General features: G+C 43.7%; 26 protein-coding genes (1 of these 26 cut by a window edge). 14 read left to right on the forward strand and 12 right to left on the reverse strand.

Features of this window, described 5'->3' with window-relative positions; genetic code table 11:
* The 7 genes from DI53_RS09445 to DI53_RS09475 all read left to right on the forward strand — a co-directional run.
* A protein-coding gene (locus DI53_RS09445) for a WcaI family glycosyltransferase (RefSeq protein ID WP_037498141.1) crosses the window boundary here: on the forward strand, positions 1–1089 show its 3' portion. 150 nt of this gene lie to the left of the window's left edge; only the last 1089 of its 1239 coding nucleotides appear in the window; its start codon lies beyond the left edge, outside the window; it ends in the stop codon at positions 1087–1089.
* A 109-nt stretch (positions 1090–1198) separates the two neighbouring features.
* On the forward strand, positions 1199–2632 hold the full coding sequence (locus tag DI53_RS09450; RefSeq protein ID WP_081939426.1) for a capsule assembly Wzi family protein: 1434 nt from the start codon (positions 1199–1201) through the stop codon (positions 2630–2632).
* Positions 2632–3339: a (d)CMP kinase gene (gene cmk / locus DI53_RS09455; RefSeq protein ID WP_037498146.1), complete on the forward strand. Its 708-nt coding sequence runs from the start codon at positions 2632–2634 to the stop codon at positions 3337–3339. Before DI53_RS09450 ends, cmk begins: the two co-directional genes overlap by 1 nt.
* Positions 3340–3423: 84 nt before the next feature.
* Entirely contained in the window at positions 3424–4806 is a 1383-nt protein-coding gene (locus tag DI53_RS09460) for a nucleotide sugar dehydrogenase (protein ID WP_037498149.1), read from the forward strand.
* Positions 4807–5447: 641 nt separating this feature from the next.
* Complete coding sequence (locus DI53_RS09465; RefSeq protein ID WP_037498160.1) at positions 5448–7646, forward strand: SGNH/GDSL hydrolase family protein; 2199 nt, start codon at positions 5448–5450, stop codon at positions 7644–7646.
* Between the two features lie 176 nt (positions 7647–7822).
* A complete protein-coding gene (locus DI53_RS09470; protein WP_037498161.1) occupies positions 7823–10015 on the forward strand; it encodes a hypothetical protein in 2193 nt (730 codons plus the stop codon).
* Positions 10016–10148: 133 nt separating this feature from the next.
* Positions 10149–12737: a beta propeller repeat protein gene (locus tag DI53_RS09475; protein ID WP_037498162.1), complete on the forward strand. Its 2589-nt coding sequence runs from the start codon at positions 10149–10151 to the stop codon at positions 12735–12737.
* A 124-nt stretch (positions 12738–12861) separates the two neighbouring features.
* On the opposite strand, the gene DI53_RS09480 is transcribed toward DI53_RS09475, so the two are convergent.
* Entirely contained in the window at positions 12862–13110 is a 249-nt protein-coding gene (locus tag DI53_RS09480; protein WP_037498163.1) for a hypothetical protein, read from the reverse strand.
* A 691-nt stretch (positions 13111–13801) separates the two neighbouring features.
* A complete protein-coding gene (locus DI53_RS09485) occupies positions 13802–15322 on the reverse strand; it encodes a hypothetical protein (protein WP_052072277.1) in 1521 nt (506 codons plus the stop codon).
* Positions 15323–16425: 1103 nt separating this feature from the next.
* On the opposite strand from DI53_RS09485, the gene DI53_RS09490 reads away from it, so the two are divergent.
* The 3 genes from DI53_RS09490 (at position 16426) to DI53_RS09500 (ending at position 18574) form a co-directional block, all read left to right on the forward strand.
* Positions 16426–16893, forward strand: a complete 468-nt coding sequence (locus tag DI53_RS09490) for an adenylyltransferase/cytidyltransferase family protein (protein WP_037498164.1) — start codon at positions 16426–16428, stop codon at positions 16891–16893.
* A gap of 161 nt (positions 16894–17054) precedes the next feature.
* On the forward strand, positions 17055–17486 hold the full coding sequence (locus DI53_RS09495) for an adenylyltransferase/cytidyltransferase family protein (RefSeq protein ID WP_037498185.1): 432 nt from the start codon (positions 17055–17057) through the stop codon (positions 17484–17486).
* Between the two features lie 89 nt (positions 17487–17575).
* Positions 17576–18574 carry a mannose-1-phosphate guanylyltransferase gene (locus DI53_RS09500; protein WP_037498188.1) on the forward strand — a complete coding sequence of 333 codons (999 nt, stop codon included), beginning with the start codon at positions 17576–17578 and terminating at the stop codon, positions 18572–18574.
* 79 nt (positions 18575–18653) lie between these two features.
* Here the strand turns inward: DI53_RS09500 and DI53_RS09505 are convergent, their stop codons facing one another.
* Together DI53_RS09505 and DI53_RS09510 are read right to left on the reverse strand one after the other, a co-directional pair.
* A complete protein-coding gene (locus DI53_RS09505) occupies positions 18654–19289 on the reverse strand; it encodes an HD domain-containing protein (protein ID WP_052072278.1) in 636 nt (211 codons plus the stop codon).
* A gap of 78 nt (positions 19290–19367) precedes the next feature.
* Entirely contained in the window at positions 19368–21896 is a 2529-nt protein-coding gene (locus tag DI53_RS09510; protein WP_037498191.1) for a carboxylesterase family protein, read from the reverse strand.
* A 287-nt stretch (positions 21897–22183) separates the two neighbouring features.
* Here DI53_RS09510 and DI53_RS09515 point away from each other — a divergent pair, with 287 nt between their 5' ends.
* A complete protein-coding gene (locus tag DI53_RS09515) occupies positions 22184–23203 on the forward strand; it encodes an Rpn family recombination-promoting nuclease/putative transposase (RefSeq protein WP_037498196.1) in 1020 nt (339 codons plus the stop codon).
* A gap of 88 nt (positions 23204–23291) precedes the next feature.
* Here DI53_RS09515 and DI53_RS09520 read toward each other — a convergent pair whose 3' ends face one another.
* Complete coding sequence (locus tag DI53_RS09520) at positions 23292–25691, reverse strand: TonB-dependent receptor (protein ID WP_037498259.1); 2400 nt, start codon at positions 25689–25691, stop codon at positions 23292–23294.
* A 367-nt stretch (positions 25692–26058) separates the two neighbouring features.
* On the opposite strand from DI53_RS09520, the gene DI53_RS09525 reads away from it, so the two are divergent.
* Positions 26059–26949 (forward strand): glycerophosphodiester phosphodiesterase family protein, encoded by an 891-nt coding sequence (locus DI53_RS09525; protein ID WP_037498199.1) that lies wholly within the window; start codon positions 26059–26061, stop codon positions 26947–26949.
* Positions 26950–27018: 69 nt separating this feature from the next.
* Here the strand turns inward: DI53_RS09525 and DI53_RS09530 are convergent, their stop codons facing one another.
* The 3 genes from DI53_RS09530 to DI53_RS09535 all read right to left on the reverse strand — a co-directional run bounded on the left by DI53_RS09530 (position 27019) and on the right by DI53_RS09535 (position 29649).
* Entirely contained in the window at positions 27019–27627 is a 609-nt protein-coding gene (locus DI53_RS09530; protein ID WP_037498201.1) for a helix-turn-helix domain-containing protein, read from the reverse strand.
* Between the two features lie 928 nt (positions 27628–28555).
* Positions 28556–28750, reverse strand: a complete 195-nt coding sequence (locus tag DI53_RS20160) for a hypothetical protein (protein ID WP_131555222.1) — start codon at positions 28748–28750, stop codon at positions 28556–28558.
* Positions 28751–29016: 266 nt separating this feature from the next.
* Complete coding sequence (locus DI53_RS09535; RefSeq protein WP_037498204.1) at positions 29017–29649, reverse strand: TetR/AcrR family transcriptional regulator; 633 nt, start codon at positions 29647–29649, stop codon at positions 29017–29019.
* 539 nt (positions 29650–30188) lie between these two features.
* On the opposite strand from DI53_RS09535, the gene fbp reads away from it, so the two are divergent.
* The gene (fbp, locus tag DI53_RS09545; RefSeq protein ID WP_037498209.1) at positions 30189–31208 is read left to right on the forward strand and encodes a class 1 fructose-bisphosphatase; all 1020 of its coding nucleotides are present in this window, start codon (positions 30189–30191) and stop codon (positions 31206–31208) included.
* A 54-nt stretch (positions 31209–31262) separates the two neighbouring features.
* Here the strand turns inward: fbp and DI53_RS09550 are convergent, their stop codons facing one another.
* The gene (locus DI53_RS09550) at positions 31263–33359 is read right to left on the reverse strand and encodes an ATP-binding response regulator (protein WP_052072285.1); all 2097 of its coding nucleotides are present in this window, start codon (positions 33357–33359) and stop codon (positions 31263–31265) included.
* Between the two features lie 576 nt (positions 33360–33935).
* Between DI53_RS09550 and DI53_RS09555 the strand changes: the two genes are divergently transcribed.
* Positions 33936–34610 carry a TetR/AcrR family transcriptional regulator gene (locus DI53_RS09555; protein WP_037498216.1) on the forward strand — a complete coding sequence of 225 codons (675 nt, stop codon included), beginning with the start codon at positions 33936–33938 and terminating at the stop codon, positions 34608–34610.
* 178 nt (positions 34611–34788) lie between these two features.
* Here DI53_RS09555 and DI53_RS09560 read toward each other — a convergent pair whose 3' ends face one another.
* The 3 genes from DI53_RS09560 to DI53_RS09570 form a co-directional block, all read right to left on the reverse strand.
* Complete coding sequence (locus DI53_RS09560; protein ID WP_037498219.1) at positions 34789–36546, reverse strand: hypothetical protein; 1758 nt, start codon at positions 36544–36546, stop codon at positions 34789–34791.
* 22 nt (positions 36547–36568) lie between these two features.
* The gene (locus DI53_RS20320; protein ID WP_157836768.1) at positions 36569–36745 is read right to left on the reverse strand and encodes a hypothetical protein; all 177 of its coding nucleotides are present in this window, start codon (positions 36743–36745) and stop codon (positions 36569–36571) included.
* Positions 36746–37463: 718 nt separating this feature from the next.
* Positions 37464–39923: a phosphocholine-specific phospholipase C gene (locus tag DI53_RS09570; protein ID WP_037498223.1), complete on the reverse strand. Its 2460-nt coding sequence runs from the start codon at positions 39921–39923 to the stop codon at positions 37464–37466.
* Between the last annotated feature and the right edge of the window lie 454 nt (positions 39924–40377).

Genomic DNA, 40377 nt, shown 5'->3' on the forward strand with positions numbered 1-40377 from the left:
CCCGACTATAAAAATAGGGGCTGGTTTACGGAAAATCGTAATGGTGTGAACGTGCATCGGATGCCCCTTTACGTGCCAAAAGAAGTCACATCGCTTAAGCGTATTTTGCATGAGTTTTCTTTCCTCGCATCGACAATTCCTTTCTGGATCAAGGCACTATTCTCCAAAAAATTTGATGTGCTGTTTTGTATTGCCCCGCCTTTCCATTTGTCTTCATTTCCGTGGTTGTACAAAAGTCTCCGGAAAACGGTTTGGATAAACCATATCCAGGATCTGCAAGTAGACGCTGCAAAAGACTTGGGGATGATCAAAAACAAAACATTCCTCGATATTATGTTTGGGCTAGAGCGATTCTTTTTAAAACGCGGCACCCGGGTATCCACTATATCGGAAGGCATGCACAACAAAATCGTAAACAAAGGAATTACGCCAGATAAGATCTTGTTTTTTCCTAATTGGGTAGACAGTACGGTCGTTTTCCCACTCTCGCAGGAGCATTCTTTACGACGAGAAATGGGCTTCACCAGTAAAGATAAGATAGTCTTATACAGCGGAAATTTAGGTGAAAAACAAGGGTTGGACGCGATTATTCGGGCGGCAGCGACATTTAAAGATGACCACTCCATCAAATTTGTGATCTGCGGATCAGGCGGGGGGAAGGACAAGCTTGTGCAGCAAGCTGCGGAAAGTTTACTTTCCAACGTATTCTTTTTTCCATTGCAACCCTATGAGAAATTAGCAGCGCTATTGGCCATGGCAGATGTACATCTTGTGTTGCAAAAAGCGTCAGCAGCTGACTTGGTTATGCCAAGTAAGCTAACCGGCATATTGGCTGCTGGAGGTTGCGCCCTCATTACTGCAACCGAAGGCACCACCCTCTACGATGTGGTACATCAATTTCAGATGGGCATATTGGTACAACCCGAGCAAGATCAGGCCTTGCAGGATGGGATCCGTATCGCTCTCTTTAACGATACTGCAATGTATAGGCAAAATGCTCGCAACTATGCACAGCAATATTTAGAAAAAGAGCAGATCCTGCGAAATTTTGAGCAGGATGCAAATAGGTTAGCCTTTTATCAAAAATGACAAGTGATCGATAAGACGCTAGCGAAGACATCTATACGACATTCGGATATTCCGTATGCATGTAAAAAACAAACCGAGCGTAAACGGCGCATGAAATAATAGTATATATATGAGAAATATAGCATTATCCATTCTATTGATGTTTAGTTTAACGACTGCGATCGCCCAGGAAAGCTTTTCAGACTCCTTGCGTGTTGAAGTGGGTACACAGGTGCAGGTCGCGTCGAAGGGTTTTCAGCCGTTGTGGGCTAAAGCGAATAGATTTGGTCTGGCGAGTAATGAACAATACGACCAAGTAACTTGGCTGGAGGCGTCCAACAAGCACCGTTTAGGTACAATGCGTTTATTCAGCGATACCGCATCAGCCGTAACACTCAGTTATGGTGCTACACTTTTTAATGCGGAACACTACCGCCGCACCGTCCTCCAACAGGGATATGTGCAGTTAAAATACAAGGAATGGTTTATCCGCGGCGGCCGGCATCGTGACCTTTGGGATGATTTAAATCCCGACCTGTCGATGGGGTCACTAGGAACCAGCGGTAATGCGCTTCCCATTCCTAAAATAACGATCGGCATTGACGATTTTGTTCGCGTGCCGTGGACAAAAGGCGTCCTGGAATTTAAAGGAATGCTCGGGCATGGATGGCTTGGCGACAACCGCTTTATGGATTCGTGGTTACATGAAAAATCCTTTTACGGTCGAATTAATTTCGGAAAATGGAAACCTTACGGTGGCGTGCAGCACTATACAGAATGGGGGGGGCGCCGGCCCGCAAATGGGATTTCCTTAGACCGTTCCTTTCGGGGCTTTTTGGATGTGTTGTTCGTAAGCGAATCTAATGACGGGAGTGTTCCCGATATTGGTATCAGGCCAAATCGGGCAGGAGATCAACGCGGCCTAGCTGAGTTAGGGTTTTATTTTGATAACGATAAAATCGCCCTTCATTTTTATAACCAAACACCTTTTGAAAGTGGTAAAGGTATTGATATTCGAAACATGGATCGATTGGCGGGTTTAAGATTAGACAATAAAAATCAACAACATTGGTTGCAATCCGTGGTGGTTGAATTTATTTATACCAAGCAGATGGAAGGATTTTCTGATGGTGAACGCCAAAGTTTATACAACAATGGGTCTTACAAGACGGGCTGGGAATATGAAGGAAAGGTGGTAGGCAATGCCTTGTTGACAAACCGCACCTATGCAAGTGATTATTTGCCTATTGAACCACTGGATTGGGTCAATGCCAACAATGAGAGTTCTAATATTATCAATAATAGGTTGGTGGGTGGAAATATTGCCGGACAGTTTAAATTGGCAGACAATTGGGCTTTCCGGGCAAAGGTTACGCCGGTAATGAATTATGGATCGCGCCAAATGCAGCGTTTGTACGGCGATGGGCAGTTTGAGTGCTATTCCCTTATGGAATTAAAACATAGCATCGGCCAATGGAAATTGGGCGCGACAGTCGCGGCAGATTTTGGTCAGCTCTACTCCAATGTTGGTGGGATATTAAGTGTAAAATATGCAATTTGGTAATGAAACAACATAACTTTATCATCGCTATAGATGGCTACTCCGCCTGCGGGAAAAGTACCGTCGCCAAATTATTGGCCAGCAAACTTAACTTTTTGTTTGTTGATAGCGGCGCCTTATATCGGGCTGTCACCCTTTTCTTTATAGAAAATAATGTGGAATCGGCAGATCCATATACAATTCAAGAATCGCTCAATAGGATTACGCTCGCGCAGACTGCTGATGGCCTAGAAACGCTGACCTTCTTAAATGAAAGAGATGTCTCATCTGTTATTCGGCAAATGGAAGTGTCTAATCGCGTAAGTAAGGTGAGTGCATTACGGGAAGTCCGCCAATTCATTGTAAATAAGCTTCAGGAAATCGGTCGTTCCCAGAATCTAATTATGGACGGTCGCGATATCGGCACCGTGGTCTTCCCGAACGCACATCTTAAAATTTTTATGGATGCTCGTCCAGAGGTTCGTGCCCGGCGCCGGTATGCGGAACTTTTGGCAAAAGGTGAGCACATTAGTCTATCCGAAATTATGGATAATTTGCTTTTACGCGATCGCCAAGATACAACGCGAGAAGAAAGTCCTTTGGTTCAGGCACATGACGCTTATTATGTCGATACATCTGACTTGACAGAGGAAGAAGTGCTCGCTGTGATTGCGACGAGGTATGGCGAAGTAGCACAGATTAGGGGAAATGCAATGAATAAGGCCGTATAACATATCGCTTAGCAAACTATCTTAATTTTGTAAAATATACTTTTTTAATTTTTCCTGCGCCTAATCTTTGTTACTTTTAGACAAATGAATCGAGTTAAAAAAATCACCTGTATAGGCGCAGGCTACGTTGGTGGGCCAACGATGTCCGTCATTGCGCAAAAAAATCCTCATGTGGAAGTAACAGTCGTGGATATGAACCAGACGCGTATCGCAGCGTGGAACAACGACGACCTCAGCCAACTCCCCATCTACGAACCTGGTTTGGATGCGGTTGTGCAGGAAGCCCGGGGGCGCAATCTCTTTTTCTCGACCGATGTAGACAAAGCCATCCAAGAGGCAGATATGATTTTTATATCGGTCAATACGCCGACAAAAACATACGGAAAAGGTAAAGGACAAGCGGCAGACCTAAAATTTATTGAGCTCTGTGCCCGACAAATTGCGGCGGTGGCCAGCACCGATAAAATTGTGGTTGAAAAATCCACATTACCTGTACGCACGGCCGAGGCATTGAAAAGCATTTTAGATAATACTGGAAACGGTGTGAATTTCCATATCCTTTCCAATCCCGAGTTTTTAGCCGAAGGTACCGCCGTCGCCGATTTGCATAATCCAGATCGCGTGTTGATCGGTGGAGAAAACGCCGCGGCGATAGAAGCGTTGGTACAGGTTTACGAAGCGTGGGTGCCTCGCGAAAGAATCATTACCACTAACCTGTGGTCTTCTGAGTTATCCAAATTGGTCGCTAACGCTTTCTTGGCTCAACGCGTATCTTCCATTAATTCTATCTCCGAACTTTGTGAAGTCACGGGAGCCAATGTCGACGATGTCTCGCGCGCTATCGGACAAGATTCTCGTATCGGTTCGAAATTTTTAAAGGCATCTGTCGGTTTCGGGGGATCCTGTTTTCAGAAAGATATCTTAAACTTGGTCTATATCGCACGTTCATACAACTTGTACGAGGTCGCCAACTATTGGGAACAGGTAATCTTGTTGAACGACCATCAAAAAACACGGTTTGCGGAGAAGATTATTAAGACCATGTACAATACCGTAAATGGGAAAGATATCGCATTTCTCGGTTGGGCATTTAAGAAAGACACCAACGATACCCGTGAATCGGCAGCAATTCATGTAGCAGATCATTTGCTGGATGAAGAGGCTCATGTTATCGTATACGATCCTAAAGTAACCGCAGAGCAGGTGTATCGTGATCTCGACTATTTAGGTACGCGCTCGCCAGAAGATAATCGACGCCTTGTCAACGTTGTAAATGACCCTTACGAAGCGCTAGACAACGCACACGCCGTAGCCGTCCTGACGGAGTGGGATGAGTTTAAAACCTACGATTGGGCGAAGGTTAAGGCAGGTATGAAGCGCCCTTCCTTCGTTTTTGATGGACGGAAATTGCTCGACCGCCAGCAACTCGAGGCGCTGGGATTTGATTATTACGCTATCGGGGAATAGCAAGAGCACGAAAAAAGGCAGGTTGACCATTACCGTTGCGCTTAGCCTTTTACCGTTGCCTTCGTAAAGACCTGACCAAGGCATCTCCATACTAAGAGATGGATCAGGATCAAAAACCTCCAGCCGCCTTATACATTTTATATGCACACTTTTCAATTGGAAATTTGGCCTACTTGAAAAGTGTGCTTGAAGAAGTTCTTCTGCTAATCTCATCTTATTTCTAAACTTTTAGAGACGTAATCGCTAAGCATTTTACATTATCTTGCTACAGATTCCTTATGACGGCAAACCTAAACTTATTGTTAATAATTGCGTATCCTTATTTTAACAATTAGTAGTTGTGATTATCTTAAATTTAATTTATATTTGATATTAGAATTTCAAAAATTCTAAATACCTGCTGTGAAAAGTGTAATGTGCGTGTCGATGAGTCGATATTTAGTTTTAAATGTGTATGTAAAGCATTCTTAATAAATTAGTATATATTAATTATTAACAAGTATAATCTTCTTGAAAAATTTCATTTCCTAAAGTCATTTCGACAGTTCTGGAATAGAACGAGGTTTTTAAATCTGTATGCAATCATTATGCAATAGCTATTTACTAATAAAAAATAAAACACCTTATTAATAAAAAAAATTATGGCAAAAATTATCTGGTCGGCTACCGATCACGAGAAGGACCTGCAAGATTTAACGCTTTTTATGAACGCGCCGGGCAGTGGTTTTTCGGTAGCAAATATTGGCCAAGACGAGGCGAGTAATAACTCCGCCTTTGAAGGGGATGGTATTTCGCCGTTCGTCGGTGCAGATTCTGCGGAAGAAGCAACAAATCTTTCCCCTGGCCCGGAGGGGCAGCTGTGGAAGGCTGAAGCATCAGCAGGTTGGTATGCTGTGGATGGCGTGCCTGTCGAAGCAGCTGCTGGACAGCAGTGGGCTTGGGGATGGGCAAGATCAGCTTGGGTATTGTACGACATGGATGACGTTGTTGAGGAGCCCGCTGAACCCGCTAATCTAAGCGAATGGAACAACAACGTGATCTATACCTGGGTGAGTACGGGCGATCAATTTGTAACAAGTGGAGGTAAACTATGGTCTCTCGCAGTCAATCAGACAGCTACAGGAGTAGACGTTCCCGGATCAAGCTCAAAATGGTCACTCCAGATTGACAGCGCAAGAATTACCAACATCCAGAATAGAAATCCGCAGGAAGCTATCAGTGGAAAAGTTTTTACGGATTATGCGAACGGTTCATGGGCGACGGAGGTCGATCTATCATCGGGCGCCCTGACGAATGTATATGCCTCGTCTAGCGGTACTGTTAACGCAACGATCTCTTTTCTAACTGGGCCAGGACGTCAGTATTTGGAAATACCAAATGTTACTGCAGGAGAACAATATGTTATTTTCAGTGCGGTACCTGTTACCGTTCCTGTATTTATGTATGCTACGGCGGATAACAAAGTGGCTGTGGACGCTAAGGGAAATCTCGGTTTAGATACTACCGCGATCGGACTGCTAATAACGGTCCCTGCGGTAGCTAACCTGTCCAAGATTTTTGTCAGCGGAGCCAACTTAGCTTCAGGAAGCTTTAAGGTACTCCGGATTACGGGTTACAAGGATGGTGTAGAACAGCGCCTGCAGGCGCAGGAAGCGTTGGCGCCTATCATCAACAGGGCCAATACCAACATCGTACAGCAGGAAGGCGATATTGCCAACGGAAACTATGCCCTCTTTGTGGGCAGAACATTGCCCGACGGCCTGTTGGATAGCGATGAAGCTTACCGCACCACAGATTTCTTCCCGGTTATTGTCGGGAACAGGTATGCGGCAACACGTTTTAATAATGCCTATGGTGTTGTTATGGGCGCATTTACCAACCATTTTTACGACATCAACAAGAATGCGGTGACCGGTGTGATGGTGCAAAACAGCGTCGTGCCCGCCGGAGCAGCCTATATTAGAATAACATTTACTACTGCTACAGCCGCGGCATTTAACGCAGCGGAGTATAGCATGGTTTTAAACGCCGCAAACCAAGCTGTTTATCTAGCATTGGGCGAACGTTTCTTTGCCAATCTTCGCGATTCTTTAGGAACGGGCACGATTCTGAATCACAGCAATTTCGATCAAGGGTTGCGCAGTAGCTGGTATGGCAAAACATTGATGTACATGGGCGATTCCTGGACGCATCAGTACAGCGCCATAGATGGGGGCAACTTCGCACGAAAAATCCAGAAACGGTTTGGCTTTTCGCAGTTGTACAGATGTGCGCAAGGCGGGCAGACATTTTGTCAATTACAGCAGATCATTACGTTTTCAGCCACTCACCGATATTTTCCCTTGCCCTCAGAGGCAGCGATAAACGGGGTAGATTGCACCGTGGTGTTTTTGGGGCAGAACAGCCGTGTAGGACATGCATCCATTCCTGGCTCAGGCGCAGCAATCGGCACGATAGACGATCCGGCATCCCTAGATCCGTTAACCAGTACCATTTACGGACAGGCCAAATACTACGTGGAATGGCTCCTGACGAAAAACAATAAGATGCGAATTTTTCTTAGCTCGCCCGGATTTTCGTATGAAAATAACGGTGCCTTTCTACCACGCTTGGGTCAAATATCAGCCGCACTAAAAAATGTTGCTGCTTTTTATAGAATAGGGTATATCCCGACCTTTGAAGAAGGCTGGGGAGCATTTAACTATGAGTCCTATCTCAGGAAGAAGGCAGCACCCGAAGTTAGTGATTGGCTGCACCCGAGTTATACTAGTGCAGAAATTAATGGTACAAACGGTAGCGATCGGATTTACGAAATCCATGCGAAATACATTTTCGCATAATACAGCCCGGTAAAAACAGGATCGCATCTGTATATACAGCAAACAATTAAAATGAATCAAAATCCTTTCGCATTGATGGAATGGGATAGGGGCTGAAGCCGCTTATGCTTCATAGTCGGTCGCAGTCAAGCAAAAGTAATGTGAGCAGAAGGTAGCTACTTTAATTATTAAAAAATATGATAAAAATTATATGGTCGGATACGGACCACAAGGAGAATTTACAGGATTTGACGCTATTTATGAATGAGCCCGCCAACGGTTTTTCAAAAGCTAACGCAGATTATACGAATGCCGATGCGGCATTTGAAAATGACGTCATTTCATCATTTATCGGTGGTGAATCTTCGGCGTCGGCGACTAATCTTGCCCCAGGCCCCGATGGGCAACTTTGGAAGGGAGAGGCATCTGCCGGCTGGTACACGGTAAACGGTACGCTTGTCGAAGCGGCTGCCGACCGAAACTGGGCTTGGGGATGGGCAAGGACGGCATGGGTGTTGTACGACGTCGGCGATCCCGAAGAGGCGACCGGAGATGTCGCTAACCTGAGTGAATGGAACAACGCTGTGACGTATACATGGGTGAGTACAGCTGATCAATTTGTCACAAACGGAGGTAAATTATGGTGTCTGGCGGTTGGTGAAACCGCAACTGGTGCCGATGTCCCCGGGGTAAGCTTGAAATGGCTGCTGAAGATTGATAGGGAAACAGTTGTCAACATTCAGAATAGAAGTACGCAGGAAGCTATTAGTGCGAAGCTTTTCACGGATTTCACCAACGGGTCTTGGGCAACGGAAGTAGACCTTTCATCGGGCGCTGTAACAACCAGCTACGTATCTTCGAGTGGTAATCCGGGAGCGAGTATCTCGTTTCTGCCAGGACCTGCTAGACAATATTTGGAAATACTAAATGTTACAGCAGGCGAGCAATATGTTATTTTTAGTGCAGTACCAGCGAATGTTCCTTTGTTTATTTTAGCAACCTCGGATAATAAGGTCGCTGTCAACTCCAGGGAAAACAATGGTGTAGATTCTTCCGCCATCGGGGTGCTGGTGACTGTCCCTGCCGTTGCTAATGTATCTAAGCTTTTTGTCAGTGGTGCCAATCTCGTTCCTGGTACGTTCAAAGTGCTGCGAATCACTGGCTTTAAAAACGGTATAGCGCAGCGGTTGCAAGCGCAGGAAGCTTTGCTCCCTATTATCAACAAAGCCAATAAAAATATCGTTCGTGAGGAAGGTGATATCGCAAACGGTAATTACACGCTGTTTGTGGGTAGATTAACCGCCAACGGTCAATTGGATGGTGATGACGCTTATCGGACGACCGATTTCTTCCCTGTCATCGTTGGAAACAGATATGCCGCTACGCGCTTCAATAATGCGTATGGTGTGATCATGGGTGCTTTTACCATCCAATTTTACGACACAGATAAGAATCCGGTGACTGCCGTGATCCAGCAAAACACTATTGCACCTGCCGGATCAGCCTATATTAGAATAACCTTTACCAAAGCAACGGCGGCTAATTTTAATGCTACGGAGTACAGCATGGTTTTAAATGCGGCCAACCAAACGGTTTATCTGGCATTGGGCGAACGGTTTTTTGCTAATCTTCGCGACTCCCTAGCTCCAGGAATGGTAGTCAACTTAAATAACGTTGATCAAGGGATGCGCAGCAGTTGGCAAGGGAAAACGTTGATGTACATCGGTGATTCCTGGACGCAGCAGTACAGCGCCATAGACGGGGGTAACTTTGCGCGGAAGATCCAAAAACGGTTTGGCTTTTCCCAACTCTACAGATGCGCGCAGGGCGCGCAATCGTTTTGCCAGTTACAGCAGATCATCACGTTTTCGGCCACCCACCGCTATTTCCCATTGCCTTCGGAAGCCTCAATCAACAGCGTAGATTGTACCGTGGTATTTTTAGGACAGAATAGTCGTGTGGCGCACGCATCAACCCCAGGATCGGGAGCGCCAATAGGTACGATAGACGATCCCGCATCGCTGGATCCATCAACCAGTACCATTTACGGTCAAGCCAAATACTATGTAGAGTGGCTGCTGTCCAAAAATAACAGGATGAAGATTTTCCTGAGTTCGCCAGGCTTTTCGTACGAAAGTAACGGCGCATTCCTGCCGCGTCTGGGGCAGATATCAGACGCGCTGAAACATGTCGCCGCATTTTACAGAGTAGGGTATATCCCGACTTTTGAAGAGTGCTGGGGGGCATACAACTATCAATCCTATCTCCGGAAAAAGGCTGAACCCGAAGTGAGCGACTGGCTGAATCCAAGCTATACCAGCACAGAAATTAACGGGACGAACGGTAGCGACCGTATCTATGAAGTGCATGCTAGGCATTTACTTGCTTAGGCTATTAATGAAAAATGTGATCTTCCGGTAAGGTCACATTTTTTGATTAATAACGGTGCGGAATGAACCGTACCTTGAAATTTGTATCTCATTTAGGGAATAAGCATATAAAATCATATAAAAATAAAACAGGATGATGGTTGACAAAAAACAGAAGGCCGCTGGGAAAGCGGCCGACAGTATACGCTTTGATCTCGTAGACATTAATCCAGATAGTATCACCAAAGTTGTATACGTTTCTAATGCTAGCCCGGTAGCTAGCGATGCTAATAATGGCCTTACTGCTGGAACGCCCGTATTGACCCTTGCCAAAGCAAGTTCATTACTTGCTGAAGGAGATACACTTTTAATCGAACGCGGCTCCGTGTTTCGGTATGAAGATGTGACGATAGGGGAAGGATTGAGTTTTCTTCACGTCGATGTATACGGAAGCGGCCCCCAGCCACAGATGCGGAATTTGCATATTGTGCCAACCGCAAGCCTAACAAAGGTAGCTGGATATAACCATATCTATCGGGTTCGCCATTACTACACGGCGGGCACGCCAGCCCGATCTATTCCGCGGGCTTTTGCTAATGGCAAGCGGCTGGGTGCCACATGGGCGACAAATGCATTATCACAAGCACAAGCGTTGGCCTATCTGGAGGCTAATCCAGATAACGCACATTGGTTCGGCTATGTAGACGCTTATGCAGACGGATATCCTGCCGGTAATTATTTTATGTACGTATCCCTTTCGCAAGCACCTTCAAATTATACCATAGAAATCACCAACGCAGATAGCCAAGTGCTGTGGACAGATGTTGATCTTATCGATATTCGAAATATCGATTGGGTGGCGCCCATGTCTAGAGATGGCTTGAATTTTAGAGAAACACGCGGGTACTTCGAAAATATTCGGTCGCATGATTTCTATCACCACGGCATGCTCTTTCGCTCGGGATATTTTTATAGGTGTGAGACACGCACTGAGGAGGGAACAGGGATTTTTTTCCATTATCTTACTTTTGATGCGTCCGAAAACGATCTTATCTGTGAAGAATGCAGGGCAATATCCACGTTGGGGACCGGCAATGGCTTTGACGGGCATATGGATGATGATCCAGCGAATCCCTACCCTTACGTCGCTGCTCGTTTTATAAATTGCTACGCGGAAGGCCTGCTCAGTGCAGGTTATTTCTGTAACAACGCCGAGTATACCTACGTGGAAAATCTGTTGGTGAAGGATATTAATGGATTTAGTGTATTGCGAAGCGGGGAGATGAAAGGCGTTCGCGGAAACGTTTTAATGAATACGGAGTCTGGAAGCTTGGCGCTATTTACAGGCGGCGACAGTTCGACGTTTTTTCTTGTCGACGACATGAAAATCACGGGCACATCCATCGCTGATGCTATCCCTTTATTTAATCGAGCTACAGGGACGGCATACGGTGATATTCTAATTCAAAATTCAGAGTTTGTGTTGCAAAAACTCGGTTTGCAATCGGGGGTAGGTATTTCACTGATCTATATACAGGTTCCTATAAGCTCCTTAACAATTTCCAACACAATCATTGCGATTGACAGTTTCACCAGCTCAAACTTAACCAGCGGAAACTATTCATCTTGGCTAACATTCGAAAATTGTTACTTGATCGGCTATCAAAATACGGCAAATAGTCCAATAGGAAACAGCGTGCTGATTAAGTCCTTCGTCGATGTTTATAAATCATTTCAGGTGGGTGATTATTATGCAAACCGGCTGTATAATAAAAATGTCGCTACCCTGCGTATTTACAAAGGCGGGGATTTTTATGCTCGCAGTGCTTTTGTGATGTGCAACCCAACACTGGACAGTAATGTAGAGGTAAGGCTACTGACAAACGTTGATAAGGTTCAGGGCAACTACATCCCGGCGGCGCAAGTTCCGAAACATGTCACAAATTCCTTTGTGAATGTACTTTCGTGGATAGATGCGGATAAGAAGACATTTCGGTACAACAATTTCTCATTTGCTTCTGAAGATGTGTTAAATGACTTGATCCAAAGCTTTTGGCGCGTGCCTTTTAATATGACGGCAGTGGTACTTGTCGGAGACAATGGTGCCTTGTACCGATTTAATGTCGCCAACGGCGAGTATATCAAAATGGAGACCGGTCGAACCGCAGATTTTACAACGGTATCCGTTTTCAATAAGACAAATGCTGATTTTCATTTGTTGATCGGAACAAGCGCTGGTAATATTGTGAGAGGTGTTCGATCAGCATCTGGACTTCCTTTAAATTTCACCGACATCGTTCTAGCAGGTGTGAATAGTGTCAACAAAATAAGGCATATAAGCCTGGCCGAATCAACGGGCTACATCAGTATCTTAGCCATCTGTAGCAATTACAACCTCATGCGATCTTCAGATGCCGGATTGACCTGGTCGTCCGTGTTGCTGCCACGTTACGCAAACAGCCTGCGTCCAAGTCTAATCGCGATGGAATATAATCGAAACACCGGCGAGGTTATGATACTGCTTGATGTGGAAACCTATGAGCCGAATGCGCTGTATAGTCCTGATGGGGGAATAACTTGGAGCTTAAGACGCATCGATACCACTTTTAAGCCTACCCAGATCGCATGGAATGAATTTCATACGTTCGCACCGTCTCGCTCAGGCTGGTACGTGGGTTCTGATCTAAATTCCTTTGCCTACAGTTACGATGGAATGGTTTGGAAACAATATAGTTTTCAGTAAAGTTTGTTAAATCAAGGCTCTCCTCGATACGCGGGAGAGCCTTTTTATAAAATATCCCGCTCCCCATTGCGGGTTTATTCCTTCACGAAAAACAGGCGTTGAGCTGCCGTCTGCAAATAAACGGTTACAAGTACCGGCTTCCGATGATTTGCAGTTTTTTGTAAAGCTCCGTTTCACCACTTTTCATGCTAGAGATGTTCGGCGGACTTACTTTGTAGCTATTTCCATCTTTCGCGATTTGAAATATCTCCTTAAAGCCTTTGTAGCCTGTTACAGTAACAGAGATGCTATTCTCATTTTGATCTATTTGCGCAGAATACCAGTGTTGTGAACCGTCTGATCCGGCTAAGCTTAATTGAACTATCTCTTTCATGGGTAGGTTGCATTGATTTGATAAGTCACAAAAGTATTATTTAATAATCGGGTTCTTTGACAATATTTGTACGGGATTGTTATTTGTAGCGTTTCAACTACAAGGCTTTGTCGTTGCCCTGTTACACGGTTATTTTCCACAATGAAACATGATTAGCAAACATGGCTTCTTTAGGAAATATTTGGCGTGAAACGATGCGCGAAAGACCATGTTCACATAGAAGTCAGGTCTTTTTATTTCCTTAGAACGTATTTAACGTAGTTTTCTACCAATCTTGGAACCATGTTCACGGAAAACACCTAATAGCAAGCAAATAAATGCGGTACTCGCTATTTTATCGGTTTTTGGTATGCGCTTTGAAAAAGGTATAACAGATAACAAATAAATAAGAACTTAACATACACCACCATGGAAAATATAGAAGTAAAAGCAGCACAATTGGGTTTAAATAAGGGATACTACATGCTTTTGATGGCTATTCTGGAAGAACCTAACGAAACAGAAGATCAAGCTACGCAGATCTAAAAGACACATACATATACACACATATATTTAATTCTAAAAAAGCGGTATTTTCTTAATATCGCTTTTTTTTTGTGCTGTTGTATAATGTATAAATTAGTCGGAGCTTGCATATCGCTAATAGACTTCTATGTAGGATCTTGCATCATTTTCGTCTATGATCAGGCTACTAATACTCCGTTTGGAATGTACGGAATGAGGAGCGAAGACCTATTGTAAAGATGGTCGCATTTATCTTTTCACCACTGCTGATGATATTTTGCTGCCTATTGATAAGTCCAAGTTCCCAACGAAGGTTATACTTCGGATTGAGGACGTAAGCGACACGCAGTTCGTTGTAGAACAAATTCGTAGCCTGCCCTTGACCGATGCGAAAGCGATCTACACCGGGTTGGCTCTTGAAGATATCGCCGCCGAAGTTGTCTGCAGCTGTTGCATCATCACCGTAACGAGCAAACATACTTTGTCCGTAAACATCCCAGCGTTTCCAGCGATAAGTAGCAATACCAAGCACCTCCCTGAAGTTCGCGCCATTGGGGTGTGCCAGTGGATCTCCATCGCTGCTGTAGTTCAGTCTGTTGTTGGGGTGCTGGTAGGTGTAGGGCGAGGCTTGATTAAACTCTGCTGATATATTTAAGTTTTCTACCGACAAGAAGTCGTAAGTTTTCGCACCCAGCTGGTAGGCCATACGCCTATCGCCGTCCTTGCTGAACGAGATCTTCCCCAGATCATCAGCAAAAGCCTGACCGTAGATAATGTATTTATCCCAAGGCTGATACTTCACGTTAAGCCCCAGTCCGCCATTAACTTTCTTATCGCTACTTTCACTATAGCGCGACCAAATGAGGGAGTGAAATAAGCCCAAGGTAAGCTTGCTGCTCGCCAAATAATCAATGTAGTGGAAAGAGGCATATTTCGAGGCGTTCCCAAAACGCTCGATGTCTACGCTATTGGGGTTATAGATTCGAGGATTCCGGCGATCTAACATATACGCCCAAACGGAATTGTATTGAAAGCGGTTTACCGTCCCGGAAAATTTCGCATGCGTGAAATTGTAGGGATTGTCAGACAAAAGCACCGAGCGATAACCTTCTCCAATATGCATCTTGTCATAAGCCAAACTGACCATAAAAGCATCACTCACCTTATAGTTTAGATTAGCTGTGGTATTCATCCAGTCAAATTCATGCGTTGGAATGTTTTTGGAGAAGCCTTGTCCAGGCAGACCGCCTAGGGCAGTAGCCGCACTATCGATGTGCGTAGGAAAGCGCGCTTGTGTTTCAAAAAAGGAGAAGTAAAAGGTAAATTTATCTTTTATGGAAAGGCCAGCCTGCACGCCCCGGCTATTTGTCCAAAGCGTTTTGTCATTTGTGCCGGTTTGTCGTCCTATTACAAAGTCAGGTAGAAAATCCGCGTAGAAGCTGTGATCTTCTTTCACCACCTCAATCAGGTGTTCCTGAAAAAGCTTCCTGTGCAACCAGCTTCTGCTGCTGTCGCGCTGGACGAGATCATAGGCACTATCCAGATTTTTTCCGACAAATGGCTTAACCGCAGTATGCACGGTAGAGTCGCCGTAAATAGTTTTTGTATAGCGATTATAATGTTGGAAAGAATAAGGTTGGTAGTATAATTGAGCTACTGCGCTTTGAATGCACGTCACCGCAAAAAGTAGTAAGCCTAGTTTTCTCATTTTTTAATTTACGCGAATATAGCAATAATCGTACCTCGTCCAATTTTTTCTATTTCTTTGTCGGTTTTAGTAAGTAGTAAGTGTGGAGTATTGCGTAATGCGTATAGCGTATTGGGAGAAGTTTAGGTCTTCTTTATTTTATCGCTTCTTCCCATTATTAATCGCAATGTCGCATCAGTTTTGTTGCGTCTGTAGACATTTGCCTCTGCACTATTCAATAAGGATGCAACAAAAGTAAGCGACGGGGTTTTGAATAACTTTTGCCCTACAAAAGTATTTGCCCTGCCGCGGCATGCGGCGGACCTTTGTCCTATGCCCGGACGGGGCCATACTTTTTCAGATGAAAAAGTATACAAAAAATCTTTGTTTCATCGAGGCGATATTCCCCACAACCCAACCCGCAGCGGAAGGCTGCCTATCAGGCTAGATGACATCCCAAAATCCTTTTAGATTGGATTTTGGGAAATAATATCATGCCTGCCCATATCCACTAGGCCACGGCAGCAATCTGCTTTTTCCATCGCTTGATGAAACCTAAAAGTGCCGTTAATCGGTCTTTGTAGATCAGGCCTATCGTTCGCTCGATTGATCGTGCGTAGTGAAAATAGATTGTAGTATCTAGTATTTAGTTTATAGAAAAGTTTTGGTTGATAAGTGATTGCAGGGATCATTATTAATCGCAATGTCGCATCAGTTTTGTTGCGTCTGTAGACATTTGCCTCTGCACTATTCAATAAGGATGCAACAAAAGTAAGCGACGGGGTTTTGAATACTTTTTGCCCTACAAAAGTATTTGCCCTGCCGCGGCATGCGGCGGAAGGGTTTGAGCGAGGGACAATCCGTTTGAAAACAAAACCTAACTTTACAAAAAAATAACAATTTCCATTTTCCGTTGTTTACTTGTTTGTATGCACGTTACATTAATATTAAATAATGGTATGGTTGCTTCTTTTTTTAAAACGAAAACTAAAAATCCGTATATTAGTCGCATAAATATCAACCATTGAAAAAACAAAAGAAGGTTGACAGGCGTAAGAACTCTTCAATTCTTATGAAAATGCTGCTTATACTTTCGGATACTATTAAATCTTGAATTAGAAAACATGAAAATCGGAATAACTTTCTCCGCTTTTGATCTCCTTCACGCTGGACACATCAAAATGCTTGAAGATGCAAAAGAGCAATGTGACTTTTTGATCTGCGGGTTGCAGACAGATCCCACGCTCGACCGCCCGGAAAAGAATAAACCCACCCAGACCGTAGTAGAACGATATATCCAGCTAAAAGGCTGTAAGTATGTCGATCAAATTGTTCCCTACGCTACAGAACAAGATTTGGAGGATATTTTACGTTCTTTTAAAGTGGATGTTCGTATTTTGGGAGATGAATACAAAGAAAAGAACTTCACCGGACGTCAATATTGCGAAGAGAAAGGGATTGATCTGTACTTTAACAGCCGTGATCACCGCTTTTCAAGTTCTGGTCTTCGTCGTACAGTTGCTGAAAAGGAAAGAGAGAAGAATGGAACGGTGGTGCTGATGGGGGAAGAAACGAAAAAGAAAGCAAAATAAGTTCGATTGCAATCTTGCGTGGCTATTGAAGCCGCAGGTTCTGTGCTATAAATGAATGCATTAACTAAGCTTGTGACGATGAATGGGATGTTATCGTGTAGCGAATATTCGCAACCACCAAGCGCTATCACACACATCGCACAACTGATTAATAATACAAAATGAAAATAGGAATTACATTTGGGGTGTTCGACTTGCTACATGCAGGACATATCATGATGTTGGAAGAAGCGAAAAGAAACTGCGATTACTTGATCGTGGGATTAAATACAGATCCTTCGGAAGTGGATCCGAGCAAAAATAAACCTACACAAACTGTGGTGGAGCGCTATATTCAACTGGAAGGTTGTCATTACGTTGACGAAATCATCCCTTACGAAACGGAGCAGGATTTAGCTGACCTCCTACAAGCGCTACACGTGCAGGTGCGCTTTATCGGTGAGGAATACCGTGATAAAGACTTTACTGGTCGCAGATACTGCGTAGAGGAAGGCATTGAAATTCACTACAACAAACGGACGCACCGCTTTTCGAGTCATGGCTTGCGTAAAGTCGTTGCCGATAAAGAAGCCGAGAAAGTGGTGAAAGGGTAAATAGCAACCAAGGGATAGGATAGATAAGGTATAGTAGTTTGATATCTACTACCGATCTATAACACCTTTATAGCGATACAGAAAAAGAAATGAGTAATAACATACATGTTATATTATCGGGCGGCGTGGGAAGTCGCCTGTGGCCCCTATCCCGAAAAAGCAATCCGAAACAATATTTAAATCTCTTTAAAGAGGGTTCTCTTTTTGGCATGACCGTGTTGCGAAACCGTGAACTTTGTAATAAGGTGATGGTGGTCGGCAATTGTGATAATTATCAATTGAGTAAGGAAGTGCTCGATAGCCAAGGCGTAGAATATATCGATATTGTCGAAGCGACGCCGCGGAACACTGCGGCCGCTATTGCCTTCGCTGCCTTTGCTGCCGCACCGGATGATATTTTAGTGGTGACACCCTCTGACCATGTAATCGTCGGGGAAGATGATTATGCTTCGGCGATACAAACAGGAATAGCGAAAGCCAAAGAAGGCTATATCATCACCTTTGGCATAAAGCCGACGCGGCCAGAAACCGGCTATGGCTATATTGAATATGAGGGTGATAAAGTGCTTTCTTTCCGGGAAAAGCCAAACCACGATACGGCAGAGGATTTTATAGAACGAGGGAATTTTCTGTGGAATTCCGGTATGTTTTGCTTCCGCGCAGACACATTTTTAAGCGAGCTGCAGCAGTTTGAACCGAAAGTCTATGCAACAGCATTGGCGGCATGGCAGCATCAAAAGGAAGGGCGACTGGATGAAGGTTTTTCTAAAAAGATACCATCCATTAGCGTCGACTATGCCGTGATGGAACGCTCCAAAAAGATTCGTGTCGTAGCGACACAATTTCAGTGGTCTGACTTGGGCTCGTTTGAATCACTGTATGATTATTTGCGCTCCACAGGTTATCCGGTGGATGAAAATGGGAATATGATCATTGGCTCGGATATGTACACTGCTTTCGTCGGATTGAAGAACACGATTGTGGTCTATACTGACGATGCACTGCTCTTTGTCCAAAAAGAAAAATCGCAGGACGTCAAAAAAGTGTACAATACACTTGAAAAACATCAATCAAAATTAATCGACTAATAAGTAAGCGCTACCGCCTGAGGTTTTGCATCAGGTAGTAGCGCTTAGCTTAAAGGCTTTTGCAAAGCAAATTAACCCATCAATTTCTGTCTATAGCCGCTATTTCAGCTTGAATATTACGACGTGCTGCTTGCTCATAGCGTTCGAAAAATAGATCTGTTTTAAAGATACGCTCCATAGCTAGAAAATGTTGGAGCACGCGCTTGCGGCCTTGTCCAAATTGAGGCGACTGATCATATTCTTTCCAGATGTTTACCGCATACTGTTCATAGTAGGCTTTGTCTGTCCCTAAAATTGACATGTCTGCATCTAAAAAATAATTGACATCATCATTTTCCTGACCGGCGTGCGTTTTTGTAGCTAGGATAAGCTCCACGCAATGGGCAATAAGCGCCGAAGGATAGCCTAACTTCTGGAGGTGGGCATTCGCAACGTCCGCGCTTTTTTCCTCGTTGCTCCCATCTTTCATAAAGTAGACGATATCATGGTAGATAAGGGCTAGAAATGCGGTGGGATAGTCCTTTAATTTAGCTTTACAAAAGTCCAATTGATTACTGAAATTTTGCAGATGCTCCAGGTTATGGTAATGGCGACGTGGGTCGGTATAGGCAGCAAGCACTTCCTGCCAGCATTCCTCCATGAGCTTTTTGTCCGTTGTGTAAGGGCGTAAGCAAGCCATATAGTTGGCCTTCATTTTTATAGTATCAACTTCCATAGATTTGCTTTGTTTGATGCAACTGCTTTTGAAAACATGCTGACGCGTATCAAGGTTGCCGCATCAGCATGTACCTGGCTAGTCGAGCTTCCACTGGTTCGTGTAATAACCAGCGCTAATAACACCAGTCGCTCCGTCTTTCAGCATGTTGCTATTAAAAAACATGTAATCGGGAAAACCGCTTGCGCCCGCGAAATATTGGTTAGCGGTAGCTGCACGCATACCAGCTATGCCAGTCCCCGTGATGACGGCGACGGAAAGCTGATCGTTATCCATCCGTTTCCATTGAAAATAGCCGCCAATATCCGTTCCGTCAAACTGCTGGTTGCCCAGCGTTACTCTTCCTCTGCCGACAGATATAGGGCAATCAGCTAAGAGTTTTTTCCAAACACTGTTCGTTTGCGCATTACCCACTAAAATCACGTTTCGATTTCCATGATCTTGCTCATTATAATCGACGTCGGCAATGATGTCAAATGCGCCATTTCCTCGATAGTACCAAGATTCGGCATCGTAACGGCATTTTTCTATGGCCCAAGCATTTTCTTCCGGGTTTCCCTTTGTGCCATAGATATACAACATCTGGTGATTAAATGCTTCTTTGAACGTGCCGTTGCGATGTGGACCTTTATCCGCTTTGCTCGGAACATCTACCAGTTGCCAGCGGTTGTTTGCCTTATGCAAATAGAGACTGTTTTTCGTAGAATCGCTGAAGTAATAGGCGATCGTTTCGAGGCTATCTAGCTGCACAGCGATGGTATCGCCAACAGGAAAGTCGCTTATATCTAATGTTAAAGAGGCTATGTTTTTCGTGTTGCCTGCTAGCGTTCGATCTGCAATGTTGCGCGAGATTTGTAGGTGTGCATATTCCAAGGGTATTTGCTGCTGGTAGATTGTTGCCCAAGCATAGCTAGCAGATATGCCGGGATTGGCCGTCTTAAAATCGATGTGATGTATGGCGCTGTCTGGCTTACGCTGGTGCCACTTGAAATAGTCAAACAGCGGCTTCCAATCGACACTCTCGTTGCTATACCAATGTGAGCCACCGGGGTATTCATAGTAGCTGAAATCAGGATGAAATTCACTCAAAACACCACGCATCTGCCGGGCGTAATCTACGGAAACGGTACGGTCTGCATCACCGTGAAGGATGTATACGCCTAGGTTTTTGTAATTGGAAGCATAAGCGATAACATCACTCTGGTTGCTGGCGCGGAGCAAGGTTTGTTCCATTGGCGTTGCTGCTTTTTCCGGAATAAGTCCATCTGCAGAGCCATAGCCTTTCAGCGTAGGATAGCCGGCACATGGTGCAATCGCGGCCCATTGATGCGGATAGGTAGCGCCCAAAAACCACGTGCCATGACCGCCCATGGAATGCCCCGTCAAGTAAATTTTTTGTGTATCCGGCTGGAGCGTCTGTTTGGCGAGCTGCAACACCTCCAGAGCATCCAGTCTACCCCAGTCCTCCCAGTTAAAGCCGCGCGGGCGCCGATTTGTGGGCGCCACAAGCGTGCCCCAATCTTTGGAAGCGTAGGCTTGCGCCTGCCCTAGCGCTTCGACACCGGCTCCGTGTACGGAGAAGAAGAGTGCTTGGCCGGGTTTTTCGCCGCCTTGGGCGGGATTCACGGCATAGTATTGTAAGCTGTTGTCAATCTTGCTGGTAAAAGTGACGCGGTAAGGGACATCGGCCGTAACACTGCGTAGTGCAATAGTGGCATGGTCTAGCATCTTTTTGTTTCGCAAAAGGTGCAGTTTTGCCGCAACCTCGCCCACTGTTTGGACGGATGACGCATCAACAACAATTGCGACCTTCCGTGTAGATTTAGCAGGGATGATGGGAAGTGATACCATTTGTGATTTACCCTGTATGTTACTCTCCACATGCAGACCCTGCAATGCTTTGGAATTATTGTTTACAATAACGATACCCAGCTTTAAATTGTTATTATCGCGGCCTTGTACAATGTCCGGCAGGGTGAGATCGTCTGTAGCGAAAGTAGCTACTTTGCTCGGGAACTGCAGGCTGGCGGCTATAAAAGCTCCTCGTACAAAAAATTCATTCCGGCCTTTTTTAAGCTGTATAGGCAGGTGCATGTAGCCCATACGGTAAGGATCGCCAGCATGCAACTCACCATTGACCAGAACAGCGCTATTCCCCTTAATATTTAGGATGGCAGGTTGCTCTTTTTCCGCTGTGTAGCTTAAGTAGTAGTAACTGGATCGCGGACCGCGGAATTGTTGGGAAGCAGGATTGGTGCTTTGAGCAGACTGCGCAGCGACTCTTCCTGGCCCCGGCGGGTTGTTTGGTGAACGTAGGTCTCCGCTGGTCGTGCGTTGCGGACGGAAGAATCCCGATGTATCTGCCGACACTTTGACCCATGATGATTGTCCCGTGCCGCTCAGGAAAGCGGTGTTTTCAGCAGGTTTTTTAAAATCTTTTCCATAGTAGGACCATAGGAAGTGATCGGTATAAATCGCTTCCCGTCCGTAGGTGTAAGGTACCTCGAGATACAAGCCTTCCCGAAAAGCGTAGGTTTCCTGTGCAAATGTATGCGTTGTAAAAAAGACGATTGCGGCGATGATCATCCGGATGATGGTATGCTTCATAGTGGGATAGGTGTGATGTAAGTATAGTTAAAAATAGAAAAATTAGTGCTAATCAGTGTACGTTCGACATATTTTATACAGGCAGCATGATCTATTATCCGCTAGAAACATGTATGCTCATTCGATTTCCGTTTTAAGGTTACAGCAGAAGCCTCATTATAGGTGGTTATTGAAGTAGGATGTACAGTGGAAGAGAAATAATTCTAGAAAAATAAAAATACTAAAATTATTAGTATTTAATGCCGTTTTTTATTATCTTGATAACTAAACCATTATAAGTACGTTTTATGACAAATCCAATTTATATTGATCTGACAACAGATTATGCATTCAAACGGATATTCGCATCGGAGGTGAATAAGGACTTACTTCTTCATTTCATCAATGAAGTATTTAGAGGGAAGAAGAAAATCGTTGATCTTGCTTACAACAAGAATGAGTATGTGGGCGATGCGGAAGATTTAGGTACTGTGATTTTAGATTTATCTTGTACGGCCGACGATGGATCTAAAGTCATTTTGGAAGTGCAGACCAGCCAGCAGCTGAATTTTAAACAACGGATGCTTTACTATGGCGGGAAATTAATTGCAGACCAAGCTCCTAAAGGCAATCGAAGGGGTTGGAACTATGGCATCACTGCGGTTTATGTTATTGTGCTGATGGAAGGCTTTGTGTTCTCTACTGCGACAGAAAGTACTGCAGTTTTTCAAGATATCTGTCTCTGTAACAGCGATACGGGTACAATTTTTTATGAGGATTTACATTTTATATTTATACAATTGCTTAACTTTACGAAAGGGAGCGACAAGCTGGAAAGTGATTTGGATCGATGGTTGTATATTATAAAAAATATGCCATTAATGGATAGTCCGCCGGCATATTTACAGCAACCTTTGTTTGGGAAGCTATTTGATGTAGCTCGCTACAGTAAACTAAACATGGAGGAACGTGCTATGTATGACATCAGTTTAAAACGGAAATGGGATCAAGAGGCGGTTCGCCAGTACCAGGAGCAACAGTTGGAGGAAGCCATAACGAGAGGCCTGCAACAAGGCTTGGAGCAGGGACTGGAGCAAGGTTTGGAAAAAGGACTGGAGCAGGGGCTAGAACAAGGTTTGCAACAAGGCTTGGAAAAAGGTTTACAGCAAGGGATTGCCAAAGGCCTTGAAGAAGGATCAGAGGCCAAAAGTTATGCCGTAGTAAAAAAAATGATTGATAGAAATGAGTGGAGCGACGAAATGATCGCCGAACTGGTGGAGGTGACTGTTGATTACGTCAGAGAAGTTCGCGAACAGCGAAATAAGTAAATGTTTATGTTGCTATATATGTAAAAGGCCTGATAAGATCAAAACTTATCAGGCCTTTTACATGACTTCACCTGGCGTGTACCTTTCTTTAAAAGTTATAGGCTACACTGCCGAGTATGCTGCGCGGCATTTGCGGATTTACCGTAGACCATCCTTTAAAATATGTCTTATCAGTAAGGTTATTGCCTTTCACGGCAATATCAAATTTTTTGTAAGCATAGGAAACGCTTGCATTTAACAAAGTGTATGCAGGAACAACGAACACACCCGTAGGCAGGCTGTTGGTCACCAGGTTTTCGCTAGCGTAGTTTACGCCTAGACCAAATCCGACACCTTTTAAGAAGCCGTTTTGCAAATGGTAGTTTGCCCAGGCATTGAAAAGATGTTTAGGCCCCGCTTCTGTTGGGCGGAGGTTGTTCACTGATGCTGCTGCGTTCGTGATCCGGCTGCTGTTGCGGCTATAACTCATGATAAGATTTAGCCCGTCTACAGGAGCTGCTGTGAGGTCGAATTCCACGCCTCGGCTAAGACGCGTGCCGTCTTGAACAGTGATATTAAATGTCTGTCCGTCACGTTCAATACTTTCTGGTCGGGTCATATTGGTGACGCTGATATCATAAAAACTTGCGGTTAGCCCCAAGCGATTGTTCAACATGTTTAGCTTCACACCGGCCTCCCATTGGTTGGCTTGCTGCGGCTTTAAGTCGCCCGATATGTCAGGTAAAGGCTGCACCACTGGAGCCACGTTTCTAAACCCATTTTGATAATTTGCAAAGAGCGACAGTTGGTCTTTAATAGGTTCATATACAAAGCCCACACGCGGGGAGAACGCTACCTGATTAAAAATGCCGGTAGTGGTGTCCCTATCGAAGTTGTACGTTCCTTTGTTATCAAAATAGTCCATACGCAACGCGAGCATCAGGTGCATGCTTGGCGTGATGTCTAATACGTCGGAAATGTAGGCGCCGTAAGCTTGGGTAAGTCCTCTATTATTTGTTTCCGCAAAAGTAGATGCAGCGATCGCCGAATCAATACTATTCGCATCGAAGCTGTAATACCTTGGGTCATCAAAAGAGGTGTTGATCTTATCAACCAATACATACGGAGAGTTGTGTGTCTCCGCACGTTGCGATAGAAAGTCAAGGCCAACTAAAAGACGGTTGCGCATATTTCCAAGTTGGAAATCACCCACAAAATTTTGTTGTGCGTTGATGGTTTGTGCGACATAATTTTGTTTGGCCGCAAGACGGTCGATGAGCGTATCCGTAGCACCTGTATACATGACGTACTGGAAGTATCCATCTGCTTTGCGGCGATTGTACACGAGGCTTGTGTTCGAAGTCCACTGATCATTAATGCGGTAGGTAACATTTCCGCGTAGCGTTGTTGTTGGATTACGAAAGGTGACATCGTTATTGGTATACGATTTATTAAAGTCAAACGCTAACTCATCCGGTGTTCGTGCCTGAAGTTGGCGGCCACGATTCAAAAATACCATGAGCGGATTTGTAGCTTTACTATCATAGATTTCAGCATCGAAAAGGATATCTAGTTTTTCGTTGGGTTTGTACAATAAGGATGGCGCAATGAAGAAAGACCTTTTAAAACCGGCATCCTGAAATGTCCCATTGTTCGTGTAGGCGGTATTTACACGGCCTAAGAGTTTCTTATTGGCGGTAAGTGGACCATATACATCGGCGGTAACACGATGCTCGTCGTAACTGCCGAAAATATAATTCACGCGCCCGCCCAAGGTGTCTATCGGTTTTTTGGTGACGTTGTTAATTAAACCACCAAAGCCCACGGCAGCACCGCCGTATAATGAGCCCGATGGGCCTTTGATAACCTCGATGGTTTCTAGGTTTGCAGGATCTGGACTCGTGCTTGCGATACTAACAACACCATTGACCATGGCGGATTGTGTGGTAAAGCCGCGAAGCGTATAATAGGCTACACCATCACCGGGCCGACCTGTAGACGACCAAAGCTTATCTAACCCCGCTACGTTGGCCAAGGCATCATCGTAATTTGTATTCACCTGGCTTTGTAGCAGCTCTTTGGTGATCACCGCGTAGGACTGTGGATTTTCCAGGTTCCTTAGGGGCATTTTGGCCACATAGGGGCTGCTTTTGCGCGTGTATCTGTTGGCTACGCCATTCACAACAATCTCATCCAGCGCCGCGCGGTCTTCGACAAGATAAAGTGGGGGAACTTCCATTCGGCTTCCTGCTACATCAATAGTTTGCGTCTGTGTGGAAAGGCCTACCGATGAAATCGTCAGTGTTTGTTTTCCTGCCTGTATGTTTTTAAAACTGTATATCCCTTTTGCATTCGTAAAAACAGTTATGGATTGTGGTGTAAGTTTTACGGTAATACTTTCCGCGGGTTGTCCGTCTGAAGAGAGTACCTTTCCGTAGATTTCGGTTTTTTGCTGTGCAAGGATAAGCAACGGAAAAATGAAGGGAATGATAAGTAGAAATTTTCTCATGTACATGGCGTGTATAGTCTTAGTCTTATTTGGACTTAATTTAAATTGCGCAAATCTATTGTTCTTGATCTATAAATCAAAGGGAAAAAGAAAGTATTTGATAAGGTTAGTTCTAAAAACCGTAAAAATCCGGATAAACCTCGCACAGGTGATCAGGCGGTTTTATAATTTAACATCCTATTAATATGAAAAGGCCTATTTTCGGAATCAAAATATTGATTTCGGTTTCATGGTCCTATTATTTTGGGAACAATCCTGCTAGATGTTGGTATTTGGAAGGCGGAGCACCTATAAAACATTGAACTTTCCATATGACGATTTAAGATCAGAATTGGCAGAAGTGAGCTACTGAAAAAACATTGGAGATATGCATAAAGGAATAAGTCGATTTACTATTGTTGCCGCGATGTGTGTGGCTATGATAAATTTAGTGCAGGCACAATCTAACTATTGGGATTTTAAATGCCCTGAGGATCTGCATGCCTTTTTCAGCTATAGAAAGGGCAAACATGTACTAAGTGGGCATCGGGGTTCGACTGAAAAGGGGCTGCCTGAGAATAGCCTTGCCGCATTTTCCAAAGTGCTTGAGCACACACCCGCTTTTTTTGAAATCGATCCACGTTTAACAAAAGATAGCGTGGTGGTTTTGATGCATGATGCCACTTTAGATCGGACGTCCAATGGTTCGGGCAAAGTATCAGACTATACCTGGGCGCAGTTGCAGGAATTACGCCTTAAAGATAGGAGCGGTAAGCTTACCGACCAACGTATACCGCGTCTAGACAGTGTCCTCGTTTGGGCGAAAGGAAAAACGGTTTTAAACTTAGACCAAAAAGGTGTTCCTGCTGCGGTATATATCGAATTGATCCGGAAGTATAATGCTTTCTCGTATGTAATGATTACCGTCCATACCGCCTCGCAGGCTAAAGACTTTTTAAAAATGGCACCTCAGCTTATGCTATCTGCGCACATCAAAACAAAACCGGTATACGAGACGTACAAAAAGCAACGTATCCCTTTCAATCAGCTGATCGCCTACATTGGTTCTGAGTTCACATCGGAAAACAAAGCGCTCTGCAGCCTATTAAACGAGAAAGGGGTAATGTGTATGATCTCTGCTGCTCCTATGTTTGACAAACTTCCTGCCGCAGCAAGACGAGCGAATGCATACCGGACAGTTTTTAAAGACGGCGCTTCCATCTTAGAATCTGATTTCCCGATGGAGGTTAGCGTTGCAGTGGAAAGCCACGGCTATTAATAAGCGTCTTTATCAGGCTATTTCGGTTTAGGGCTAGGCACCACTTTGCAGCAATAGTGCCAACGACTTTTATTTTTTCTTAGGCTTGTAGTAAAGAAATATAGTCCGTTTAGAAGGGCTACCGTCCAGTTTTTTACCCTGGATCGTTTTCCGCTCCAACTGCCGAGTCAAATATTTATGTAACAGTTCGTGCAGACGACCAGACTCAAGATGAAGATCAAATTCATTTCGGAAATCTATAAGCATTTGAGCAATGGACCTTTCTTGTTCGAAATAATCTGTTTTAAACACAATGTACGCGATGTATTCCCGTTCTCTTTTAGTTCCGGTACTGTTCGGCTTTGCGAAAAATAAATCCTCTTCATCTTTAAAATATCCCATTCGCTGATTCAAATATTTGCGACGGTAATCTTCAACGATTTTAAGCTCACTCTCCGAAATGTGTATAGGCGTTTCAAAGTCAAAAAAATGAGTAAGCGAAAGTGCAAACGGCTGGCAGACTTTGTCGATGGTTTCCACCGATATAGGTAGAGTGCCACTGTGGTAGCTGCGAATAGCTTTCGCCCCAACCCCGGCTAAATTAGCTAACGCGACAATCGATAAACCCGTTAGATTGAGTATTTCGTCAATACGTGTGGAGATCGCCTTTGCCAATTTTTTATTTTCTGCTTTACCCACTATAAGCTGTATGTTAAAAATTTTAAAAACTTTTGTATATTTTCTTACAATTATTTGTATATTTGATTGTTGTTTGATACAGTGGGGCGCGAATTACGTCAAGCGGAATAGATTTTCTCTGAAGCAATTGTGCAAGAAGTGTTTACAGAGGCGATTTTAGATGATTTACATGCTGAAAAATGCCATTTGCTCCTTGCTTTTACATAGATCAATTTTGTAAACTACATTGGCTTGTTTCGTTAAGATCCCTGTTGAGGAAGGATAACCAAATTGTTAAAAACACAATAAATAGCGTTACGAAATGGGTGTATGTTTCGCTCATTATCGGCAGAGAAGAGGCTTGCACGTTAAATAGGAAGAGTAACTGAGTTAGTCACAGATACCATTCACATATTACCATGCCGCTCTGAAAGAAAAACGGAAGACGCACATAAGCGTGTAACAAAGGACAATTGTAGTATAGGGTTAGTAAATAGGCGAGTCGCTAACCGTTTTTACTCGTTGTCTTTTTGATGCATTCCCATGCTCTTCTGTCCTGCCGGCCCCAAAATATATAAAGAACGCTTTACGAATTACGTGGAATTGTACCAGCTAATATTCGATATTCTACACACCTAAATTAGCAACAATTCTCGCGATTCCCAAAAGCGAAATTTTATTATCAAATAGATTTCTTTATATAGGGGCCGGTTATTTTAATCATAGCATGGTGTAAACAAGTTAAAATCATTTATTTATGTTGTCCAACGGCGATAAATGTGTTTCGTTTCAATTTTAACACAGCTAGCGATTGCGCCTAAGTTCCGCGCTTGCGGAGCTTAGTTCGCTAGTCTTTTTTTAACTTGTCCTCCGTTATTAAAACACCCATAACTATTTGATGATGTTTATGTCGGGACCAAATGTTCGAACGTGGTCCATATTAGCGTCTTTAAGGTTTTGTCCAGTCCTGTTTGCGCCGCTTTCCTAAAATTCTAGCTAAGATCCAAACGATCGCTATACTAATCAATATGATGAATATCACGCCAGACCAAGCCCCTGTGTGAAAAACAACATCTACCACCTGGCAACTGCTCATCATAGCCATAGCGCATAAAAAAATCAGTACGGACAAAAATCTTTGCATAACTATTTATTTTATCTAACGAACAATTGCAGGGTAAAACCGTTGAAGAAAACTATAGAAAATTACAGTCTCGTGAGGTGGCAGATGCTATCCGTCTATCTATAGTGCGGCTTGATATGGCTTTTGAGCTATGTTTATCCTAACTAAGGTGATGTGTATTTCCTAACCGATGTTAGATGCTATAGTAGATTTCTTTCAACAAAGGATTAGGCAATTGGAAGCGATTAGCTGAGCGTGGGTTTAATTTACGCAGAAGCTTTTTGATGTTAAGGACTTACCAATAGCCTTTGTAAAACATCTTTTATTCTTTTCCGTTCGTGCTCGTCGTGTAAATCCACATTAAGCAGGGAGCTTTTGTTGTTTTTTGATTGAATGGCTAAGAATGTCGCCCCTGCTGCCAATAAAGCAAAGGCTACGGAATCGAAATTAGACCCTATATTTTGATTAACTTTTAATATGTCAAGCGCTTTCTGGAGTGTGCGCTCATGCATCTGCAACGTTGCTATGGCTTTAAGATTTTTCGCGGAAAACCCCCAATGAAGTATTCCTTTCAATTCGTCATCAGCTATAAGTTCATCCAACTGGATCTCTAAGAGCGATAAGATGTCTTCGTGAACGACGTCCTTTGGATGTAATGCTATATTTTGACTGAGTTTTTGGGCAGCAGAGGGCTGTAGTTCTCTGTTTTCAAGATATTGGGCTATGAGCCCTTCTAATCCACCGAAATATAGGTAGATAAGCTTGGGATTAAGTCCAGATATTTCGGTTAGAGACGTTACGTTTAACTCTGAGTAGGATCTTTGTGCTAATATATTACCTACGCTTTCAAGCAAAATATTTTTAGATCGAAGTCGGTTGCGCGTGCTTTTTGCCGCGGTCTTCTTATTTTTCCGGTTCATCTTATTACCTTTGTAAAGTCCTCTATAGCATTGTGTACAATCGTTTATTCGGTCTTCTATGCCAAGCTCTACTGAGCTTGATGCAGGTAACCATGCTATCGCTTCGAGTAAAAGCAAATCACATAAGTCTTTTCCTGATGTATTGGTTTCGTTTCAATTTATATTGTCAAATATAGTAATTATTTTCATAAACAAAATTGACCCTGTAGAACAAATATTATTATATTGTATGAAATGTAGCTATTATTTTACAAAAACCGATTATTTTCTGTTAGCCTGCTTTTTTAATTACGCCATTTTATTTAAATAAGTTATTTCATGCGTGGGAGTTAGTTCGAGCCGACTTATTTTTATCGTCTATGTTATCAACCAACGCTTTGTCTATGGAAAGGCTTTGGGGTATGATAGTGCATACTATTGAGCTTAGCTAACAGCTGGCGATGACTCCGCATTTTTTGCCTTAAGCGTAGTCTAGACAGGGCAGGATGGTTTTATCCTGTGCTGAATGTATATTTAAGCATACTTAAGCAATACTAGCCATGACTACATTTAAAACCCTAGGACAGTTTATTATTGAAAAACAAGCCGATTTTCCCTATGCGAAGGGCGAGTTGTCCCGCCTGCTACGTGATATAGGTATTGCTGCAAAAGTGGTAAATCGAGAAGTGAACAAGGCGGGTTTGGTAGACATCCTGGGCGATGCGGGGCAAATCAACGTACAGGGAGAGGGGCAAAAAAAACTGGACGTCTATGCTGATGAGCAATTTATCCGGGCTTTACAAAGTGGTGGGGAATGTTGCGTTGTTGCATCGGAAGAGCATGAACTGCCCGTGGACATCGATTCTGAGTTGTCAAGAAATGCAAAGTATATTGTTTGCATCGATCCGCTTGATGGCTCCAGCAACATTGATGTGAACGTGTCTGTAGGAACCATCTTTTCAATCTATCGCCGTGATTCTTTAGGCGGGAGACCAACTTTGAAGGATATTTTGCAAAAAGGGGACAAACAGGTTGCCGCCGGATACATTGTTTATGGTTCCTCAACCATGTTGGTTTATACTACCGGAAAAGGCGTAAACGGTTTCACACTGGATCCCAGTATTGGTGAGTTTTGTTTGTCTCATCCCGAAATACGCGTGCCCGCTATGGGGCAAATTTATTCTGTAAATGAAGGTAACTATTCAAAGTTTTCAGATGGGGTGAAGAAGTATATAAAGTATTGTCAGGAAAATGATGCGCCATCGCAAAGGCCCTACACGTCTCGGTACATTGGTTCGCTAGTTGCTGATATTCATAGAAATTTGTTATTGGGCGGGATATTTATTTACCCGGCGACACGTACACATCCAAATGGGAAATTGCGGCTTATGTATGAATGTAATCCGATAGCTTTCATTATTGAACAGGCTGGAGGTCGGGCTACGGATGGGTGTATGCGTATCTTAGATATCGAGCCCGGTAGCTTGCACCAGCGTTCAGCCTGCTTTATGGGCAGTACGGGAATGGTAGCAGCGATTGAGCATTTCTTAGACGCAGAAAGAAATAGTGTACGGGGCTGAAGCAGTCGATAGCGGTATGTTTTCTGTTCCATGTAAGGGTGTTCAGTAAGGCAACTACGTTTCTTTTTGTTCCAGAATCTTTGATACCAACTCATGTTCGTTAACAGGCTTGCTTAAAATAGCGTCAAATTCTTGCGTGGAGTTTGCGCGTTGCGCCTCCGTATTCACCAGGTCTGCGGTACAAAGGAATACGCTGGTATGCTGATTTAATTCTTTGATTTTGTCCAGAATCTGCCAGCCGTTTATGGCCGGCATAAACATGTCTGTGATCACGACATGCACTTCGTTGCTCTCTACAAAGTGCAAGGCCTCTGTCGGATCCTCAAATAGTGAGATGCGGGAGCTGTCGTTGAAGTAGTGTTTGAGGTACATCATGTTGATACGGTTGTCGTCGATGAACACCAGTCTAATATCTTTAGGCAGGTCTTTAAGCTGCAATTGTTCTATTTTTGAAGATGCGATTCGTATGTCAGGGGCGGGGATTATCATTTCAAACGTAGATCCGTTTTCGAGGGAGCTTTGCAGGTTTATCTCCCCCTCAAGTTGCTTTATCAATAAGTTCGATATATACAGCCCTAAGCCAAACCCGCTTGTTCTTCCTTTTGATCCGGCCATATAGTACTGCCTGAAGATATGTTGTTGATGCTCTTCCGATATGCCGATGCCTGTATCTTTCACGGCAATACAAAGTGCCTTTTTGCGATTGCGGTATGTTAAGTTTGCAGACAGGTGTACATTGCCCTCATTGGTGTATTTTATGGCGTTTGCCAGTAGGTTAGACGCAATTTGTTTTATTCGAAAGGCGCTATTATAAATTTCCAATCCACTATCTATTTGAATATCATATGTTAATTGCAGTCCCTTTTTCTGTGCCTGGTAGCTATGTAAGTTAATAACTTCCATCAAAATTCTATGTGGAGAGAAGAACGCATATTTTACCTTCAGTTTCCCCATTTCTAACTTACTTAGGTGTAAGATGTCGTCGATGGAGCTGTTAATGACCGTGATTTCATGAACGGCTGAATTCAAGTATTCCGAGCTAACCACTTTGTCGGCTTTATTCTTTTTAAGGATGTCTATAATACCAAGTAGCGAAGAGATCGGTGTTCTAACCTCGTGGCTGATATTGGCAAGCACGCTCGTTTTCTCTTCCGCTACTCGCGAGGCGTATTCTTTTTCATCGCGAAGTCTACGTTCGTAGGTGCTGGCTTTCGATTGATAAAATAAGATCAACGCTATCATAAAAAACATAATGAACAGCGCTACGGCAATTTGTTTTTCAAACCTTTCCACACTCAGGCGGTGCGAAACGACTAAGGTTTTCTCCGCAGCGCGTATTTGTGCAAGCTCTTGTTTTTCCAAGGCTTGGATGCTTGATCTTAGGGTGTTTAGAAGTTGGTGGTTTGTTTGTACCAGCACGCGCTCCTTTTGAAGGAGAGCGAGGAATTTTTTCCGGAGAAGTCTTGTGTCCTTTTTAAAGGATTGCTGTTGTGCTACATTAAATTGTTCAACGCTTTTGTATAGCGCATCTATCTGCTTGATGTTTAATGTCTGATTTACAGAATTCGTAACGACCACGTCGTCTTGCGCTTTAAAAATCCGCTTGAACAGGTTTCCTTTTTTTCGAACTACCGTGTCAAGGGAGGTGGTTTGTGCGACCGTGTCGTTCAATATGCTTTGAATCAAAACGTCAGAATCCATTATCTTCGTCCTTGGGATTGGTAGATTTCCTTCATCCTGCAATAAGGAAAGCGAATCCTCCGAGAAAAGAATAAGGTTATTTATTGCTTTTTTAAGTGTGAGCAATTCATATTGCACGTTTTTTTTCTTCTCCAGGGGATTATGCTGTTGGGTGGTATCGTTATCAAAATTAAGCGGTGGCAAAGCAAGAGAATCAATAGTGCATCTTATTTCTTCAAGTTTGGTGCTGTATGATTGGTAAATACGCCTGTCAAAGTTGATACTGTATTGTCTGAAAAGATTGTCTGCTTCGTTTAGCGCGAGAAATAGCGTGTACAATGTTGATGTTTGCTGCTCGGTCGGTGACTTTTCCTTTTCTAAACGGAAAGTCAATTTTTCGTATTGCCGGTATTGCTGCACGTACAACACACTTAGGTAAATAAAGGACGCGATCAGCGATCCAATTATCATAAATCTTAAAATATGGAGTGGTTTCTTTTTGCTTAACACAGGTTTTAGCTTTTTTCAAAAGTAGCCAATAATGCGGTTTTGTTTAATTTTTACAAAGCTTTTAGCCATTAAAGATTGCTAGTTGTATCTCTGTTTTTAAAAATTTGTAGTAGAATATCTATAAATTTCGCTCGTCATGTTATCGCGAGTCTATAGTCGGCAGCTGAGAACTGCTTTAAAAGCGCTCTAATGATACTTTTATTCTTTCTTTTTGCTACAAATTACCTGCGATATCTCTTGCTAAATTAGACGGTGATTTTTTGGTTTAAAAAAAATTATTCATTTCTTGAAGAGTAATGCTGTAAACTTAAACTTAGTTGTAATATAACTATTGTGACTTTTAATGTGATTTCTTAGCAAAACCGAAGCGCTATTAATAATAAAAGCTATTTTGAAAAATAAAAATCTTATTATACAATCTTTTGGTATTATAGTATAATACTATATTTCTTTCCTTGATTATTTCTGTGTATATTCGGGAATATATATTAATCGCCAATTATAAATAGTTTTGCTTTATTAAAACACACGTTTTTTATGGCCTTAAAAAGAGAAAGAAAAGAAGTTAATGGTGCCGTGCGCAACAAGCAGCGAACCAGAGGTCGGTTGCTTGCCTGTATTGGAATGATATTGGAAGAAGAAACGTATTCTGGCTTGTCGATCACCGCCGTGTTCAGGAAGTCCAAATTAAACCCGAAATTGGTCTATCTATACTTCAAGGATTTTGAACACTTAGTGGAAAGTTTCGTAAGCCAAAGATTGGATCTGCTTCGTGCGAAGATGGAGTCGACGATCAAAGTAGGCAGCCTTGCTAATCAAGAGGATGTATTGGATATCATACTCCTTCAGGTAGATGAATTGTACAGCGATAGAACATTAAAAAGACTGCTTCATTGGGGCCTGGTAGAAAAACGACAAAAATTTTTAAAAACATTACTAAGGGCTTACAGTGGGTATCTCTCAACGCTTTTTAATTATTTCACTGCTGCACTTCCCCTACGTCAGCGGAAGTCAATGATTGCTACGCTAGATCTATTGATATCGGGTACGCTTTTTCTATTTGTGCACGCGGCCGAAGGATCTCAGTTTCTGACGTTAGACGTTTCCAGGAGTGTCGATCGCGACCGCTTGTATCAGACTATCAGGCGTATCGTTTGCAGTTCCGATAATTATGCTTTGCGCAGCAATCCAAAGAGAGGTATTGTTGCGTAGTGCTAGTCCACCTTTGCAAAATAGTATCATAGCATTCGTTTATTGACCATTGTTGGGAATTGTGTACTGGCCGATGTGTTTAGCGAGGCCCATCATAATAGACGAAAAAGGAGGAAATGTAGCACGGAATGCCCATCTCCCCCTTGATGATATGATGATCTTTGCGGTCTGATTAGTGCTATATCGCAGGATTAACGGTGCGCACGCATCGAATGCTTCTTCCCTGTGTAAAACTACTGCCAATTTCATTCTGCACAACGGCCTGTGAGTAGCCGTCAAGAACGTTTACCAATCCCACTAAATTAACCCCAGTGTAGCTCATCCTAAAATAGGTGGGCCGTATACCTGCAGGGTTGGTGGCTTCACCAGTATACGAGCTTGTGGAATAATGGCCTTGCCCGCCAAGTAAAACGGCTACGAGTAAAGGTTGTTGCAGCAGCGCGCCGGCGGGTGTTCGGTATCCATAAAAGCCTAGGCGTAGTTGATCCATGCCCGCGTATGCCGGATTGGCGGGTTGAGTAGAGCTTCTGTTCCAGTTGGCAACGATGCCGGAACCGCCCAAGAGAAGCGGGGTGTACCCCTCCAAGGAATTAGGAAGTCCAAGTGCTTGATATTCTTCTGGTGTAGGTAGTCGCCAGGTTCCTGCAGGATACACACCGCTGCATACATCTACATTATTGAATGTGGTACCAGTTGGTGTGGTGGTTGCGAAGTTCCATAAGTCAACATTGGCAGAAAACGCGTAGTTCACCGGATGCGGTCTGAACCTATATTGGAAACCTGAAGGTGCCGAACTTAGGTAAGTCAGATTGGAGCGTGCCCAACGGATCGGTGATGTGCCTACGCGCACGCCTGACTCAATAAGTCGTGCGGTAACGGCGTAGCTGCTTCCACGAACAGGAGAAAATGCGGAGCCGAAATTTATGGTAGTGTTTGTAAAGGTCCGCGTGGAACCGTCGTCAAGTGTCAGAATTAATGGGTTAAGCCGCAATTGAAGGCTTCCGGCTGCTACCGCTCTTGGACGCACAGTGTATAATGCCCCTACACTTACCCCGGCTGTAGTGGAGGTCATGTTGTTGGAGCTCAAAGCCGAGGCTTGGTAGTTGGAAAAACTGCTGTCCCGAACATTGAAATCCGCAGTTTCGCTGAGTGTTCCTCCTGATCCTATGGTAAAAGAAAGATTAGAATTAGCTGCGATCGTTCCGAACATACCGCGGGTGTCCAAGGTAAGCAGTGTGCGGGATGTATATCTTCTTAAAACAACGTTTAGGTTATTTTGCCCAAATTGCGTGAAAATGGTTCCGGCTGCATATAAAAAATCTTTATTCGCTATTTGCGCAGCTGAAACAACGTTGTTAGCTACCGTCGGCGATGATGTGGTTTCGTTGGTAGATACGGCGATCCATCTGTAGTTAAAACCGGATGCAATCGCTACAGGGGGAAAGGTTGATCCAACGGCCTCCACATTGACAATAGGTGTTGTTTCGTTTTCCCGGTAAATAAGTATCCGGCATCGAACGCCTGTTGTGATTGGTCGGCTGACCATTCTTGACGGGCGGGTCGACATACTAAGATCATTTTTGCCGTCCTTTCTATCTTGGGCTGTCGCGGAGGCAGGATATGACTTGACAATTTCAAAATCGATGTCGAAGTCGTCTGAAAAATATAACTCGTGCTCTTTCCCATCAGCGGCGGGCGTTGACTGGGCACCTAGTCGGTTGGCAGTTGTGGAGCTAGCGCCAGCCCCTCCATTTTTGGAAGTTAGCTCAATAGGCGTTTCATCAAGGATATAATCTTCTAGTCCATTAATGGTGACAGCTAAGGTCGCATCTTCATTTGTTTCGTTGGTAGTTCCTTTTGTGCAACTAAATAACGTACATGCTAAGCCTATGCATAGCATGAGCTTGATGGAGGTCGATAAGTTTGTGGTTGTCATTTTCTAAAACGTTACGGTTATACTACAAATCAAAATCATTAGAAAACCCTGTTTGTGTTTGCCAATCTTCTACATATGGAGAATTGTTTTGGGCGTTGCCGGGGTTTATTTGCGCTCCTGTAGATGCAGCTGCCATAGAAGATTCTAACCAAACAATAGTGCATGTGACTGTCGGGTGGGTGTAAGCTTTCTTTTCCATCTTTACCTTTTTAGTATATAGCAATATTAAAATTCGCATATAGCCCGCATGAAAGCATGTTTCCATGCCTCAAGCGTGTTTTGGTATTTTAGAAAAATGGTTAGGCTGTGTATGAAATCTTAAATCGTGTTACGTAAATTTTGGCCAAAAAGGTGCATGTCCGGTGAATACATGTTTTTTCACAGGGTAATGCTTTATTTACGTAAAACTGAGGGGTACATCGATATATAGTTCGCGTACCAATTATTTCATAAGCAGTGGTGCCAACAAGCGAGTAGCCTGTTATGCAAGGTTAAGAGTCTCACACACTCCTAACTCATTTCTCAAAAATGTGACTCTTTTTAAGGGAAAAGCGTCTTTAAACCCCTTTTTTTGAATTTTTAACTATTTATAACTTTCATAAGCTTCATCACAAACACTTCATATAAGCATGCATAGCATCGCAATGGTGTGGCATTATCATGAGCCACTATATTTTTTCATAAGCAACTTTAACGCCGTGCTTGAAGCAGTTGCACGTACGGGCGTTGTAGTTTTAACGTTACAAATATAGAAATTGTTTTTTTTAGTTTACACTTTTAGAAAAAAATATTCATTATCGGGAGTTTTATGCGAAAGTCATGGGGGAGCTTGGCCGATTATATGTACCATCTCCATAGATTATCTTTCCTATTGCACTTAATGTGTAAGCCTGAAATTTCTAAAGCAGGCGTGTCGCTTACTCTTCCCCGCCCATCAAGGGATCCGTCCGACTCGCCTTACCAGTTTCTAGGTGGCCGGCATATTGATAAGAAAAATCAGGGTCTTCGCTTGCTGTAACTTCAATATCATACCAACCGAATGATTTTTCCAGATTCATCTTCCATTTGAAGCTATGTGCGCTGAAAGCTTTGCCTTCCTGCCCATACGACAAATCTTTCACGGCAAGGTGCTGCTTATTATTGGTCGTTTGGATGGTTATCGACTCTGTATACTCAGCTTGTTCCACGTTTAATAACGCAGTTTCTCTTGTTTTCGATCCTTTAAATGAGCGGTAAAAACCATTCGGACCGTAGATACGGATGTGGTACATGTGACTGCTAAATTTATCCAGCGGCCATTCGTAAACGAGTGGCTCACCTTGCCGTACAGTGAAGTTCCAGGTTTTGCCAGGTGAATCATCTTTTCCATAACTAAGTGGAGACGAAGCGAAAAAAGGTACGCCGATTGCTTTAGTTTGCGACAGCCCTTTTCCTACTTCGAACGTCACGCGGAGCACGCCCTTTGAGAGGTCAACGGCCGCGTTGATGCTAAGTTGGTAAGGTAGGGCACAAGCGACTTTTGTGCCTTGTTCCTGTGGCGATTGCCAAAGTGTGCTGCGCTTACCGGTATTTGCCGCTTTAACGGCATCTATTTTAGCGAAACCTGATGGTAGTGCTTTATCTTTAGCTGCATGTATACGTTCTACGTAGTCATTCCGATCTACCGATGCTATATCGACTTTCTCTGTATGACTAATCGGTTGAAATACCGACGTGAGATTGCCGCAGACGAGCCTGCGCCAATCGCTCAGATTTTCTTCTATAACGCTTTTATTAAATTTTTTTTGGATAAAATATTCCAAAAATTGGAGCGATGATGTTAAGTCAAATACCTCGGAATTGACTCTTCCACCCTTGCTCCAGGGTGAGGCAATGACCAGCGGAACACGAAATCCAAGTCCAATGGGACTATCCAAGATGCTTGCTTCATTTCCGGAACGTCGTCGCTCTTGTTCTAATGTAACGTATTCGTTCTCGGTATGCATGCCTTGCGGTAATGCTCCGCTGTCTGGCCGTGCGCTGTGTGCAGGGATAAATGGCGGGACGTGATCAAAATAACCGTCATTCTCGTCGTAAGTTAGCACGAAGATGGTTTTTTTCCATATATCAGGATTTGCCGTCAGGATATCAAGTGCTTCAGAGATGTACCAGGCACCATACCAAGGTGATCCCGGATGGTCAGAAAATCGGCACGGCGCGACCAGCCAGGACACCGTGGGGAGGGTGTCGGATGTAACGTCTTGCCTAAATTGATGGAAAACATCGCCCTTTGGCACGGCTACTTCTCTTTCTTCCTGCTTATCAATGTATCGGATAGTCTCCAATTGATGATAATTAGGGTCGCCACTATTTGTCGTAAAGGCTTTTCGGTGTATGGACTGCTGAAGCGGATCAAGCTTTTTGAAAGCATCTTCATTAAATTCTTCTATATCTCTACGCAGCTGCTGTGCTTCTTTTTGCAAAGCAGTGCGCTCTTCGTTATTAGCCGATAGGTCCGAGGAGAGCCTTTCCTCTACGCCCTCTAATCGTTGACGCATGTAGCTCACATGCGCTGGGTGAAAACGAACATGATACTGCTTGTGGAACTCTAGGTTATTATCGGTGAAATTGGCCAACCAGTCTTCTTCCTCGCCCTCAAAACCTACGGGTATGCTTAGTTCGTTTTGGTACACCTTCCATGAAATCCCAGCTTCTTCCAAGCGTTCGGGATAAGTCTTCCAGCCTACATTTTTATAGTTGATCTGGCTGTTGTCGACATGCGCTTCCGATTCGGCATTATGGGGCTCTTCCCGTATGCTCGCAGACCAAAAATAGGATCGATTGGCGCTTGTTCCCGTTAGCGAGGAACAGAAATGCTGATCGCATATGGTGAAAGCATCTGCAAATGCGTAATAAAAAGGGATGTCTTGACGGCTGTGGTAGCCCATGGTGAGCGGCATATGGCTAAAGTCAGGATTGCCGGCTCTTTTTGCTTCCAACCAGGTGTCCATTTTTCCGTCATTACGTGCAAAGACCATATCCTTCCAACTGTGTGGAAGCGAACCCATCCAGCTCGTCTTACTATTTTCCAGATCCAAGCGAAAAGGTGCGAAGGTATTACCTTTATCATCTTGCTGCAACCATACAGGAAGCCCGTTAGGTTGTTCTATAGCACGAGGATCATTAAAACCGCGTACCCCTTTTAATGTGCCGTAGCAATGGTCGAAAGAGCGATTTTCCTGCATCAGAAAAACAATATGCTCGGCGTCTAAAAATGTAGATCCGACGGGCGCCTCAATCGCTAAGGCGCGCTGTATTGAAGCTGGGCACAGCTTAAATGCGGCTGTGGCACCAGCTAGAAGAGATGCTTTTTTTAAGAATGTCCTTCTATTTTCCATGATGTTTTCATTCAATCGTTACGGATTACGTTGTGCATATCGCGAATCCTTCGTTGATAAACACAACTTTACAAAACAAAGGATTTAATGTTAAATTGGTGTAAAGTAAAGGTTTTTTTGCTTTTCAAACGGATTGTCCTTCGCTCAAACCCTTCCGCCGCATGCCGCGGCAAGGCAAATACTTTGTAGGGTAATGTAGTTTCTAAACGGATTGTCCTTCGCTCAGACCCTTCCGCCGCATGCCGCGGCAAGTTCAAGTTTCTGTTTATAAAACAGTTTGTCCGACGCACACCCCTTCCGCCGCATGCCGCGGCTAGGCACTACTTTTGTAGGGCAAAAGTAGCAAAACCCCGTCGCTTACTTTTGTTGCATCCTTGTTGGATAGTGCGAAGGCAAAAGTCTACAGACGCAACAAAACTGATGCGACATTTCGTTTAATAATGGGAAGAAGCGA

Origin of the sequence: Sphingobacterium deserti, from assembly GCF_000757725.1 — a bacterium.
GTDB lineage: Bacteria > Bacteroidota > Bacteroidia > Sphingobacteriales > Sphingobacteriaceae > Sphingobacterium > Sphingobacterium deserti.

Coding starts and splice junctions, on each gene's coding strand:
- DI53_RS09460 (WP_037498149.1), top strand. CDS start 3,424: ATGAATCGAGTTAAAAAAATCACCTGTATAGGCGCAGGCTACGTTGGT.
- DI53_RS20320 (WP_157836768.1), bottom strand. CDS start 36,745: ATGGAAAAGAAAGCTTACACCCACCCGACAGTCACATGCACTATTGTT.
- DI53_RS09495 (WP_037498185.1), top strand. CDS start 17,055: ATGAAAATAGGAATTACATTTGGGGTGTTCGACTTGCTACATGCAGGA.
- cmk (WP_037498146.1), top strand. CDS start 2,632: ATGAAACAACATAACTTTATCATCGCTATAGATGGCTACTCCGCCTGC.
- DI53_RS09485 (WP_052072277.1), bottom strand. CDS start 15,322: ATGAGAAAACTAGGCTTACTACTTTTTGCGGTGACGTGCATTCAAAGC.
- DI53_RS09490 (WP_037498164.1), top strand. CDS start 16,426: ATGAAAATCGGAATAACTTTCTCCGCTTTTGATCTCCTTCACGCTGGA.
- DI53_RS09555 (WP_037498216.1), top strand. CDS start 33,936: ATGGCCTTAAAAAGAGAAAGAAAAGAAGTTAATGGTGCCGTGCGCAAC.
- DI53_RS09520 (WP_037498259.1), bottom strand. CDS start 25,691: ATGAGAAAATTTCTACTTATCATTCCCTTCATTTTTCCGTTGCTTATC.
- DI53_RS09505 (WP_052072278.1), bottom strand. CDS start 19,289: ATGGAAGTTGATACTATAAAAATGAAGGCCAACTATATGGCTTGCTTA.
- DI53_RS09535 (WP_037498204.1), bottom strand. CDS start 29,649: ATGAACCGGAAAAATAAGAAGACCGCGGCAAAAAGCACGCGCAACCGA.
- fbp (WP_037498209.1), top strand. CDS start 30,189: ATGACTACATTTAAAACCCTAGGACAGTTTATTATTGAAAAACAAGCC.
- DI53_RS09515 (WP_037498196.1), top strand. CDS start 22,184: ATGACAAATCCAATTTATATTGATCTGACAACAGATTATGCATTCAAA.
- DI53_RS09450 (WP_081939426.1), top strand. CDS start 1,199: ATGAGAAATATAGCATTATCCATTCTATTGATGTTTAGTTTAACGACT.
- DI53_RS09465 (WP_037498160.1), top strand. CDS start 5,448: ATGGCAAAAATTATCTGGTCGGCTACCGATCACGAGAAGGACCTGCAA.
- DI53_RS09560 (WP_037498219.1), bottom strand. CDS start 36,546: ATGACAACCACAAACTTATCGACCTCCATCAAGCTCATGCTATGCATA.
- DI53_RS09500 (WP_037498188.1), top strand. CDS start 17,576: ATGAGTAATAACATACATGTTATATTATCGGGCGGCGTGGGAAGTCGC.
- DI53_RS09470 (WP_037498161.1), top strand. CDS start 7,823: ATGATAAAAATTATATGGTCGGATACGGACCACAAGGAGAATTTACAG.
- DI53_RS20160 (WP_131555222.1), bottom strand. CDS start 28,750: ATGCAAAGATTTTTGTCCGTACTGATTTTTTTATGCGCTATGGCTATG.
- DI53_RS09550 (WP_052072285.1), bottom strand. CDS start 33,359: ATGATAATTGGATCGCTGATCGCGTCCTTTATTTACCTAAGTGTGTTG.
- DI53_RS09475 (WP_037498162.1), top strand. CDS start 10,149: ATGATGGTTGACAAAAAACAGAAGGCCGCTGGGAAAGCGGCCGACAGT.
- DI53_RS09510 (WP_037498191.1), bottom strand. CDS start 21,896: ATGAAGCATACCATCATCCGGATGATCATCGCCGCAATCGTCTTTTTT.
- DI53_RS09480 (WP_037498163.1), bottom strand. CDS start 13,110: ATGAAAGAGATAGTTCAATTAAGCTTAGCCGGATCAGACGGTTCACAA.
- DI53_RS09570 (WP_037498223.1), bottom strand. CDS start 39,923: ATGGAAAATAGAAGGACATTCTTAAAAAAAGCATCTCTTCTAGCTGGT.
- DI53_RS09525 (WP_037498199.1), top strand. CDS start 26,059: ATGCATAAAGGAATAAGTCGATTTACTATTGTTGCCGCGATGTGTGTG.